The organism is Nonomuraea aurantiaca (assembly GCF_020215705.1).
Taxonomy (GTDB): Bacteria; Actinomycetota; Actinomycetes; order Streptosporangiales; family Streptosporangiaceae; genus Nonomuraea; species Nonomuraea aurantiaca.
The window spans coordinates 392,255-444,920 of the sequence record NZ_JAIWNB010000004.1 but is presented as its reverse complement, the minus strand read 5'-3'; the positions used below and the strand labels follow the sequence as shown (position 1 = coordinate 444,920).

The following is a 52,666-nucleotide window of genomic DNA, read 5'->3' as shown; positions in this document are numbered from 1 at the left end:
GGTCGCCCTGGTCCGTGCCGGTGCCACCTTCGTCAACGGCAAGCTCGTCGAACGCCCAGAAGGGATCGCGGCATGAACGACAAGGCCACCACTGGAACGCTGCACCACGTCGAGATATGGGTGCCGGACCTTCAGCGCGCCGTCATCAGCTGGCAGTGGCTGCTGCAGGCGCTCGGATACACCCTCTTCCAGGACTGGAGCGGGGGGCGCAGCTGGAGGCTAGGTGCCACCTACCTGGTCCTGGAGCAGTCACCTGCGCTCAGCGCCGACCGGCACGACCGTTGCCGTCCTGGACTGAACCACCTGGCCTTCCACGTGGAAAGCCGCGCCCTGGTCGATGCTCTGACCGAGCAGGCGCCCGCATACGGCTGGAGGCTGATGTTCCCCGATCGCCATCCGCACGCCGGGGGCGAACAGCATTACGCCGCCTATCTGGAGGACACGGACGGGTTCGAGGTCGAACTCGTCGCCACCGACATGACAGACCAGTCCTGAGAATCCTGCTCTCAATCGATCCACAACTCTTGACGATTGCTCGGTGGGCTTAACTGGGGTGCTTGTGGACGGCTCTGAAATGGCATATTTGGGGTATTTAGCTCGTTCAGTCACATGGGACGCTGGCATTGGCGTTGATGCGCGAGATCAAATCCATGTGCGGTGTGCGGGAAGTGGACCTGACATTACGGGCGGGCCGCTGTCAGATGGCCAATTCGTGCATCTCCTTGATCCGCGACTCTGCGGCCTTCCCGGCCTTCGCGGCCTTCGCGGCCTTCGCGGTGTGCGTAGCCGGGGCGGCGCCCCGTGCTGTCCAGTGCTCTTCGGCCTTCGCGGTGGGCGTCGCGGGGCTAGCGCCCCGTGCGGTCCAGCGCTCCTTGGCCTCTGGGGTGTGCGTCGTGGCGGCGGCGGCCATCCGTGCCGTCCAGTGTCGCGGGCCGGCCATTCGTGCCGTCCAGCGCTCCTCGGCCTGCGTCGTGTGCGTCGCGGGGTCGAAGTTGCGGAGCAGGTCGGCGGGTTCTGGGAGGTTGAAGGGGGAATCTGTGGACATGGTCAGCCCTTGTCCAGATGAGTACGAGGCCGAGGCTAAAGTCTCACGCGGCGTGACAAGTCAACGGGAAGAGGCGCAGTGCTGATCGACGGCTATGACACCCTGCTGCTCGACCTCGACGGGGTCGTCTATCTGGGCGCCCACGCGGTTCCCCATGCGGTCGAGTCGCTGGAGGAGGCGCGGGGCAGGGATACGCGGCTGGCGTACGTCACCAACAACGCCTCACGCACCCCCGCCGCCATTGCCACGCACCTGCGCGAGCTCGGCGTTCCCGCCAGGGCTGAAGACGTCGTGACCTCGGCGCAGGCCGCCGCCCGGCTGGTGGCCGAGCGGGTGCCGGCCGGGTCCGCTGTGCTCGTGGTCGGTGGTTCCGGGCTGCGGCTGGCCGTACGGGATCAAGGACTGAGGCCCGTCACCACGGCGGCGGACGCGCCGGTCGCGGTCGTGCAGGGCATGGCGCTCGGCCTCGCGTACGGGTTGCTGGCGGAAGGCGCGCTGGCCGTACGGCAGGGCGCGTTGTTCGTGGCCGCCAACAGGGACAGCACGCTGCCCACGCGGCGGGGTGAATTGCCGGGGAATGGGGCGATGGTGCGGGTGATCGCCACCGCGACCGGGGTGGAGCCGGTGTACGCGGGCAAGCCGGATCCGCCGCTGCATCGGGAGTCGATGATCCGTACGGAGGCGAAGCGGCCGCTCGTGGTGGGCGACCGGCTCGACACCGACATCGAGGGCGCCGTCAACGCGGGGGTCGACGGACTGCTGGTGCTCACCGGGGTCGCCACGCCACTCGACGTGCTCACGGCTTCCCCTCGGCAGCGGCCGACGTACCTGGCCGAGGATCTGTCCGCGCTGCTGCAGCCCTATCCGGAGGTACGGCAGGGCGTCTGCGAGGGATGGCGGGCCCGGTGGGTCGACGGAGTGCTCACGCTGGAGGGTGACGGCAGCCGCATCGACGGGCTGAGGGCCGCCTGCGACGCGGCCTGGACGTATGCGGGCGAAAGCCGGGCCGAGGAGGACGCGGTCAAACCGGTGCTGGATCGGATCGGCTGAGCCCCTCCTGGACTGGACGGCTGTGTCCCTCCTGGACTGGACGGGCTGTGTCCCTCCTGGGCCGGGTCGGCTGAGCCCCTCCTGGACTGGACGGGCTGTGTTCGTCCTGGACCGGATTGGCTGAGTCGGACGCGTCGTCCTCCTGCTCGGCCTCACTGCTCGGCCTCGCCGACGGTGCCCAGCGGGCTGGGGCGGCATCGAGGGGGAAGGTCAGAGGAGGCGGCGTAGGCGGAGCAGGTCGCCGAAGCTGGCGTCGATCCGCACTCGGCCGCCGAGCAGCGCGCGCGCCAGATCGAGCTCCCCGTCCACGAGGGCGATCAGGTCGTCGCTGACGATCGTCAGCTTGACGTCGGCCGACTTGCCGTTCGAGGGAGGTTCTTCGCTGAACGGGTCCAGTCCCTCAGGGCGCAGACGGCCGTAGAAGATCAAGTCGAGGTCGGAGACCCGGCAGCTCACCGTACGCTCGACCACGTGCTTGGCCCGGTCCTCCTCGCCGATCTCGTCGAACTGGTCGACGAGCTTGGCCAGTGCCGCCCGGCACTCCTCGACGCTTGCCATGTTGGGATCCTTTCTTCCATTTCAGGACGGTAGCGTTCCACATCAGTGGCACCCCCGTGTGACCCTTCAACGTGTGACACACCTGCCAAGGTGCCGGGTGCTCGCACGAGGCGTTACGGTCGTTGTCATGAGTGAGGTACCGGAGGCGACCGGCGACGAGCGAGTCGACGCGGTACTCGCCGGTCTCGGTGACCTGGCCGGGCGGCCGGTGGGTGAGCACGTCGCGGTGTTCGACGAGGCGTTCTCCGGGCTCGAGGCCGCGCTGGGGGCCGTGGACGGCCAGATCAACGGGCAGATCAACGGCCAAGTGAACGGCCAAGTGGATGGCCAGGTGGACAGCCGGACGGGCGAGCAGTGAGCCGACGTATCCGGCTGGACAGCGAGCTGGTGCGACGTGGTCTGGCCAGGTCGCGAGAGCAGGCGGGCCAGCTCATCGAAGCCGGCCGGGTCACGGTCGGCGGCCGGCGCGCGGGCAAGGCGGCGACCCAGGTCGACACCGCCTCGGCCATCGTGGTGGCCGAGTCCGCCGACGGTCCCGACTACGTCTCGCGCGGCGCGCACAAGCTGCTCGGCGCGATCGAGGCGTTCGGCGCGCTGCAGATCCGGGGCCGTCGCTGCCTCGACGCGGGCGCGTCCACGGGCGGGTTCACCGACGTGCTGCTGCGGCACGGCGCCGAGCGCGTGCTGGCCGTCGACGTCGGTTACGGCCAGCTCGCCTGGTCGTTGCGGACCGACGACCGGGTGACCGTCATGGAGCGCGTCAACGTACGTGATCTCACCCCGGATCTGGTCGGTGAGCCGCCTTCGCTGATCGTAGGTGACCTGTCGTTCATCTCGCTGCGGCTCGTGCTGCCCGCGCTGGCCTCGGTGGCCGCTGCTCAGGCAGACTTCGTGCTGCTGGTCAAGCCGCAGTTCGAGGTGGGCAAGGACCTGGTGGGGGCCGGCGGCGTGGTGCGAGACCCGGTGCTGCGGGCAGGCGCGGTGCGGCAGGCCGCGGCCAAGGCGCGCGAGCTCGGCCTGGTGGTGCGCGGCGTGACCGCGAGCCCGCTGCCAGGTCCGTCGGGAAATGTGGAGTATCTGCTCTGGCTGGGCAAGGGGGAGGGCGAGCCGCCGGTCGCCGACCTCGAAGCCGAGATCGAGCGGGCCGTCGCGGAAGGGCCGCAATGAACCGTACTGTGCTGGTCACCGCGCACACGGGCCGGGAGGCCGCGGTCGACAGCGCCCGCCTGGTCATCGATCGCCTGGTCGGGGCCGGGATCCGGGTCAGGGTGCTCGATGTGGAGGCCGACGACATCGGCTGCCGCGGCGCCGAAGTGGTGCCCTGCGATCCCGGCGCCGCCAAGGACGCGGAGATGCTGATCGTGCTCGGCGGCGACGGCTCGCTGCTGCGCTCGGCCGACCTGGCCAGGCCCACCGGCACCCCGTTGCTCGGCGTCAACCTTGGGCACGTCGGCTTCCTGGCCGAGGCCGAGGTCGCCGACCTGAAGGCGGCGGTCGACAGTGTGGTCGCGGGCCGCTACGACGTCGAGGAACGCATGACGATCGACGTGCTGGCCAGGCAGAACGGCCAGGTCCTCGCCGATACGTGGGCGCTCAACGAGGCCACCGTGGAGAAGGGCGAGCGCATGCTGGAGGTGGTCGCCGAGATCGACGGGCGGCCGTTGTCCCGCTGGGGCTGCGACGGCGTGATCTGCGCGACCCCGACCGGCTCGACCGCCTACGCCTTCTCCGCAGGGGGTCCCGTCGTGTGGCCGGAGGTCGAGGCGCTGCTGATGGTGCCGATCAGCGCGCACGCGCTGTTCGCCAGACCGATGGTGATCTCGCCGCGGTCCACGCTCGCCGTCGAGATCCTGCCCGACACACCCGGCGGCGTTCTCTGGTGCGACGGGCGGCGCCGCTTCGACCTGCCGTCCGGCAGCCGGGTGGAGGTACGCCGCGGCTCCCAGCCAGTGCGATTGGCCCGGCTGCACGGGGTGGAGAGCACCGGTGCCCCCTTCACCGACAGGTTGGTCGCCAAGTTCGAACTCCCCGTCCAGGGCTGGCGCGGAAGGGTGCGTCCCTGAGTCAATTGCAGGTGCAGCGCGTACAGTTAGATCGCACAAGCGTTCGGAGCGACGGGAGTGGGCAGTGCGACCAAGGGTCGAGGAGGTCCGCATCCAGGGGCTCGGCGTCATCGATGAGGCCGTTCTGGAGCTTTCGCCAGGCTTCAACGTGGTCACCGGCGAAACCGGGGCCGGCAAGACGATGGTCGTCACCGGGCTCGGGTTGCTGTTCGGCGGCCGGGCCGACCCTTCCCGCATCCGGCCGGGCGCCGACAAGGCCACCATCGAGGGCACCCTGGTCATCGAAGCCGACGGCCGCGTCTCCCAGCAGGTCGAGGACATCGGCGGGCAGATCGAGGACGGCGAGCTCATCATCTCCCGCACCGTCTCGGCCGAGGGCCGGTCGCGGGCCTGGCTCGGCGGCCGGACGGTGCCTGTCGGCACGCTGACCTACCTGGCCGACGACCTGGTCGCCGTCCACGGACAGATGGACCAGCAGCGCCTTCTGCAACCGGCCAAGCAGCGGGCCGCCCTCGACCGCTATGCCGGTGACGATCTGGTCAAGCCGCTGCGTGCCTACTCGCAGGCGTACAAACGGCACAAGCAGGTGGGAGCGCTGCTCGACGAGCTCACCACCAGGGCGCGTGAGCGCGCTCAGGAGGCCGACCGGCTGCGGTTCGGGCTGGAGGAGATCGAGAAGGTCGAGCCGAAGGCCGGTGAGGACGTCGAGCTGCGCGGCGAGGAGGAGCGGCTCTCGCACGCCGACGCGCTGCGCGGCGCCGCGACGAGCGCGCACACGGCGCTGCTGGGCGACCCGATGGAGGGCGCGAGCGGCGCGCACGACGTGATCTCCCTGCTGGGCGAGGCCCGCTCGGCCGTCGAGGCGGTGCGCGACTACGACACGCAGCTCGCCGGGGTGGCCGACCGGCTGGCCGAGGCCGGCTACCTCATCTCCGACGTCGCCACCGACCTGGCCGCGTACGCCGAGTCGATCGAGGCCGACCCCGCGCGGCTGGCCGCCGTGCAGGACCGCCGGGCCCTGCTGTCCGGACTGATCCGGAAATATGCCGAAGACAGCGCCGGGGTCCTGCAGTGGGCCCAGGAGGCGTCCGCCCGGCTGGTCGAGCTGGAAGGCGACGACGAGCGCATCGACGAGCTGACCCGCGAGCACGACGAGCTGACCGCCCGGCTCACCGAGCTGGCCGCCGAGCTGACCCGGGTGCGCGAGGGCGCCGCCGAGCGGTTCGGCCAGGCCGTCACCGAGGAGTTGACCGCGCTGGCCATGCCGCACGCCAGGGTCATCGTCCAGCTCACCCAGGTCGCGGACTTCGGCCCCGAAGGCGTCGACGAGGTCGAGCTGCGCATGGCCGCCCACCCCGCCGCGCCGCCGCTCCCGCTCAACAAGGGCGCGTCCGGCGGCGAGCTGAGTCGCGTCATGCTGGCGATCGAGGTGGTGTTCGCGGGCGCCGATCCGGTGCCGACGTTCGTGTTCGACGAGGTCGACGCGGGGGTGGGCGGCAAGGCCGCGGTCGAGATCGGGCGCCGCCTGGCCAGGCTGGCACGGACCGCCCAGGTCATCGTCGTCACCCACCTGCCGCAGGTGGCCGCGTTCGCCGACCAGCATCTGGTGGTCGAGAAGGCCAGTGACGGCAGTGTCGTACGCAGCGGCGTCCTCGCCCTCAACCACGAAGGCCGGGTGCGCGAGCTGTCCCGCATGCTGGCGGGGTTGGAGGACTCCGAACTGGGCAGAGCACACGCCGAAGAACTCCTCGGGCTCGCGGCCGCCGATCGGTGATCCTGAGTGACATAGCGGACACGCCGCGCAATGCGTGGCCTCTGCGCTGCTTCACTCTGGCAGGATGGTCTTGATGAAGGTTCCGGGGAGCAGGATGCCGGGCCTCCGCGCTAGGAAGGTCGCAGACCTTCCCGGTATCACGGCAGTGGCGAGAGTCGATCGGCGGACTAAGAGGCTGACCAAGCGCCTCCAGCCCGGTGAAATAGCGATCATCGATCACGTCGACGTGGACCGGGTCAGCGGGGAGGCGCTTGTCGCGTGCGGAGTGTCGGCGGTGGTCAACGTGGCCGCCGGCATCAGCGGACGCTATCCCAATCTCGGTCCACAGATCCTCATCGAGGCCGGGGTGCCGTTCGTCGACAACGCCACCCAGGATCTGTTCGAACGGGTCAAGGACGGCGACGTCGTCCGGATCCACGAGGGGGTCGTCTACCTCGACGGTGACGTGGTCGGCAAGGGCGAGGAGCAGACCCCCGACGCGGTCGAGGCCGCCATGGCCGAGGCGCGCGCCGGTCTCGCCGTGCAAATCGAGGCGTTCGCCGTCAACACGATGGAGTACGTCCGGGGCGAGGGCAAGCTGCTCATCGACGGAGTCGGCGTGCCGGACATCCGCACCCCCATGGAGGGCCGGCATGTCCTGATCGTGGTGCGCGGCTACCACTACAAGGAAGACATCGCCACCTTGCGCCCCTACATCAGGGAATACCGCCCGGTGCTCGTCGGAGTCGACGGCGGTGCCGACGCGCTGCTGGAAGCCGGCTACCTGCCCGACGTGATCGTCGGCGACTTCGACTCGGTCTCCAACAAGGCGCTGGGCTGCGGCGCCGAGCTCGTCGTGCACGCCTACCGCGACGGCAGGGCGCCCGGCCTGGAGCGCGTCCACCAGCTCGGCCGCGAAGCGGTGATCTTCCCGTCCACCGGCACCAGCGAGGACATCGCGATGCTGCTGGCCGACGACAAGGGCGCCGAGCTGATCGTGGCGGTCGGCACCCACGGCACGCTGGAGGAGTTCCTCGACAAGGGTCGCTCGGGGATGGCCAGCACCTTCCTCACCCGGCTGCGGGTCGGCAGCAAGCTCATCGACGCCAAGGGAGTGAGTAGGCTCTACCGAAGCCGCATCTCGACGCCCCAGCTGCTGCTGCTGGTGATCACCGCGTTGATCACGATGGGCGTCGCGCTCTTCCTGTCGCCGATCGGCCAGACCTGGCTGAACGGCATGCAAGATTTCTGGAACGCCTTCATCTTCTGGTTGGTCGGACTCTTCTCGTGATCGATTTCCGCTATCACCTCGTGTCCATCGTCGCGATCTTCCTCGCGCTGGCGGTGGGCATCGTCATGGGCACCACGTTGCTCCAGTCGCCCGCCATCGAGTCGGCGCTGCGGACGAGCAACCAGATGACCCAGGACAACACCAGCCTCAGAGCCCAGCTCGACGCGCTGCGCGGCAGGGAGGCGGGCAACGACTCCTTCGTCACCGCGCTCACCCCGCAACGCGTCGCGGGCGAGCTGACCGGCCAGCACGTCGTGCTCATCGAGGCGCCGGGCTCCAGCACCACCTACCGCGAGGCCGAGCAGCAGGTGCTCGCCCAGGCGGGCGCCCTGGTCACGGGGCGGGTCCTGCTGGACGAGAAGTTCGCCGATCCCAAGCAGAGCGGCGTGATCGACGGCCTGGCCAACAGCCTCAAACCCGAGGGCCTGACCTTTCCGGCGGCGGCCACTCCGTACGCGAAGGCCGGTGCCGTGCTCGCCGCCACCGTCCTGACCACCGACCCGGCCCAGGCCAGCACCGCCAACCCGGCCACCGGGGCCGTCCTCGGCGGCTTCGAGGAGGGCGGGTTCCTCAGCGTCGAGGGCGACCCCAACAAGCGGGCCACGCTCGCCGTGATGTTCGCGCCGGAGAAGCCGTACGAAGGCGAGAACGCCGAAGCCCAGGCCGACGCCCTCGTCAAACTCGCGGGCGGCCTTGACGCCGGTGGCAAGGGCACCGTGGTGACGGCCTCGGCCCCCACCGCCGCCGCCTCCGGAGGCGTGATCAACGCGCTGCGCGACGACAGTGAGGTCGCCAAGCGCGTCTCGACCGTCGACACGCCCGACATGCCCGCGGGGCGGATCGTCATCGTCGACGCGCTCCGCGAGCAGGTGAGCGGCCGCGCCGGCCACTACGGCATCGGCACGGGAGCCCCGACGTTCCAGCCCGCGGCACCGACCGCGACCCCGTCCCCCACCCAGTCAGGGAGCTGACATGGCTCGTGGCCTCCTCTACGCCCTCGCCGGCGCCGCGATCGGCGCCGTCGCGGCCCGCGCCGCCTACAGCGCCTTCACCCGCCTGGCGCCGCGCGCCGACGAGAAGGAGCCGGGCCGCTGGACCCGCACCAACCACCGCGGCGAGCCGATCACGCTGCTGGAGGGCCCCGCGTTCGTGGCCGGCTCCGGCGCGGCGGCCGCGCTCGCCCCGGGTCTTCCGCCCCGCGTACGCTTGGCGGCGCTGCTGGCCGGGGTCGGCAGCGGAGCGCTCGGCGCCTACGACGACCTTTACGGCACGACCAAGTCCAAGGGCTTCAAGGGGCACCTGACCGCGCTGGGCCGCGGCGAGGTGACCAGCGGGGCGGTCAAGATCCTCGGCATCGGGGCCACCGGGCTGGGCGCGGCGGCGCTCGTGTCGCGGGGGCCGCTCGACACGCTGGTCAACGGCGCGGCCATCGCGGGCACCGCCAACCTGGCCAACCTCTTCGACCTGCGGCCCGGCCGGGCGATCAAGGTGGGCCTGCTCACGGGCGGGCCCCTGCTGGCGGCGTCGCTCTTCCGCGACGCGCCGGTGACCGCCGCGCTGGCCGCCGTGCCCCTGGGCGCCGCCGCCGCGCTGCTTCCCGACGACCTCGGCGAGCGGGCCATGCTCGGGGACGCCGGAGCGAACGCGCTGGGGGCGCTGCTCGGGCTGGCCGCGGTGACCAGCCTGGGGCGCCGGGGGCGGTTCGTGCTGCTCGGTACGGTGGCGGCGCTGACGGCGGCGTCGGAGAAGGTCAGCTTCACCAAGGTCATCGCCGGCAACCCGGTGCTCAACCGGCTGGACATGCTCGGTCGGCGGCCCGTCGACGCGGCGTGAGCCCGGCGTCCTTCGGCGTGGCATGTGTTCTGTGGCGCGGTGCCAGTCGGTGTCCCGTTAGGTGATGGGGCGGCCTGCGCGATTGTCGGTGCGGCCTGCCAGGATGTTCGCGTGATCGGGTTCGGGGCGGGGCGGGTGTGGTGAGGGAGCGGCTCGTCCGCGGCGTCGCCGGTGGGGCGCTGCTCATCGGGGCGATCACCGTGCTGGCCCGGGTCGCCGGGTTCGCCAAGCAATACGCGTTCGCCCAGACGGTGGGCACCAACTGCCTGGGGACTGCCTACGCCACGGCCAATGGGATCCCCAACATCGTCTTCGAGGTCGTCGTCGGCGGTGCGCTCGCCGGGATGGTGGTCCCGGTGCTCGCGGGAGCCGGGCCGGGGCACGCTTCGAGCGGCTCGGACCGGGAGCGGGCCGGGTGGATCAGTTCGGCGCTGCTGAGCTGGGTGCTCGTGGTGCTGGTGCCGCTCGGCGTGCTGACCGCGCTGCTCGCCGGGCCGATCCTCGGGCTGTTCTTCGGCGACGCGGTGCCCGGCTGTGACGTGGGCGAGGTGACCGCGGTCGCCACCCGCATGCTGGTCGTCTTCGCCCCCCAGATCCCGCTGTACGGCGTCGCGGTCGTCCTCTACGGCGTGCTCCAGGCCCACCACCGCTTCGCCGGGCCCGCCGTGGCCCCGCTGGTGTCCAGTCTCGTGGTCATCGTCGCCTACCTGCTGTTCGTGCCGCTCAGCGGGGGGAGCAGCGCTCCTGCCCGGGAGCTGGGGCCCGCCGAGCTCGCGCTGTCCGTGGGCACCAGCCTCGGGGTGCTGGCCCTGGTGCTGACCGTGATCGGCCCGGTCGCCGGGCTCGGCTTGCGGTGGCGGCCCACGCTGCGGTTCCCCGACGGCGTGGCCGTCCAGGTGCGCAGGCTCGCGCTGGCCGGGGTGACCGCGCTGATCGCCCAGCAGGCCGCCATGGCCATGGTGGTCGTGCTGTCCAACCGGGAGGTCGGCAACGGGGCCATCGTGGTCTACAACTACGCCTGGGCGATCTACCTGGTGCCGTACGCGGTGCTGGCCGTGCCCATCGCCACCAGCGCGTTTCCGCGGCTGTCCGCGCGGGCGGGCAGCGGCGACACGGCGGGGTTCGCGGCGCTCGCCGCGCGGACCACGCGGGCGGTGGTGCTGGTGTCGGGGCTGGCCGCCGGGGTGCTCGCCGCGGTGGCCGAGCCCGGGGCGGTGGTGTTCCTCGGCTTCAAGAGCGACGTGCCCGCGCAGGATTTCGCCCGCGCGATCGCGCTGTTCGCGCCCGGGCTCGTCGGCTACGGGCTCATCGCGCAGCTGAGTCGCGTCCTGTACGCGGCCGGGCGCGGCCGGGCCGTGGCGACGGACACCGTGCTGGGGTGGGGCGTCGTCATGGTGGCGCAGACCGGGTTCGCGCTGGCGTTTCCCGATGACTGGAAGCTCGGCGGGCTGGCGCTCGGCATGACCACCGGGATGACCGTGGGGGGCGCGCTGCTGCTCGCCTCGGTGGTGCGGGCGCGGGGGCGCGACGCGGTGGCCGGGCTGGGCCGGGCCGCGCTGGCCGGGCTGGGCCGGGCCGCGCTGGCCTCGGTCGCCGGCGGTGGCGCGGGATACCTGGCCGGGGCGGCGGTCGTGGGGGTGCTGGGGGCGCGGGGCATCTGGCCCAATGTCGGGGCGACCGTGCTGGCGGCGCTCGCGGCGGCCGTCGCCGGTGCCGTGGTGGTGGCGTTGCTGGACCGGCCGACGGCTCGGGCGGTGGCCGGTTCGTTCAGGCGTGGATCTGGGAAGTGAGGAGCGGCTGTGCGGGTGGCGTTCGTGCTGGGCACCACGTCCGGGGGGACGGGACGGCATGTCCGGATGCTGGTCGAGGGGCTCATCCGGCGCGGCCATCGCGTGGTGGTCGTGGGGCCGGGGAGCGTCGAGGAGCAATTCTCGTTCGGCGAGGCCGGGGCCCGGTTCATGGAGGCGCCGATGTCGGATCGGCCGCATCCGGTCAATGACCTGCGGGCCGTGCGCGCGATCCGGCGGGTGACCAAGGACGCCGACGTGGTCCACGCCCACGGCCTCCGGGCCGGGGCGCTGGCCGGGCTGGGGCTGTGGGGCCGGTCGAGGAGGCGGACGGTGGTGGGCGGGCCGTCCCGCGGGCCGGTGCCGTCCGGCGTGAGCAGGCCGGTGCCGGGGCGGTTCGGGATGAGAACGCGGGTGCCGCTGGTGGTGACGTTGCACAACGCGCTCACCGCCGGGGGACTGATCGGGGTCGTCTATGGCGGGCTCGAACGGGTCGTGGCCAGGAGGGCCGACCAGGTGCTGGTCGTCTCGCCCGACCTGGGGGAGCGGATGAGGGCGCTGGGGGCGCGGGAGGTGGGGCCGGCCGTGGTGCCCGCGCCCGTGCCGCGGGCGGCCCGGCGTTCGCCGCAGGAGGTCAGGGCCGAGTTGGGGGCCGGGCGGCGGCCGATCGTGCTGACCGTCGCCAGGCTGGCCCAGCAGAAGGGCTTGGAGACCCTCCTCGACGCCGCCCGCGGGCCCTGGGCGGGCGAGGGCGAGACACCGCTGTTCGCGGTGGCGGGAGACGGGCCGTTGCTCGGCGACCTGCGGCGCAGGATCGAGGCCGAGGCGCTGCCCGTGGTGCTCCTGGGCAATCGGGATGATGTGCCCGACCTGCTGGCCGCCGCGACCGTCGTGGTCTGGGCGAGCAGATGGGAGGGCCAGCCGTTGAGCCTGAGCGAGACCCTCATGGTGGGGCGGCCGGTCATCGCGACGGCCGTGGGCGGGGTGCCCGATCTGCTGGCCGGGGCGGGGATCCTGGTGCCGTACGGGGACGCGGCGGCGTTGCGGGCCGCCGTACAGGATGTGGTGGGAGACGGCGCCGAGGCGGCGCGGCTGGCCGCGGCAGCGGCGCGGCGGGGGGCGGAGCTGCCCGATGCCGATGAAGCGGTGCAAAGCGTGCTGAATGTCTACGGACAGTCAAGGCACCACGAATGATTAGGCGAGACTTACGCGTTCTCATATACTGCGTGCGTTAGGGAGGGGAGTATCCCTTCGCGGCAGCCTCGTCATCACGGTGCAGTCCCGCTCCACGGGACCCCCGGGGCTGCCGGTCCGCGAGCTTTGGCGGGCGGGAGAGACCTCCGGCACTCGTTTTTTGCATGCCGGAGGTAGAGCACGTGGCCGTACCTGTCTGGGCCTGGATCGCCGTCATCGGCGGCCTGCTGGTCGTTCTGGCCATCGACCTCTGGATCGTCGACCGTGGTGAAGCCCGTGAGTTCTCGATGCGGCAGGCCGGATACTGGGTCACGTTCTATGTGCTGCTCGCCGCGGTGTTCGGCGGTGTGCTGTGGGCCACGCTCGGCGGCGCCAAGGCGGGGGAGTTCTTCGCCGGTTACATCACCGAATACAGCTTGAGCGTCGACAACCTGTTCATCTTCTTCATCGTCATGAGCCGGTTCGCGGTGCCCCGGGCGTACCAGCACAAGGTGTTGCTCGTCGGGATCCTGCTGGCGCTGGTCATGCGCGGCATCTTCATCGCGCTCGGCGCGGCGGCGCTGGAGCGGTTCAGCTGGCTGTTCTATGTCTTCGGCGCTTTTCTGGTCTACACCGCGATCAACCTGATCCGGCAGCACCTCAAGGGCGAGGAAGAGGAGTTCAGCGAGAACATCCTGCTCAGGTGGGTGCGCAAGGCGTTCCCCACCACCGAGGGCTACGTCGGGTCGAAGGTCACCGTCAAGATCGACGGGCGTCGGATGGTCACCCCGATGCTCATCGTGATGGTCGCCATCGGCAGCACCGACCTGCTGTTCGCGCTCGACTCGATTCCCGCCATTTTCGGGCTCACCAAGGACCCGTTCATCGTCTTCGCGGCCAACGCGTTCGCGCTGATGGGACTGCGTCAGCTCTACTTCCTGCTGGGGGGCCTGCTTCAGCGGCTGGTCTACATCAGCTATGGGCTTGCGTTCATACTGGGCTTCATCGGGGTTAAGCTCATATTGGAGGCACTGCATGCCAGCGAGGTCTCCTGGGCGCCCGAAATCCCCATCTGGGTCTCGCTCACGGTCATCGGCGCCACCATGGTCATCACTACCGCGGCCAGCCTGATCAAGGCCCGTGTCGATGCGCGCAAGGGCGAGGAAGCCAGCAGGGCTAGCTAAATGGCTTTCGAGGCGCTTTGCTTGAGAAGTTGCGCCGTGTAATAGTTGCTGACTCTGTAACATCACGGCAAAGCGCCCAGTCCAGTCACCATCGAAGGTTGTACGTGTCAGACGATTCTGCCAAGACGGGCCGCGTGCGGCTCGCGCGCGGGGTGTCCCCGTGGCTCTTCCCCACCGTCGCCGCCGCGGCCACCACCGCGCTGCTGACGCGCCGGGACCGTCGATGGGCGCTGGCGGCCGTGCCGCTGGGCGCCCTCACCGGTGCCATGCTCTGGTTCTTCCGTGACCCGGACCGCACGCCGGGCGAGGGGCGGATCCTGTCACCGGCCGACGGCGTCGTGCAGAGCATCGACCCGCAGGCCGATGGGCGCACCCGCGTCGCGATCTTCATGAGTCCGCTGAACGTCCATGTCAACAGGGCCCCCCTTGCGGGAAATGTCACCTCCGTGCAGCATGTGGCGGGTGGCTTCCTGCCGGCTTTCAACAAGGACAGCGACCAGAACGAACGCGTGGTGTGGCATTTCTCGACGGCGCTCGGCGACGTCGAGATGGTGCAGATCGCAGGCGCGGTGGCGCGCAGGATCGTGCCATACGTGACCGTCGGCGCCAAGGTCTCGCAGACCGAGCGGATCGGGCTCATCAGGTTCGGTTCGCGGGTCGACATCTACCTTCCCGAAGGGATCACGTCCGCGGTGTCCGTGGGCGAGAAGACGGTTGCGGGGGTGACCAGAATTGACCGCGGCTGACGCCGGCAGCTGGCAGGCCGACGACGAAGAACCTCGAGGACCCGTCGGCAAGGCGTTCCGCCTGTCCGCGGCGGACTCGCTCTCGCTGGGCAACGCCATCTGCGGGTTCCTCGCGGTATGCGTCCTGGCCTCATCGGCGATCCAGTCGCTCAAGGCCGGGGGCGACTTCACGCCCGCGCCGAGCTACTTCGCGACCGCCGTGGTGCTCCTGCTCATCGGCGCCACCTGCGACCTGTTCGACGGCCTGGTCGCGCGGCGCTTCCGCGCCTCCGCCATGGGCGCCGAGCTCGACAACCTCGCCGACGTGATCAGCTTCGGGTTCGCGCCCGCGTTCATGGTCGTGATCTGGGGTGGTTTCACGGACAAGGTGCCGTTCACCGCGGTGGTGGCCGCCGCCGCGGCGGTGCTGGTCGCCGGCGTCGTACGGCTGGCCAGGTTCGCCTGCGTCAAGACCAAGAGCGGCGACTTCATGGGCCTGCCCATTCCCATGGGCGCCATGACCGTCATCTCGATCGTGATGCTGTTCCAGCCGAGCGTCTACTCGTTGCTCGCGGTGCTCGGCGTGGCCTGGCTGATGGTGAGCCGGATCGAATACCCCAAGCCCAAGGGGCAGCTCGCCGCGGTCGTGCTCGGGTGGATCATGATCAATGTGGCCTTCCTGACCTTCTGGGTGGCCTGGCCCGAGGGCGGCGACCTGCCCATCAAGATCGGTGCCACCATGCAGATCGCGCTCGTGGCGGCGATCCCCCTGCGGGTGCTGTTCTACAAGCGTGAGCAGCGCAAGGAAGCCGAGCGCATCGGCAGCTGAGCGGATACGTCCGCCGTCATCCGGGTGGTGATGGAGCCATGTCGGCCACGCCGCGCGAGCACACGCGAACGTACTTTCTCGCGAAGCTGGCCAGGGAGCTGGAGTTGCACGGGCTGACCACCACGCTGCTGCCCTACCCGCCGGCGCTGCGGGTCAGCGACCCCGACACCGTGCTGCTGGTCGAGACCGTCGACTGCGTGCCGTTGCCGGAGGGGTGGTTCTACCGCTGGTCGTGGGGCGAGGTCGTGGGCCTCGCCGACGATCCCGCCCTGGCGGCCCAGCGGATCGCCCGAGTCCTGGCGAACCGCTGACGTCGGCGGGTTTACCAGCCTCGGGCCTTCCATTCCGGCAGGGAGGGGCGCTCGGCGCCGAGCGTGGTGTCCTTGCCGTGGCCCGGGTACACCCACGTGTCGTCGGGCAGCCGGTCGAAGATCCGCTCGACGACGTCGCCGTAGAGCTGGGCGAACCGCTCCGGGTCCTTCTGCGTGTTGCCCACCCCGCCCGGGAAGAGCGAGTCGCCGGTGAACAGGTGTCTCCCCTCGTCGCCGCCGTCGTACAGCAGGGCGATCGAACCCGGCGTGTGGCCGCGCAGGTGGATCACCTCGAGGTCGACCACGCCGACCGTGATCCTGTCGCCGTGCTCGACCGTGCGGTCCACCGGGACCGGCAGGCCGGGCGCGTCGAGCGGGTGCGCGATCACCTGGGCGCCCGTCACCTTGGTCACCTGCTCCAGCGCCTGCCAGTGGTCGCCGTGCTGGTGGGTCGTGACGATCGCGCTGATCGGCTGGTCGGAGATGAGCGCCAGCAGCCGGTCGGCCTCCGCGGCGGCGTCGATCAGCAGGCCGTCGCCGGTCTCGGTGCAGCGCAGCAGATAGGCGTTGTTGTCGAACGGCCCCACTGCCAGCTTGTAGATCGCCAGCTTCGAGAGCTCGCGTACGTCGGCGGGACCGCCGACCTGGACGTCACCTGTGTAGGTCATGGGTAGTCCTTCGGGGGCGTCGCGGGCAGATCAGCGGGGGCGGGCATCGTCATCCAGGGCGGCGCCACGGGAACCGGCGTTGACAGCCGCCCCTCTGTCACCACCCTAACGCCCGTGCCGTCGGATCTCCCGATGAGCCATGCCAGAACGTCGGCCGCGTCGCCCTCGACCGCCGGGCCGGGGCCCAGGTCGCGCCACGTCCGCCCGCCGCGCAGGGTGATCTCGCTGACGGTGCTCTGCCCGTAGGGCCAGCACCGCAGGCAGTCGTGGAGCTCCCGGTGGACGAACGTCTCCGGCCAGTCCGCCGGGCCGTACCCTGCGGCGAGGTCCACGTGGTGCACTTCGACCTCACGCAGCCGCCGTACGAGGATGTACCAGGCGGGGTGCGGCGGCGGGCGCATGCCCGAGACGGTCGCCCGCCACGCCGCCTCCGGGAGGTCATGGACCGCGGCGGCCAGCCGGGCGTCGGCGGCTGCCAGCTCGGCGACGTGTTCGGCGGGGGTACGCCCCGCGCCCGCCTCGATGCCCGTCTCCCGCGCCGCGTCGGTCGGGTACTGAGGTGTCTCGACGCCGGTCCTGGCCCAGGTCAGCAGGTTGATGTGGCTGTCGGCGTTCCCCGCCACGTGGGCGAGCACGTGGCCCCTGGACCAGCCGGGAAGGAGGGAGGGCGCGGCGATGTCGTCCTCGGTGAGGGAAGCCGCCGTGGCCAGGAAACGGGCGGTCGACGCGGCCAGCTCGGCCTGGAGCGTCAGCAGAACGGTCATGCCGGATATTTCATCATCCGGTGGTTGCGAGGGCTGCTGGGGGCATAAAATAGCTGGTCAAGCGGTTGACAAGTAAAGGCCACCTGCAGGGGTGGGAGTAGGCCGTAACCTGGTAGCGACGGATTTTCGGGGTTCGACGAGCGGGCCGCCGAAATTGTCGGAGCCCCCGTCTACCATCCCCCGTGGACCTATCCGCCTTTCGACATCCGGGATCGCCGTGGCAGACCGCCTGATCGTGCGTGGTGCACGTGAACACAACCTCAAAGACGTCTCGCTGGACCTGCCGCGAGACTCTCTGATCGTCTTCACCGGCCTGTCCGGCTCGGGCAAGTCGAGCCTGGCCTTCGACACGATCTTCGCTGAGGGTCAGCGGCGCTACGTCGAGTCGTTGTCGGCTTACGCTCGCCAGTTCCTCGGCCAGATGGACAAGCCCGACGTGGACTTCATCGAGGGCCTGTCGCCCGCGGTGTCGATCGACCAGAAGGCCACCAGCAAGAACCCCCGCTCGACCGTCGGCACGATCACCGAGGTCTACGACTACCTGAGGCTGCTGTGGGCGCGCATCGGCAAGCCCCACTGCCCGGTGTGCGCGCGGCCGATCGCCCGGCAGATGCCGCAGCAGATCGTCGACCGCGTGATGGACCTGGAGGAGGGCACCCGCTTCCAGGTGCTGGCCCCGGTCGTCAGGGGCCGCAAGGGCGAATACGCCGAGCTGTTCCGAGAGCTGCAGACCAAGGGCTTCGCGCGGGCGCGGGTCGACGGCGTGGTCATCCGGCTGGAGGAGCCGCCCACGCTGAAGAAGCAGGAGAAGCACGACATCGAGGTCATCGTCGACCGGCTGTCGGTGAAGGAGTCGTCGCGCCGACGGCTCACCGACTCGGTCGAGACCGCGTTGCAGCTGTCCGGCGGCACGATCACGCTGGAGTTCGTCGATCTGCCCGAGGGCGATCCCAACCGCGAGCGCTTCTACTCCGAGCACCTCTACTGCCCCTATGACGACCTGTCGTTCGAGGAGCTGGAGCCCCGCTCGTTCTCCTTCAACTCCCCCTTCGGCGCCTGCCCGGAGTGCACGGGGCTCGGCACCAAGATGGAGGTCGACCCCGACCTGGTCGTACCCGATCCGGAGGCCACGCTCCGAGACGGCGCGCTGCACCCCTGGTCGGGCGGCCACACCAGCGAATACTTCGTCAGGCTCGTCGAGGCACTGGGTCACACGATGGGCTTCACCCTCGACACGCCGTGGGAGAAGCTGCCCAAGGCCGCGCAGAAGTCCCTGCTGTTCGGCCACGACGAGCAGGTGCACGTCCGCTACAGCAACCGCTACGGCAGGCAGCGCTCCTACTACACGACCTACGAGGGCGTCATCCCGTGGGTCCAGCGCCGGCACGTCGAAGCGGAGAGCGACTCGACCCGCGAGCGGTTCGAGGGCTACATGCGCGAGATCCCCTGCCCGGCCTGCAAGGGCGCCAGGCTCAAGCCGGTCACGCTGGCCGTCACCGTGGCGGACAAGTCGATCGCCGAGGTCTCGTCCATGTCGATCGGCGAGTGCGCGGAGTTCCTCTCCGAGCTCAAGCTGTCCGATCGCGACATGCAGATCGCCGAGCGGGTGGTCAAGGAGATCAACGCCCGCATGGGCTTCCTGCTCGACGTCGGCCTCGACTACCTGACCATGGACCGCGCCGCCGCCACCCTGGCGGGCGGCGAGGCTCAGCGCATCCGGCTGGCCACCCAGATCGGCTCCGGCCTGGTCGGCGTCCTGTACGTCCTGGACGAGCCGTCGATCGGCCTGCATCAGCGCGACAACATGCGGCTGCTCGACACCCTGATCAGGCTGCGTGACATGGGCAACACGCTGATCGTCGTCGAGCACGACGAGGACACGATCGCGGCCGCCGACTGGGTGGTCGACATCGGTCCGGGCGCGGGCGAGCACGGCGGCCAGGTCGTCGTGTCCGGCACCGTCCAGGAGTTGCTGGCCAGCGAAGAGTCGATGACCGGCCAATACCTGTCCGGGCGCAGGAGCATCCCGATTCCCGCCAAGCGCCGCAAGCGCGACAGGAAGCGGCAGATCACGGTCAAGGGCGCGCGCGAGCACAACCTCAAAGGCGTCGACATCGAGTTCCCGCTCGGCGTGTTCACCGCGGTCACCGGCGTGTCGGGGTCCGGCAAGTCGACCTTGGTCAACGACATCCTCTACAACGCGCTGGCCAAAGAGCTCAACGGCGCACGCACCGTGCCGGGGCGGCACTCCCGGATCAACGGCATGGACCAGGTCGACAAGGTCGTCCACGTCGACCAGTCGCCGATCGGGCGCACCCCGCGCTCCAACCCGGCCACCTACACCGGCGTGTTCGACCACGTACGCAAGCTGTTCGCGGCCACCACCGAGGCGAAGGTGCGCGGCTACCAGCCGGGACGCTTCAGCTTCAACGTCAAGGGCGGCCGCTGCGAGGCGTGCGCGGGCGACGGCACCATCAAGATCGAGATGAACTTCCTGCCCGACGTGTACGTCCCCTGCGAGGTCTGCCACGGCGCCCGCTACAACCGGGAGACGCTGGAGGTCCACTACAAGGGCAAGACGATCTCCGAGGTGCTCGACATGCCGATCGAGGAGGCGCTCGGCTTCTTCGACGCGATCCCGGCGATCAAGCGCCACCTGCAGACGCTCAACGACGTCGGGCTCGGCTACGTACGGCTCGGCCAGCCCGCCACCACCCTGTCCGGCGGCGAGGCGCAGCGCGTCAAGCTGGCCTCCGAGCTGCAGCGGCGGCAGACGGGGCGGACGATCTACGTGCTCGACGAACCGACCACCGGGCTGCACTTCGAGGACATCCGGCGGCTGCTCGGGGTGCTCGGGCGGCTGGTCGACGGCGGCAACACGGTGATCGTCATCGAGCACAACCTCGACGTCATCAAGACGGCCGACTGGGTGATCGACATGGGGCCCGAGGGTGGCTCGCGGGGCGGCACGCTGGTCGCCACGGGGACGCCTGAGGAGATCGCGCTGGTGGACGAGAGTCACACGGGGCGCTTCCTACGCAAGATCCTTTCGCTCTGAGGTTGTTCTTCTGAAGGGGCCTTTCTGTGCGGCGGGTGGCCGCCGTACAGAACCCCCTGGGACCGGCCGTGTCCGTCGGCACCGTCGGGGCGCGGCCAGGTAGTGGCCGGGGCTGAGGGCACGCGGATCCTTGAAAGGGCGTCATAGGGTGCCGGGCGGGCGTTTAACGGCCGGGTGTCAGCGGCCGGGCGGGACCGCGGGGTCTACGTCGGGAGATGCTCGGTGGCTCGGGATCCGCGGCCTCGCCGGATGACCCGGAGGGGGGACCGAGGGGTGCCGGCAATAAAGTTGACCCGACGATAGCGGCCTGGCCTGCAGGGGGTCAGTGGCCACGGGGAAGGGTCGGCACCATGGGGATTACGGAGCTGGGCAGCGCCATGCCCGGAATCGGGCGTCGCGAGGCGCTGGGCGCGGCCGGACTGGCGGCGTGCGGTCTCGCGGTCGCGGGGTGCGGCGGCGGCGCCAGCGTGGAGCCGGCCGGGATCAAGGGGCAGGAGCTCGCCAAGACCGCGGACGTTCCCGTGGGCGGGGGCGTCCTGGTGGAGAAGTACAAGATCGTGGTCACCCAGCCGGCGAAGGGCGTCTTCAAGGCCTTCAGCGCGGTCTGCACGCACAAAGGCTGCACCGTCGGCTCGCCCGAGGAGAACGTGATCACGTGCGGGTGCCACGGCAGCGAGTTCGCCGCCGACAGCGGCAAGGCGCTCAAGGGCCCGGCGACCGCGCCGCTCGTGGCCTATCAGATCAAGGTCGTGGGTGACGGCGTCGTGGTGGCGTGAACAGGTAATTCTGCGTGGTTCCCAGGATTGGCGTACGGCACGCTGAACCGGCGCGAGGGCGCTGGCCGTACCTGAAGTGAGAACTAGACCTGGGAGGACGCACCATGACCGAAACGACGCGCCGGGCGGTGGTGCTCGGGGCCGGAGGCGCCGGGCTCGCAGTGGTGATGACCGCTTGTGCGAGCTACGGCTCGCCGACGGCCCAACCGAGTGAGGCACCCCCGGCCGACGAGCCGTCGTCCGCGGCCCCGAAGAAGAAGAAAGCCGCCGGCAAGGCGCTCGCCGAAACCGGCGACATCCCCAGCGGGGGCGGGAAGGTCTTCGAGAGCCAGAAGGTGGTCGTCACCCAGCCGACGGAGGGGGAGTTCAAGGCGTTCACGGCGATCTGCACCCATCAGGGATGCACGGTCGACGAGGTCGCTGACGGCACCATCAACTGCCCGTGCCACGGGAGCAAGTTCAAGATCTCGGACGGTTCCGTCGCAGGTGGCCCGGCTTCCAAGCCGCTCGCGGAGAAGAAGATCAAGGTCAGCGACGGCAAGATCACGCTCGCCTAGCGGGTCCTCATGAATTTCTCACCTGTGTGCGGTTGGGTGAGCTCATGGGAGATGACTTTCAGAGTCGCAGAGCGATGATCGCCGGTGTGGGCGCGGGTGGCCTGACACTGGCGCTGACCGCGTGTGGCAGTAACGACGCCGCGAGCGGCGCGCAGACCTCGACCGCCACGACGCAGTCGAGTGCTCCGGCGGCCGCGGGTGGCGCATTGGCGAAGACCTCCGACATCCCCGTCGGTGGGGGGACGGTCTTCAAGGAGCAGAAGGTGGTGGTGGTGCAGCCCAAGTCGGGCGAGTTCAAGGCGTTCAGCGCGATCTGCACCCACCAGGGCTGTACGGTCGGCGGCGTCGCGAACGGGATGATCGACTGCCCGTGCCACGGCAGCAAGTTCAAGATCGACGACGGATCCGTCACCGCCGGACCGGCCAAGAAGCCGCTTCCCGAGAAGCAGATCAAGGTTGAGGGAGACCAGATCACGCTCGCCTAGGCGCATGCCCGCCGTGCCAGGACGCCTGGTACGGCGGGCCACCTTGTCGGTGTGGCCCGTTACTCTTTGAACGTGGCGAGATCAGCGCGCAGTCCCCTGAGTTTCCGCCCCCAGTCGGGCTCCATTCCCGACTCTCCGGGGGTCTACCGGTTCAGGGACGCGCATGGCCGGGTGATCTACGTCGGCAAGGCCAAGAGCCTGCGGCAGCGGCTCAACTCCTACTTCGCCGACTTCTCCGCGCTGCATCCGCGCACCCAGACCATGCTCACCACCGCCGCCGACGTCGACTGGACGGTGGTCGGCACCGAGGTCGAGGCGCTGCAGCTCGAATACTCCTGGATCAAGGAGTTCGACCCCCGCTTCAACGTCAAATACCGCGACGACAAGTCCTACCCCTACCTCGCCGTCACCATGGGCGAGGACTTCCCGCGTGTGCAGGTCATGCGGGGCGCCAAGCGCAAGGGCACCCGTTACTTCGGCCCCTACTCGCACGCCTGGGCCATCCGCGAGACCGTCGATCTACTGCTGCGCGTCTTTCCCGTCCGCACGTGCAGCGCGGGGGTGTTCAAGCGGGCCGGGCAGATCGGCCGGCCGTGCCTGCTCGGCTACATCGACAAGTGCTCGGCGCCGTGTGTGGGCCGGGTCACCCCGGACGAGCACCTGGCCCTGGCCGAAGACTTCTGCGACTTCATGGCCGGCAACACCGGCCGCTTCATCAAGCGGCTGGAGCGCGACATGCGCGAGGCCGCCGCGGCGCAGGAATACGAGCGGGCCGCCAGGCTCCGCGATGACATCCAGGCGCTGCAGCGCGCGCTCGAGAAGCAGGCCGTCGTCCTCGGCGAGGGCACCGACGCCGACGTGATCGCGCTGGCCGAAGATCCCCTCGAAGCCGCCGTCCAGGTCTTCTACGTGCGTGGCGGCCGCATCCGCGGCCAGCGCGGCTGGGTGGTCGACAAGGTCGAGGAGAGCTCGCCGGGTGAGCTGGTCGAGCAGTTCCTGCTGCAGATGTACGGCGAGGCGGGCGCCGAGTCGATGCCCCGCGAGGTCCTGGTCCCCGTGCTCCCGCCCGACAACGAGGCGATCACCGAGCTGCTGTCGGAGCAGCGCCGCGCCCGGGTCGAGGTCCGGGTGCCGCAGCGCGGCGACAAGAAGTCGCTGATGGAGACCGTCGAGCGCAACGCGAAGGAGTCGCTCGCCCAGCACAAGATCCGCCGGGCCGGCGACCTGACCACCCGCAGCAAGGCGCTGCAGGAGATCGCCGACGCGCTCGACCTCGACCAGGTGCCGCTGCGCGTCGAGTGCTACGACGTCTCCCACCTGCAGGGCGAGAACGTCGTGGCGTCGATGGTGGTCTTCGAGGACGGCCTGGCCCGCAAGAGCGAATACCGCCGCTTCGCCGTCAGGACCAAGGAAGGCGACGTCGCCTCCATCTACGAGGTCATCCAGCGGCGCTTCCGGCGCTACCTGGAGGAGCGCTCGGCCACCGGGGAGCTGGCGGCCGACGACGACGCCGACGGACCCAACGGGCCCATCGATCCGGAGACCGGAAAGCCGCGCAAGTTCGCCTACCCGCCCAACCTGGTCGTGGTCGACGGCGCGGGCCCTCAGGCGGCCGCCGCCCAGCGGGCGCTCGACGAGCTCGGCATCGATGACGTCGCCGTGTGCGGCCTGGCCAAGCGGCTCGAAGAGGTGTGGCTGCCCGGCGACGATCAGCCGGTGATCCTGCCGCGCTCCAGTGAGGGCCTCTACCTGCTGCAACGCGTGCGGGACGAGGCACACAGGTTCGCCATCACCTACCATCGTGCTAAGAGGTCCAAGACCGTGAAGGAGAGCGCGCTCGACACCGTGCCCGGCCTCGGACCGGCGCGCAGGCAGGCGCTGCTCAAACACTTCGGCTCCGTGAAGAAGCTGCGCGAGGCCACCGCCGCCGAGATGTGCGAGGTCCCCGGCATCGGCCCGGCCATCGCCGAGGTGATCGCGTCGACGCTGAAGGGGGAGGGACAGTGAGCCCGCCGAACGGAGTGAGGCAATGAACACCGAGCCGGCGTTCGTCATCGTCACCGGCATGTCAGGCGCGGGCCGCAGCACCGCGGCCAAGGCGTTGGAAGACCTGGGCTGGTTCGTCATCGACAACCTGCCGCCGGGGCTGCTGTTCGCCATGGCGGAGGAGGCGGGCAAGGTCAAGCTGGCCGCCGACAAGGTGGCCGCCGTCGTCGACGTGCGCAGCCTGGCCTTCACCAGCGACCTCAACGCCGCCATCGAAGAGCTCGAGGGCCGCGGTGTGCGGGTGCGCGTGGTCTTCCTGGAGGCCAGCGACGAAGGGCTGGTGCGCAGGTTCGAGAACGTACGCAGACCCCACCCGCTCCAGGGCGAGGGCCGGCTCGTCGACGGCATCGCCCGCGAGCGCGGCATCCTGCGCGAGGTGCGGGCCAACGCCGACCTGGTGATCGACACCTCCTCGCTCAACGTGCACGAGCTGCGCAACAAGATCGTCAACTTCTTCGGCGGTGACGACCGGCCGGGGCTGCGGCTCAACGTGGTCTCGTTCGGCTTCAAGTACGGCCTGCCGGTCGACGCCGACCTCGTGGTCGACTGCCGGTTCCTGCCCAACCCGCACTGGGTGCCGGATCTGCGGCCGATGAACGGGCTCGACGCGCCGGTGCGCGACTACGTGCTCGGCCAGCCGGGAGCCAAGGAGTTCCTCGACGCGTACGAGGAGGTCCTGCAGGTGATCGCCGCCGGTTACGCGCGCGAGGGCAAGAGCTACGCCACGCTGGCGGTGGGCTGTACGGGTGGCAAGCACCGCAGCGTGGCGATGGCCGAGCAGGTCGCCGGCCGCCTGCGTGACCGCGGCATGGAAGTCCAGGTCAGCCACCGGGATGTGGGGCGGGAGTGACCGATGAGGGCCAAGACCAGGCTGACGCGGTCATGGGCGCTGCTGCGCCGGACGACGGGGTCGTAGCGGAGGCGGCGCCGGGTGAGGCGGCCGTAGCCGGTGCGGCGGTCGCAGCTCGGGCGGAGTCGGGTGAGGCGGTCATAGGCGAGGCGGCGCTGAGTGACGGGGTCGCAGGCGGCGCGGTGCCGGATGACCGGCCGCGGGTGGTGGCGCTGGGCGGGGGGCATGGGCTCTATGCCTCGCTGTCGGCGCTGCGCGGCGTGGTGGGCGAGCTGACCGCGGTGGTGACGGTCGCCGACGACGGCGGCTCCAGCGGGCGGCTCAGGCGCGAGCTGGGCGTACTCCCTCCCGGTGACCTGCGCATGGCGCTCGCCGCGCTCTGCGGCGACGACGAGTGGGGGAGCACCTGGAGCGAGGTCGTCCAGCACCGCTTCCGCAGTGAGGGCGACCTGCACGGCCACGCCGTCGGCAACCTGCTCATCGTGGCGCTGTGGGAGCTGCTCGGCGACCCCGTGGCGGGGCTCGACTGGGTGGGCCGGCTGCTCGGCGCCCACGGCAGGGTGCTGCCGATGGCGTCGGTGCCGCTGGACATCGTGGCCGAGGTGGAGCTCGACGGCGTCACCTCGACCGTACGCGGGCAGGTGGCCTGCGCGCTGACCCCCGGCCGGGTGCAGGCCATCTCGCTGGTGCCGGAGGACCCGCCGGCGCGGCCCGAGGCCGTACGCGCCGTGCTGGAGGCCGACTGGCTGGTGTTCGGGCCCGGGTCGTGGTTCACCAGCGTGTTACCGCATCTCAAGGTGCCCGAGCTGGCTCGGGCGCTGCACGAGTCGAAGGCCCAGCGGCTGGTCACGCTCAACCTGGCGCCGCAGCCCGGCGAGACCGACGACTTCTCACCCCAGCAGCACCTGGAGGTGCTCCGGCAGCACGCGCCCGGCCTGCGCGTCGACGTCGTGCTCGCCGACACCGGCGTGGTCGACGACCGCGACGCTCTGGAGAAGGCCGCCACCGCGCTCGGCGGGCGGCTCGTCATGGCCGACGTCGCGGCCGCCGACGGCTCCCCCCGGCATGACTCACGACGTCTTGCCTCCGTCCTGGACGAGATTTTCCTCCAGAAGCGTTGATCCTGGTCGGCGCGGCGCAAAGGTGCGAGACACTGCTGAGAGCCGGTCTGAATGGGGGAGGACTAACGCTTATGGCGATGACGGGTGTGGTGAAGGACGAGCTGAGCCGCCTGCCAGTGCTGAAGCCTTGCTGCCGGAAGGCGGAGGTGTCGACGCTGTTGCGGTTCGCCAGCGGGCTGCACCTGGTGGGCGGGCGCATCGTGATCGAGGCGGAGCTCGACACCAACGCCACCGCACGGCGGCTGATCAAGGACATCGGGGAGGTGTTCGGTCACAAGGCCGAAGTGCTCGTGCTGGCACCCGCCGGGCTGCGCAAGGGCTCACGCTATGTCGTGCGCGTCTACCGCGACGGCGAGGCGCTGGCCCGGCAGACGGGTCTCATCGACAACCACGGGCGCCCGGTCCGCGGCCTGCCTCGTCAGGTGGTGGCGGGGGCCGCTTGCGACGCCGAGGCCGCGTGGCGCGGGGCGTTCCTGGCGCACGGCTCGCTGACCGAGCCGGGGCGCTCCATGTCGCTGGAGGTCACCTGCCCGGGGCCCGAGGCGGCGCTGGCGCTGGTGGGGTCGGCGCGGCGGCTCAAGATCCACGCCAAGGCGCGGGAGGTGCGGGGCGTCGACCGGGTGGTGGTGCGCGACGGCGACGCCATCAGCGCGCTGCTGACGCGGCTCGGCGCGCACGACAGCGTGCTGGCCTGGGAAGAACGCCGGATGCGCCGCGAGGTGCGGGCCACGGCCAACCGGCTCGCCAACTTCGACGACGCCAACCTGCGCCGCTCGGCGCGGGCCGCGGTGGCGGCGGGGGCGCGGGTGCAGCGGGCGCTGGAGATCCTGGGCGACGAGGCGCCCGACCACCTGGTGATCGCGGGGCGGCTGCGGGTGGAGCACAAGCAGGCGTCCCTGGAGGAGCTGGGGCAGATCGCCGATCCGCCGCTGACGAAGGACGCGATCGCCGGACGCATCCGGCGACTGCTGGCGATGGCCGACAAACGCGCCACCGACCTGGGCATCCCCAACACCGAGGCCAACCTCACCGTGGACATGCTCGCCCAGTGAGGGGCGCTTCTCCGCGCGGCCTCCGCGCGGTGCGGTGGGCCGGTGCGGCGTTCTCTGTGCGGGCGGCGGATCGGTGTCTGTCGGCAGGTGAGTGCGGGTATGCGACTGGGTGCGTTGCGGGAGGGTCTTCGCGGCAGGACTGTTCTGAGGGTTCTGGGCTTCCCGAGCGGGGTTCTCTCCGTGGTGCTCTGCCGTGCGTGTCCTTCCGTCAAGGCGGTTCATGCGTTACGGCACGGCACGGTGGGCGCCGATCGCCGTCGTGGGCTGGGCCCTGTCCAGGGGAACGCTCCTCCGGTGGGGGGACTTCCCGCCGTGACGTGCGCATGCTTGGCCGGTCTCCGTGGATCGGGCCGGTGAGCCGACTCAGGCGCGGCCCGAGTCTCTCGGCGTGAAGAGGTCGCCCGTGGGGCGTGAGGGGTTGGTGGGGCTTTGCAGGGGTTCGAAGGGGGCCCGGTATTCCGGTTCGGCCGGGGTCGGGTCGTCCTCCGGTGGGGTGAGGGAGGCTCGGCGGGCTCGTACGCGGCCTACCCGTACCCGTACGAGGAAATAGGCCGTCAAGGCCGCCACCGCCAGCGGGAGCCAGGGCTCCCACGAGTCCTTCAGCGAGGGCCAGAGACTGGTCAGCTCGGCCGGGAAGTTGGTCACGAGGCGGTCGAGGCTCAGGTCGGGCCGGCCGCCAGTGCTCGCCGCGCGGGCGGTGGCCCACCCCAGGGCCACCGCCGCCACCGCGCAGAGCGCCGACCACCACGGCAGGAGCCGGCTGCCCGGCCTGAACAGACATACCAGGAGGGACAGGAGGAGCGCCGCGGCGAAGGCGATCGTGGTCATGGCCCAGAGGCCGTCGCCGGCGGTCAGGAAGGCAGCCGGGATGAAGCGGTCTCCGTAGAGGAGTGCCGCCGCTTGCGCGATGGCGCAGATGAGCGTGGCTACGAAACCCACGACCAGGCCAGACAGCAGGCCGGACCTAGGTTGTGACATCTCAGCCCCCAGAGAATGCCGGAACTTACTCCGATGAGTCGGGCACTTTACTCGAAGCTCGCAAATTACGCCTCCGGATCGCGGATTCGCCGTAAGGGGAGTCAAGTGGTCTAAACCAATTTGGTTCCGATAGGGTTTGTCATTGAGGTTTTCAGCTCGCCATCACGTACGAGGAGATCGGTTCCCGTGAGCATCCGCGTAGGCGTCAACGGCTTCGGCCGCATCGGTCGCAACTTCTGGCGTGCGGTAGCCGCCAGTGGCAAGGACATCGAGATCGTTGCGGTCAATGACCTGACCGACAACGCGACGCTCGCCCACCTGCTGAAGTACGACAGCATCCTCGGCCGCCTGCCGTACGAGGTGAAGGTCTCCGGCGACGAGATCACCGTCGACGGCAAGACGATCAAGGTCTTCGAGGAGCGCGACCCGGCCAAGCTGCCGTGGGGCGACCTCGGCGTCGACGTGGTGCTGGAGTCGACCGGCCTGTTCACCGACGCGGCCAAGGCCAAGGTGCACGCCGACAACGGCGCCAAGAAGGTCATCATCTCCGCCCCGGCGAAGAACGAGGACGTCACCATCGTGATGGGTGTCAACGACAACACCTATGACGCCGCCAAGCACACGATCATCTCCAACGCTTCCTGCACCACCAACTGCCTGGCTCCGCTGGCGAAGGTCCTGAACGACGCCTTCACCATCGAGAAGGGCCTGATGACCACCATCCACGCCTACACGCAGGACCAGAACCTGCAGGACGGCCCGCACAAGGACCTGCGCCGCGCCCGCGCCGCCGCCGTCAACGTGGTGCCCACCTCGACCGGTGCGGCCAAGGCCATCGGCCTGGTGCTGCCCGAGCTCAAGGGCAAGCTCGACGGGTTCGCGATGCGCGTGCCGATCCCCACGGGCTCGGCCACCGACCTGACCGTCGAGGTCTCCCGTGACGTGACCGTCGAAGAGGTCAACGCCGCGTACAAGGCCGCCGCCGAGGGGGCGCTCAAGGGCGTGCTCAGCTACACCGAGGACGAGATCGTCTCCAGCGACATCGTCACCGACCCGGCCTCCTGCATCTTCGACGCCGGCCTGACCAAGGTCATCGGCAACCAGGTCAAGGTCGTCGGCTGGTACGACAACGAGTGGGGCTTCTCCAACCGCCTCGTCGACCTCATCCAGTTGGTGGGCGCGGACCTCTGATGCGTACGCTCGACGATCTCGATGTGAAGGGTCGGCGCGTGCTCGTGCGCGCCGACCTCAACGTCCCCCTCGACGGTGAGACGATCACCGACGACGGCCGCATCCGCGCGTCAGTACCGACGATCAAGGCGCTGACCGGCGCGGGCGCGAAGGTCGTCGTCTGCGCTCATCTGGGTCGCCCCAAGGGGCGGCCCAACCCCGCCCTCTCGCTGAAGCCGGTCGCCGAGCGCCTTTCCGAGCTGCTCGGCGACGACGTGGCCTTCGCCACCGACGTGGTCGGTGACAGCGCCCAGGGCGTCGCCGACGCGCTGGAGGAGGGCCAGATCGCCCTGCTGGAGAACCTCCGGTTCGAGGCGGGCGAGGAGTCCAAGGACGAGGCCGAGCGCGGCGCGTTCGCCGAGAAGCTGGCGGGGCTCGCCGAGCTCTACGTCGGCGACGGCTTCGGCGCGGTCCACCGCAAGCACGCCAGCGTCTACGACGTGCCCCGGCTGCTGCCGCACGCGGCGGGCAAGCTCATCGTGGCCGAGCTGGAGGTGCTCAGGAGGCTCACCGAGGACACCGAGCGTCCCTACGTGGTGGTGCTGGGCGGCGCCAAGGTCTCCGACAAGCTCGGCGTCATCGCCAACCTGCTGGCCAAGGTCGACCGGCTGCTGATCGGCGGCGGCATGGCCTACACCTTCCTCAAGGCCCAGGGCTATGAGGTCGGCAAGTCGCTGCTCCAGGAGGACCAGCTCGACCAGGTGCGCGGCTTCCTCAACGAGGCCGCCGAGCGCGGCGTCGACCTCGTGCTGCCCGTCGACGTGTTGGCCGCGACCGGCTTCGCCGAGGACGCGCCGCACGACGTGGTCGAGGCCACGGCGATCCCGGCCGACCGCGAGGGGCTCGACATCGGTCCGAAGACCCGTGAGCTGTTCGCGGGCAAGCTGGCCGACGCCAAGACCATCTTCTGGAACGGCCCCATGGGCGTCTTCGAGTTCGACGCCTTCTCCGGCGGCACCCGGGCCGTGGCCGAGGCGCTGATCGGGGCCGACGCCCTGACGGTGGTCGGCGGTGGCGACTCGGCGGCGGCCGTACGGAAGTTCGGCCTGCCAGAAGACGGCTTCTCGCACATTTCCACCGGTGGTGGGGCGAGCCTGGAATATCTCGAGGGCAAGACTCTGCCCGGACTCGCCGCCCTGGAGGACTGACCGTGAGAAAGCCGCTTTTCGCCGGCAACTGGAAGATGAACCTCAACCACCTTGAGGCCATCGCGCTGGTCCAGAAGCTCGCCTTCGCGTTCACCGACAAGGACTTCGACAAGGCGGAGATAGCCGTCCTGCCGCCGTTCACCGACCTGCGCAGTGTCCAGACGCTCGTCGACGGCGACAAGCTGCGCATCGTCTACGGCGCGCAGGACCTGTCCCAGCACGAGGCGGGCGCCTACACCGGCGAGATATCGGGCGCGATGCTGGCCAAGCTGAGCTGCACGTTCGTCCTGGCCGGCCACTCGGAGCGGCGGCAGTATCACGGCGAGGACGACGACCTGGTCAACGCCAAGGTGCACGCCGCGTTCCGCCACTCGCTCACGCCGATCCTGTGCGTCGGCGAGGGCCTGCCCGTGCGCCAGGCGGGCGAACAGGTTTCACATTGCCTGAGTCAGCTGGACGGCGGACTGCGCAAAGTCTCCGCTGAGCAGGCACAATCGATGGTAGTGGCCTACGAGCCGGTGTGGGCGATCGGCACCGGCGAGGTGGCCACTCCCGAGGACGCCCAGGAGGTCTGTGCGGCACTGCGAGGCAGACTCGCTGAGCTGTACGACCCCGAAGTGGCCTCCGCAGTACGTATCCTTTACGGAGGGTCGGTCAAGTCAGGCAACATCGCTGGGATCATGGCTCAATCCGATATCGACGGCGCGCTCGTGGGCGGTGCCAGCATCGATGCCGGGGAGTTCGTTAAGATCTGCCGTTTCTCCGATATGTCTGGCTAACTGAGTCGTTCCGGGGGTGCGACTTGACAACAAGCCGTACCCTCTAGAAGCAAGTTTGAATCGTCACGCGTGACAGAGCATTGAAGGACTAGGCATACCGTGGAAATCGGAATCTCCATCGCCCTCATCCTGGCGAGCTGTCTCATGATCCTGCTCGTCCTGCTCCACAAGGGCAAGGGTGGTGGCCTGTCTGACATGTTCGGCGGCGGTTTCTCGTCGAACTTCGGTGGTTCCTCGGTGGTGGAGCGTAACCTCGACCGGTTGACCGTGATCACGGGCACCGTCTGGTTCGTCTGCATCATCGCTCTGGGTCTGCTTCTGCGGCCCTGAGTCAGATTGACGCGTGACAGTGATTCTCCCCCCGTGTGTCACGGGGCGATCGAGCGAGGAGTTCATCCGTGGGTAGTGGCAACGCGATCCGTGGCAGCCGTGTCGGCGCCGGCCCGATGGGGGAGGCCGAGCGCGGCGAGGCAGCTCCGAGAGTGCGGGTCTCGTTCTGGTGCGCCAACATGCATGAGACGCGGCCCAGCTTCGCCAGCGATGCGGCGGTGCCCGAGATGTGGGATTGCCCACGCTGCGGCCTCCCGGCCGGCCAGGACGAGCAGGCGCCGCCTGCTCCGCCCCGGAACGAGCCGTACAAGACGCACCTGGCTTATGTGAAGGAGCGCAGGAGCGACAAGGACGGCAAGGCGATCCTCGAGGAAGCGCTGGAGCGTCTCCGCAACAACAAGTCTCCCTGGTAGGACCTTGTTATCTCAGAAGGGCCCCGGCACGCTGTGCCGGGGCCCTTCGCTGTTCGTGGCCTTGGCCGTCCTTAGAGCCGACCGGGTTTCACGGGATGAGGTTCTGTGGCAGTGACGGGAGTGACTGGGTGCGGTCCGGAGCACGGCCGTCGGAGGTCGTCGGCGCGAGCCGGGCCTGCCGGTTGAACCGCTCCCGTAACCGGATCCAGGCCCGCGACCGCGGGCTGGCCCGCTCGCCCAGCCGTTCCGGCAGGTGCTCCGCCAGCGCGTGCGCCACGGCCGCGTTGACCCGGCTGGCGGCGGAGACGCCGAGCCTGATCTCCTCCTCGGGGTCGGCGGGGCCGGGCACACCCCCCGACGGTTCGAGTATGGCGGCGCGCAGGCGGGCCGCGTCGCCGAGCTGGCTGCGATGGTAGAAGTAGTCGGCCCTGGCCTCCCGCATGCGCCGCCGGACCGCGCCGTCGAAAGGTGGCCGGTGAGCACGATGACCGTGGTCTGCTGACGGCTCCGGACCCGGCGGACGGCCTCGACGACCGCCACGCCGGGGAAGTGGTCGTCGGGGTTCCGCTCGTCGGCGGCGTCCACCAGCACGACGTCGACGCCCTCGTACGACCAGCCGGCCGCCGCCCGGTGGCCGAGTCCCGCGACCACCTCCACGCCCGGTGTCCCGGACAGGATGGCGACGATGCCGGTGCGGCTGATGTCGTCGTCGTCCACGACGACCACGCGCTTGCCGTGTGTCCCCGTCACACGGTCATTACACTCCGGACCTGATGGCTAGTGCCAGATCCTGATGATCAGCGCGCCCGCGTTGTCGCCGAGGCAGCGGTTCTGATCGTTGATCCTCATGAACAGCCGGCCACCGGAGCCGGCCCGCCAGCTCCGGTGCGCGCCCAGCGCGCGTGAGCCGCCGTTGATCCGGGACAGGAGCCTGCCGTACGGGGAGCCGTCGTGGATCTTGCAGCCCTGGTAGATGTGCGAGTCGGTGTCCCAGTCGTACCCGTCGGCGCCCACCCACGGGAAGGAGTTGTCGTCGACCGTCCAGCTGCCGCCCACCTGCTCGATCCGGACGCGGTCGCCTTCGTACACATAGATCCCGATGTCCTGCCAGCCTCGCCTGGACGTGATCACTACGTCCCGGCCGCTCTGGGCCGTCGCCTGGGCGAGACCGGGAATGGTCACCGTCATCGCGCAGGCGAGCGCCGCGACGGCCCACGTTCGCCGCATCACCATGTCAGCCTCCACTTCGTGTCGGAGGCGACCGTACGCGGGAAGGGTGCGCGTTCCGTAGCGCCGGATCGCGCACCCGAGCCGTTCGGATCGCGGGCCTACCCGCCGTGGACGGCGACGCCGTCCACGAACGTCATGCGCACCTCGGTCGTCCAGATGTCGCGCTCCGGCAGCAGGAACGGGTCGCGGTCCAGGACGACGAGGTCCGCCGGGCGGCCCGGCTCGATCATCCCGGCGGGGGAGCGGTTGACCCAGGCCGAGCCGGCCGTGTACGCCGTCAGCGCGGTCTCCAGGTCGAGGCGCTGGCCTGGCAGGAACGGCGTCTGCGCCGTGGGGTAGTCGGCGTGCACCGAGCTGCCGGGCTCCGTACGGTTGACGGCCACGTGCATGCCCTGCAGCGGGTCGGCGCTCGACACCGGCCAGTCGCTGCCCGCGCAGAACCTCGTCCCGTGGGCGAGCAGGTCGGCGAAGGGGTACTGCCACGAGGAGCGCGGCTCGCCCAGGAACGGCAGCGTCAGCTCGTCCATCTGCGCGTGGTGGGTCGCCCAGAGCGGCTGCAGGTTGGCCGTCACGCCGAGGGCGGCGAAGCGGGGCACGTCCGACGGCTCGATGATCTGCAGGTGCGCGATGTGGTGCCGGTTGGCGGGCGAGGTGCCCTCGAAACTGTCCAGCGCCTCGCGTACGGCCCGTTCACCGATCGCGTGGACGTGCGCCTGGAAGCCGAGGCGGTCGAGCTCGGCCACGTACTTCCTGAGCTTGTCCGGCTCGACGTAGGACAGGCCCGTGCCGCCGCAGAGGCAGTAGGGCTCCAGCGTCGCGGCGGTGAAGTTCTCGGTGATGCCGTCCTGCATGATCTTCACGGAGGTGGCGCGGAACCGGTCCAGCCCCTCCGCCGAAGCCCGCCGCGCGGTCAGGTCGTCGATCTGGTCGAGGCCACGGGTACGGTCCCACCACAGCGCGCCCACCACGCGGGCCCGCAGCCTGCCGGAGCCGGCCGCCGACAGGTAGGTGGGAAGCTGGTCCACCGAGCCCGCGTAGGAGCCGACGATGGCGTCCTGCCAGCCGGTGATGCCGAGCGAGAACAGGTATCGCTCCGCCTCCTCCAGTGCCCGGTCCAGGTCGCGCGGGGCGGGGCGGGGGGTGAGGAGGCCGACGAGGTCCATCGCGCCCTCGTGCAGGACGCCGCTGGGCGTGCCGTCGGCGTCGCGTTCGATGCGGCCGTCGGCGGGGTCGGGGGTGTCGGCGGTGACGCCGGCCAGCTCCAGGGCGCGGGCGTTGACCCAGGCGGCATGATGGTCGCGCTGGATGAGGTAGACGGGCCGGTCGGCGAAGGCGAGCTGGTCGCGGTGCGGCAGCCCACCCGGGAAGGCCGACATGTCCCACCCGCCGCCATCAATCCACTCTTTTTCAGGATTTTTCGCCGCATAGTCGGCGATCTTCGCCATGTAGGCATCGAGTCCGTAAATTTCGGATAGGTCGCACTTGGCGCGCTCCAGGCCCGCCTGTACCGGGTGCACGTGCGCATCCGTGAACCCGGGCACCAGCAGACCCCCGTCCAGGTCCACGGTCTCGTGCCCCGGCGCCAGCCGTACCAGGTCCCGCTCGTCGCCCACGGCGGCGATCACGCCGTCGCGGACCAGCACGGCCTCGGCGAAGCCGGTCTTCGCGGTGAAGACCCGTCCCCCTCGAAAGAGCGTGTTCATGTGCTCCCCAATCTCGATGACGATGGTGATTCAGTGGCCGGTGATGAGGTCGGCCATGCGCGCCAGCACCGACGTGCCCGTCATCGACCGCTCCCGGTGGTCCGCCACCCGGTACAACCGGTACATCGCGTGCACCCCCAGCCACCGCAGCGGCTCCGGCTCCCAGGCCCGCACTCGGCGGCCCACCCACGGCAGCTCCGTCAGCGCCGTCCGCTCGCCCAGGACGAGGTCCCGCATCGTCCGGCCGGCCAGGTTGGCCGTCGTCACCCCGTGCCCGGTGTAGCCGCCCGCCCAGCCAAGGCCGGTGGCCGGGTCCACGTGCACGGTCGAGCACCAGTCGCGCGGCACCCCCAGCACCCCTGACCACGCGTGCGCCACCGAGGAGGACGCCGCGGCGGGGAAGAAGTCGATCAGCAGCCGCCAGAGCGCCTCGACCGTCTGCTCGTGCGTGTGCCCCCTGGCGTCCACTCGCGAGCCGTACAGGTACGGCCGGCCGCGCCCGCCGAAGGCGATGCGGTCGTCGGCGGTCCGTTGCGCGTACATGTAGTAGTGGGCCATGTCCCCGAGCAACTCGGACCCCGCCCAGCCGACCGACTCCCAGAACGAGGCAGGCAGCGGCTCGGTGACGATCAGCGAGCTGTTCATCGGCAGCCACTGCCGCCGCAGCCCCTTCAGCCGCGAGGTGAACCCCTCGGTCGCGCGGAGCACGTGGCGCGCGCGGACCGTCCCGAAGGGCGTCACGGCCAGCCCCGGGGCGATCTCCGTGACGGGTGTCCGCTCGTAGACGGTCACCCCGAGCTCTCGTACGGCCCGCGCCAGCCCTCGTACCAGCTTGGCGGGCTGGACCCGCGCGCAGTGCGGACTCCAGGAGGCGGCCACGGCACCCGCCACCCGCAGCCGTTCGGCGGGATCGACCAGCCGCAGGTCCGCCTCCTCGATGCCCCAGGCGCGGGCGGCCGACACCGAGGCCCGCAGCCGGGCCGCCTGGGAGGGGGTGCGGGCCACGTTGACCACGCCGCCCTTGACGACGTCGGCGTCGATGCCCTCCTTCTCGCAGACCTGGATCACCTCGTCGATCGAGGCGTACATCTCACGCTGCAGCCGGCGCGCCCCCTCCACCCCGTGCGTCCTGGCGTAGCGCTGATGCGACCCGGCCAGGTCGCCGGTCAGCCAGCCGCCGTTGCGCCCCGAGGCCCCGAACCCGGCGAAGTCCTTCTCCAGCACCACGACGTTCAGCGACGGCTGGGCCTGCTTGAGGTAGTACGCGGTCCACAGCCCCGTGTAGCCCGCACCGACGATCGCCACGTCCGCCTGGAGGTCACCGTCGAGGCGCGGACCAGGGGAGGGGACGCCGGAGGAGCGGTACCAGAAGGAGACGTCGCCGTTCACGAATCCGGACGACAGGGAGACATGCGCGTTCATGGCCGTATCCTCCTATACGCCGCATCTCGCTACGAAACTCGCATTCGAAACACGACGTTAGCGGCCAGGTAACACCTCCCCGGCATCCTCTTCCTATGGGATTCTTGCGCATTCGCACCACGGTGGACGAGCGTCCGGGACGACTGGCCTCCCTGGCCGCGGCCCTGGCGGACAGGGGCGGCAACATCCTCGGCCTGAGCGTCCAGTCGGACGCGGACGGCACCGTCGACGAGTTCGTCGCCGACATCCCCGCCGCCCCCGAGGCCGTGCGTGAGGCGCTGGAGGCCGCGGGTGGCCGCCGCGTCCAGGTGGTCCCGGCGACGGCGCACGAGCTGACCGACGAGCCCACCCGCGCGTTGCTGCTGGCCTCCCGGCTGCGGTCGATGCCGTGGCGGCTGCCGGAGTTCCTGGCCGAGTTGCTGCGCGCCGACGATGCCAGGTGGATCTATGGTGAAGCGGTGAGTGAGCTTCCCGACCCGACCCTGCTCGTGGTGCCCGTCGCACCCAGGCGCGCCGTCCGGCTGCGCCGCGCCGAGCTGCCCTTCACCCTGACCGAGGCGGCTCGGGCCGCCTCCTTCGTCCGGCTCGCCCAGCCGCCGGTCGAGCAGGGCGCCGCCGAGCCCACGGTCAAGCTGGCCGACGGCGAGGAGGTCACGGTCCGGCCGCTCACCTCCATCTACCGCGAGGCCGTCCGCGACCTGCACGACAGGTGCTCGCCCGAGGCGCGCAGGTTCCGCTACTTCACCTCGATGCCCGAGCTGCCGCCGCGGATGTTCGACCGGCTCTGCGACCGCAGCCGCGGCCGCTCCATCGTCGCCGGGCACGACGGCCAGGTGGTGGCCATGGCGTCCCTGATGTTCACCCCCGATCCCGGCATCGCCGAGATGGCCTTCCTGGTCGAGGACCGCTGGCAGGGGCGCGGTCTGGGCACCGCGCTGGCCAGGACGCTGGTGCGCGAGGCGCGCGATCTCGGCTATGCCGAGGTCAGGGCCACGATGCTGTCCGACAACGTACGGATGCGGCGGCTCCTGCTGTCGCTGGGCGCCACGCTCGGCTACACCGAGGACCCGGGCGTGATGGAGGCCAGGCTGCCGGTCTGCGCGATGGCGTCAGCCTGAGGCGCTCTCGCCGCGTCAGCCTGAGGCGCTCTCGCCGCGTCCTTCGCCCGGCTCGTTCTCGTCCGGCCCGGAGTCCGGTTCTGCCGGTCTCGGGGTGGAGTCCCTTGCCGACGGGTCCGGCTCGGAGCCCTGTTCTTCCGGTTCGGGGCCGGACGCCGCCTGCTGGTCCGGTTGCCGGATGCCCAGGTGGCGCTCGATGCGTTCGAGGCTCTCCTGGATCTGCGTGAGCCGCTCGCCGAGCGCCATACCGCCGGCGAAGAACATCTCGGCCGGCCGGTCCTTCGTCCCCTGGCCGAGCCGGGTGAGCACGCGGTGCCGCAGCTCGCCCAGCTCCACGCCGGCGTCCACGATCGCCTGGGCGGCCAGCCCCTCGCCCTCCCTGATCACGCCGAGCAGGATGTGCTCGGTGCCGATGTAGTTGTGGCGCAACTGCAGCGCCTCGCGCAGCGAGAGCTCCAGGACCTTCTTGGCGCGCGGGGTGAACGGGATGTGCCCGCTCGGCGCCTCGTCGCCCTGGCCCACCTCGCGCGTGACGAAGGCGCGCACGCTCTCGAGCTCGATGTTGAAGCTGTCGAGTGTCAGGCCCGCCACGCCTTCGCCCTCGTGGATGAGGCCGAGCAGGATGTGCTCCGTGCCGATGTGGGCGTGGTTCAGCGTCCGCGCCTCCTCCTGGGCGAGGACGACGACCCGGCGGGCACGGTCAGTGAAGCGCTCGAACACCGGTGGCCTCCGTTCGAGTGGCGTGTCTCCACTATGCGCTACAAACCAGCGGATGTGGGGTAATTGACAGGTGTGGATCTTGACGAGGTGGCCGGTCGCCTGTATGGGCTCCCGCCGTCCGAGTTCACCGCCGCGCGCGAGGCCGAGGCCCGTGCCGCCAAAGACGCGGGCGACGTACGGCTGGCCCGCGACATCGCCGGACTGCGCAAACCCACGGTCTCCGCGTCGGCCGTGAACCGGCTGGCCCGCGAGCACCCGGACGATCTCGGCGAGCTGCTGGCGCTCGGGCGGGAGCTGCGCGAGGCGTGGGAGCGGCACGACGCCGAGGCCCTGGCGGAGCTGACCCGGCGGCGCGGCGAGCTGGCGGGACGGCTGTCCCGGCTGATCAGGCGGGCGGCCGGGCTGTCGGCCGCCGCGGCGGCCGAGGCCGAGCAGACGCTCGACGCCGCCGTCGTGGACGCGGGCGCCGCCGAGGAGGTACGGCACGGCCGCCTGGCCAAGCCGCTCAGCTACAGCGGCTTCGCCCCAGCCCCGGCGCCGCGCGGCAAGCCCGCCAAGAAGCCGACGGACTCGACAGCATCGGCCGACTCGGCCTCGGAGGCGAAGGGCGCGGCGGCGAAAGGCGCGGCGGCCAAGAGCGCGGAGGCGAAGCGCGCGGAGGCCAAGAGGCGAGAAGAGGCGGAGGCGAAGAGGCGGGCGGAGGTTGAAGCCAGGAAGGCCGCCGAACGGCAGGAGGCGCTGGAGGCCCACCGGGAGTGGGTCACCGCCCTGGAGCAGGCCGTACAGGAGCACGACGAGCGCGCCGAGCGGGTCGCCGGGCTGGAGCGGAAGCTGGCCAAGGCCCGCAAGCGGCTCGCCGAGAGCGCGCAGCGGCTGGAGGTCGCCCAGCGGGAGGAGCGGCACGCGCGGCACCGCGTGGAGCGGTAGGTTAAGGCGTACGAAACGGTTTCGTACACCTGGAGTGGCGATGAGCACCTGGACCCCCGCCGACATGCCCGACCTGAGCGGCAAGACGGCCATCGTGACGGGCGCCAACAGCGGCATCGGCCTGCCCACCGCGCTCGAGCTCGCCAGGCACGGCGCCCGCGTCGTCGTGGCCACCCGCTCGGCCGCGAAGGGCGGCGCGGCCGTCGAGGAGATCCGCCGGGCCGTCCCCCGCGCCCAGGTCGAGCACGGCACGCTGGACCTGGCCGACCTCGCCTCGGTCAGGAGCTTCGCGGCCGGCGTCGATCGGGTGGACCTGCTGGTCAACAACGCGGGCATCGGCATGATCCCGCGCCAGTTGACCCGTGACGGCTTCGAGATGCAGTTCGGCACCAACCACCTGGGCCACTTCGCGCTCACCGGACTGCTGCTTCCCCTGCTGCTGGCCCGGCCCGGCGCGCGGGTGGTCAACGTCTCCAGCGAGGCGCACAAGACGGGCAAGCTGGACCTCGACGACCTGGGCCTGGAGCGCGGTTACAAGAAGATGAGCTCGTACGGCCGGTCCAAGCTGGCCAACCTGCTCTTCACCCTGGAGCTCCAACGACGCGCTCAGCGGGCCCAGGTGGACCTCGTCAGCGTCGCCACCCATCCTGGTGTCACGGCCACCAACTTCTTCAACGTGGGGCCGCTACAGCCCCTCCTGGGGGTGTTCCTGAAGAGCGCGGCGGCCGGTGCGGTGTCCTCCCTCTACGCGGCCACCTCGCCGGAGATCCACGGCGGGGAGTTCGTCGGTCCCAAGACCCAGCTGCTCACGCCGTCGGAGGCGGCCCGTTCCGAGCGGCTCGCCGCCGACCTGTGGGAGGTGTCCACGCGGCTGACCGGCGTACGATTCGACGAGATCGCCTACAGCTGAGGGACGTGCACGTGCCACCACTCGACCCCGAGCGGGAGCGGGCCATCCTCGACGCGACGCTGGAGTTGCTGTCCGAGATGGGCTACGACCGCATGTCGGTCGACCAGATCGCCAAGCGGGCCAAGGCCAGCAAGGCGACCATCTACCGCCGGTGGACAGGCAAGCCGGAGCTGGTGGTCGACGTCATCTGCCGCCGGTTCGACATGGACACGCCGGCCGCCGCGGACACCGGCTCGCTGCGCGGCGACCTCGCCGGCGTGCTCGGCGGCCTGTGCGGCGCGGTCGAGCGCAAGCACGGGCTCATCATGGGGCTGTCCTCGACGCTGGTCTCGCACCAGGAGCTGGCCAGGACGCTGCGCGAGCACATGCCGGCCAAGGATCTCGGCGGGGTGGACGCGCTGCTGGAGCGGGCCAGGAAGCGCGGCGAGCTGCCGGGGCCGGTGGATCCTGGCCGGCTGTTCGGGGTGGCGGAGGCGCTGGTCTGGCACCGCATGATCTTCCTCGGGCCGCTGTTCGACGAGTCCTTCGTCGCGGAATCGGTGGACGAGGTCCTGCTGCCGCTGGTGCGCGCCTGGGCGCAACAAACCTGACGTGTTTATGTGAAATTTCGTCTCAAAGCATGGATTGGGGCGAAATGTCGGGCTTAGGGTCGTCGCCATGACGACCCCCATCGACGACTTCATCGACGCGCTGCCCAAGGTCGAGCTGCACGTGCACCTGATCGGCTCCGCCTCCGTGCCCACCGTGCTGGAGCTGGCCCGCCGCCACCCTGGCGGCCCCGTCCCCACCACCGAGGAGGAGCTGCGCGCGTTCTACGCCTTCCGCGACTTCCCCCACTTCGCGCAGGTGTACCAGGCCGTCAACGCGCTGGTCCGGGAGCCGGAGGACATCGCCGCCCTCGTGCTCGGACTGGCCCGCGACCTGGCGGCCCAGGGAGCCCGCTACGCCGAGCTGCAGGTCACCCCGTACGCCCACAGCATCGTCGGGATGCCCATGCGCGAGGTCACCGAGGCGCTCGACCTGGCCGCCCGCCGGTCGCAGACCGACCACGGGGTGGAGATGGCCTACATCTTCGACATTCCGGGGGAGTTCGGCGAGGAGGCGGCCAAGGTCACGCTCGCGCACGCCTTGGAAGAACCTCCCGCAGCATTGGTAGGTTTCGGCCTGGGCGGGATCGAGCAGAGCCGGACACCGTACCGTGACGCCTTCCGCGACGCGTTCGCGGCGGCGCGGGCGGCGGGGCTGCACAGCGTGCCGCACGGCGGCGAGATGACCGGTCCCGAGACCATGTGGGAGGTCATCGAGGGGCTGGGCGCCGAGCGCATCGGGCACGGCATCTCCTGCCTGGAGGACCCGCGCCTGGTGGCCCACCTGCGCGAAACGCAGCTGCCGCTGGACGTCTGCCCGACCTCCAACCTCCGTACGGGACAGGTGGCCCGCATCGAGGAGCACCCGCTGCCCAGGCTGCTGGAGGAGGGGCTGTTCGTCACGCTGAACAGCGACGACCCGCCCATGTTCGCCACCACCCTGGCCGGTGAGTACCGCGTCGCCGCGCACGTCTTCGGCCTCGGCGAGCCGGAGCTGGCCCGGCTCGCCCGCAACGGCGTGCACGCGTCCTTCCTGCCGCCGGCGCGCAAGCAGGCCCTGCTGGCCGAGATCGACTCACTGACCGGCTGAGGACCTCACGCAAGAACCGGCTGAGGACCTCACGAAAGGATCCGGCTGAGGGCGCTACGGAAGCTCAGGGAGAGGCGATGCGGCCCAGCCCCGGCGGGAGCTTGGCGGCGGCGGTCCGGTCGAGCAGGAACAGCGTCCGCACCCGGCCCCTGGCCCCGGCCGCGGGCACCTGCACGGGCCCGGAGTCGGACAGCGCCAGGCGGACGGCGCCCGACTTCTCCTCGCCCGCCGCCACCACCCACACCTCGCGCGAGGCCTGGATGGCCGGCAGCGTCAGGGAGATGCGCGTGGGCGGCGGTTTGGGCGCGCCGTGGACGGCCACGACGGGCCGCGTGTCGTACAAAGCGGGCATCCCGGGGAACAGCGACGCCACGTGCGCGTCGGGCCCGATGCCGAGCAGCATCACGTCGAAGCCGGGCACCGGGCCGTGGTCCTCCGGCCGGGCCGCCTTGCGCAGCTCGGCCGCGTAGGCCTCGGCCGACTCCTCCGCCGACATCCCCGAGTCGGGCCCGGCCATGACGTGCACCCGGTCGGGATCGAGGTCGACGTGGTCGAGGAGGGCCTTGCGGGCGCCCGTCTCGTTGCGCTCGGGGTCGCCGGTCGGCAGAAAGCGCTCGTCGCCCCACCAGATGTCGAGGTGGCGCCAGTCGACCGCGTCGCGCGCCGGCGTGGCGGCGATCGCGGCCAGCGTCGCGTGGCCGACCGTGCCGCCGGTCAGGACCAGCGACGCCGACCCCTTGGCCGACTGCACATCGACCAGCCGGGTGATGATCCGCGCCGCCACGGCCTTGGCCAGGACGTCGCCGTCACGATGGACGACCACATTGGGAACGCTCACGTACTCACTCTTTCACTATCGCTCTTTCACGATCTGCGGCCACCGGCCGTGCGCCCCCTCGTACGAGAGGCCGCCACGACCGGTGGAAGGAGGCGTCAGGACTTGTACGAGCGGGCCAGCCGCTTGACCGCCGCCCCGTAGATCTCGTCGGAGTCGAGCCGCCGCAGCTCCTCCGACAGCAGCTCGGCGGTCTGCCGCCGGGCCAGGGCCACGTTCCGGTCCGGCTGCCCGGGCCGCGACAGCGTCGCCAGCCGGGCGTCGCTCCTGCACACCGCCAGCATGCCGTCGGCCGTCGTGAGCCGGACGGCGGTCAGGCCGGGCCCGTTGGAGTCGGCCACCTTGATCGGCGCGCCGAGACGTTCGGACAGCCACGCGGCCAGCAGCGGCGCGCTGGGGTTGCCCGGGGACGCCTCCACGGTGCCCTTGCGCACCTTGCCCGTGGGCTGGTCGAACGCGGCCGCCAGCAGACTGCGCCACGGCGTCAGCCGGGCCCAGGACAGGTCCGTGTCACCGGGCGCGTAGCCCTTGGCCCTGGTCACCAGCGACTCGACCCCGCCGTCGCGCGAGCCCCTGGCGTCGGAGATGCGGCGCTGGGCGAGCATCCCGACCGGGTCCTTGGACAGCACCTCGGGCGCCAGCCCCGGCCACCAGGCCACGACCGGCGTGTCGGGCAGCAGCAGCGGGCTGACCACCGAGTCGGCGTGCTCGGTCAGCTCGCCGTAGAGCCGCAGCACGACCACCTCGCCCGGCGTGGACTCGCCGATGCGCAGCTCCGCGTCGAGCCGGTTGGCCTCGTCGGACTCGCGGTTGATCACCACGATGATGCGCGAGGGGTGCTCGCGCGCCGCCTCGCTGGCCGCGCGGAGCGAGTCGTACTGGTCGCGCTCCTCGCAGACCACGATCAGCGTCAGCACCATCCCGATCGCGGGCGCGCCCATCTGGTGGCGCAGCTGCATCAGCTGCGCGGAGATCTTCCCCGCCGTCGTGTCGGTGAGCATGAAGGTGGTCATCAGAGTCTCCTCCAGGCGCGGCCGTCGCCCATCATCGCGTCGGCGGACGGCGGCCCCCACGAACCGGCCGGGTAGCCCTCGGGCTGGCCCTGGGTGGCCCAGAACTCCTCGATCGGGTCGAGGATCTTCCACGACAGCTCGACCTCCCGCTGGTGCGGGAAGAGCGGCGGATCGCCGATCATCACGTCGAGCAGCAGCCGCTCGTACGCCTCGGGGGACGACTCCAGGAACGACTCCCCATAGGCGAAGTCCATGGAGACGTCACGCACCTCCATGGCCGTGCCCGGCACCTTGGAGCCGAACCGCACGGTGATGCCCTCGTCCGGCTGCACCCTGATGACCAGCGCGTTCTGGCCGAGGATCTCGGTGTCGTCCTTGCTGAAGGGCAGGTGCGGCGCCCGCTGGAACACCACGGCCACCTCGGTGACCCGGCGGCCGAGGCGCTTGCCGGTGCGCAGGTAGAACGGCACGCCCGCCCAGCGCCGGTTGGCGATCTCCAGCTTGATGGCCGCGTATGTCTCGGTCGTGGAGTCGGGGGAGATGCCGTCCTCCTGCAGGTAGCCGACGACCTTCTCGCCGCCCTGCCAGCCCGCGTCGTACTGGCCGCGCGCGGTGTTGAGCGCCAGGTCCGACGGCAGCTGCACGGCCTTGAGCACCTTCTCCTTCTCCCGCCGCAGCGCGGAGGCGTCGAAGGACGTCGGGTCCTCCATCGCCACCAGGGCCAGCAGCTGGAGCAGGTGGTTCTGGATCACGTCGCGGGCCGCGCCGATGCCGTCGTAGTAGCCGGCCCGGCCGCCGATGCCGATGTCCTCGGCCATGGTGATCTGCACGTGGTCGACGTAGCCACGGTTCCAGATGGGCTCGTAGAGGTTGTTGGCGAACCTCAGGGCCAGGATGTTCTGGACGGTCTCCTTGCCCAGGTAGTGGTCGATCCTGAAGATCGAGCTCTCCGGGAAGGCCGAGGTGGTGATCTCGTTCAGCTCGTGCGCCGACTTCAGGTCGTGCCCGAACGGCTTCTCGATCACCACGCGCCGCCACGACCCGGGAGGCGCCTGGGACACGCCGGTCCGCTTGAGCTGCTCCACCACCACGGGGAAGAACTTCGGCGGCACGGAGAGATAGAACGCATAGTTGCCGCCGGTGCCCCGGGTCTCGTCGATCTCCTTCAACGCCATCGCCAGCGCGTCGAACGCCCCGTCGTCGGAGAACTCGCCCGGCACGAAGTGGATGCCCTCGCGCAGCTGCTTCCAGACCTCCTCGCGGAAGGGCGTCCTGGCGTGCGCCTTGACGGCGTCATGCGTCACCTGGGCGAAGTCCTGGTCCTTCCAGTCACGCCTGGCGAACCCGACCAGCGAGAAACCGGGCGGCAGCAGCCCTCGGTTGCCCAGGTCGTAGATCGCCGGCAGCAACTTGCGCTTGGCCAGGTCTCCCGTCACGCCGAACAACACCAGCACACACGGTCCGGCCACCCGGGGCAGCCGCTTGTCGCGCGGATCGCGCAGCGGGTTGGCGGCCGCCACCTCCAAGGTGGTGGAGGTGGCCGCGGCCGAGGTGGCTACCGTCGCCGCGATCGTCTCCTCAAAATCGAGGGCCTCCTCCGAGGGTGTTTCCGGGTCTTTCATCTCAAGCCTCCTGTGCGGCTGCGAGCAGGTGCGCGACTCCGGCCGCGCGATCGGTCAGGTGCAGGCGTACGGCCGGCCGGCCGCGCCGCAGCAGTGCCCCGAGGTCGCCGAGGGCCTGGGCGAGCTCGAGCCCGCCCAGCGTGTACGGCCTGCCGGGCACCCGCACGTCGTCGGCCACGGCGCCGGTGATCTGCAGGAACACCCCGTTCTGCGGGCCGCCCTTGTGATATTGGCCGGTGGAGTGCAGGAACCGCGGTCCCCACCCGAAGGTGACCGGCCGGTCGGTGCGCAGCGCCAGCAGCGCCCTCAGCGTGGCCGGGTCGGCCGCCATCCACGCGTCGGTCATCTGCTCGAAGTCCGCGCCCTCCGGCACGAACACATCGAAGGCCGACAGCCGGTCCAGATACGCCATCACGGCCAGGTAGCCGTCGTCGGGCACCGCTTCGAGCAGCTCGCTCAGCACGCCGGGCAGATCCTTGGCCTTGGTGGCGCCGTACACCTCCACGGGCCCGTCGACGAACGCCGGCTCGCCCAGCGGCAGCGCCTCCATGTCGAGCAGCGCGGCCGTGATGTCCTTGGACTCGGCGACGTTCGGCTGGTCGAACGGGTCGATCCCCAGCAGCAGCCCGGCCACGGCCGTGGCGTACTCCCAGATGAGGAACTGCGCGCCGAGCGGCCCGTCGACGCGTACGTCGCCGTCGTCGGAGTCGATCCCGACGACCAGTTCGTCACGGGCGCCGTTCGGTTCGGCGCCGGCGACCGGCAGGATGCCCAGGCCGTTCTTGCCCGTGGACTCGGCGACCAGCTGCTCGATCCAGTCCGACAGCCCGCTGATCGCGGACAGCCGGTCGTCGACGATCAGCTTGTCGCGCCCGGCGAGCGCCGCCCCGCCGAGCGCCGCGCCCAGGTCGAGCCCCGGGTTGCCGGTGTCGAGCGAGAGCAGCGGCAGCACCTCGTCGGCCTCGTCGAGCAGCCGTTCGACGTCGGCCCCGGCCAGCGCGCTGGGCACCAGGCCGAAGGCCGACAGCGCCGAGTAGCGGCCGCCCACGTCGGGCACGGCCGGGACCAGGCGGTAGCCGGCGTCCACGGCCGCCTGCTCCAGCGGTGAGCCCGGGTCGGTGACGACCACGATGCGGTCGGCCGGGTCGATGCCGGCCTGGCGGAAGAGCTCCTCGTAGACACGCAGGTGACTGTCGGTCTCGACCGTGGAGCCGCTCTTGCTGGCCACGATCACGATCGTGGCCTCCAGCGGCTCCGCCAGCGCCCGGCGTACCTGACCCGGGTCGGTGGTGTCGAGGACGGTCAGCGGCACGTCGGCGCTCGCGCAGATCACCTCGGCCGCCAGCGACGAGCCGCCCATCCCGGCCAGCACCACGTTGGTCAGGCGCTCGGCGCGCGCCCGCTCGGCCAGCTTGCCGAGCTCGGGCAGCAGCTCGCGCGAGGTGCGGGGCAGGGTGAGCCAGCCCAGCCGGACGGCCGCCCCCGCCTCCGCGTCGCTGCCCCACAGCGTGGGATCGCCGGCGGCGAGCCGCGCGGGCACGCCGTCGGCGACGAGCCGCCCCGCGGCGGAGGAGGCGGCGCCGGCCACCCCCTCCTCGCGGTACGAGACGGTCATCAGCGGGCCAGGTTCTTGCTGACGCTCTCGAGGAGTTCGTTCCAGGACGCCTCGAACTTCTCGACGCCCTCGTCCTCCAGCACGTTGACGACGTCGTCGTAGTCGACGCCGGCCTCCTTGAGCGCCGCCATGGTGTTCCACGCGTCCTCGTAGAAGGGGCGCACGGTGTCACCGGTGATGTTGGCGCCGGCGGCCGTCGCGTCGACCGTCTTCTCCGGCATCGTGTTGACGGTGCCGGGGGCGACGAGCTGGTCGACGTACATCGTGGGCGAGTAGTCGGGGTTCTTGACGCCGGTCGAGGCCCACAGCGGGCGCTGCGGGCGGGCACCGGCGGCGCGCAGCCGCTGCCAGCGCTCGGAGTTCATCACTTCCTCGAACGCCGCGTAGGCCAGGCGCGCGTTGGCCACGCCGGCCTTCCCCTTGAGCTCCGGCCGGCCGAGCTGGTCGAGCCGCTTGTCGATCTCGGTGTCGACCCGGCTGACGAAGAACGACGCCACCGACTCGATCGTGCCCAGGTTGAGGCCCTTGGCCTGAGCGGCCTCCAGGCCGGCCAGCCAGGCGTCCATGACCGCGCGGTAGCGCTCCAGCGAGAAGATCAGCGTGACGTTGACGCTGATGCCCTCGGCGAGCGCCTGCGTGATCGCGGGCAGTCCTTGGACCGTCGCCGGGATCTTGATGAACAGGTTGGGCCGGTCGACCAGCCACCACAGCGCCCGCGCCTCGGCCACGGTCTTGTCGCTGTCGCGGGCCAGCCGCGGGTCCACCTCCAGGGACACGCGGCCGTCGACGCCGGCGGTGGTGTCGTAGACCGGGCGCAGCACGTCGGCGGCCCAGCGGATGTCGTACGCGGTGATGGCGCGCACGGCCTCGCCGAGGTCGACCCCGCGCACGGCCAGGTCGTGCAGCTGGGTGTCGTAGGCGTCGCCCTTGCTGAGCGCGCCGGCGAAGATGGTCGGGTTGGAGGTGACGCCGACCACGTTCTTCTCGCGGATCAGCTGTTCCAGGTTGCCCGTGCGCAGGCGCTCACGGCTGATGTCGTCCAGCCAGATGGACACGCCCTGGGCGGACAGCTTCTTGAGGTTCTCGCTCATTTCGTTCAGTTTCCCGTCGTCTCGCCTTTGTCGTGGCCCAGCTTGGCGAGGCTCGCCTTGGCCGCGGCGGCCACGCGCTCCGCCGTCAGCCCGAATTGTTCGTACAGCGTCTTATACGGTGCCGACGCGCCGAAGTGTTCAAGGCTGACGACCTCGCCCCTCTCGCCGACGAACTCGCGCCAGCCCAGAGCGATGCCCGCCTCGACCGCGACCCGGGCCTTGATCGCTGACGGCAGAACAGTCTGCCGATACGCAATGTCCTGCCCTTGGAACCACTCCACACACGGCATCGACACGACCCGCGTCGGGATGCCTTCGGCTTCGAGGAGTTCGCGGCCGTTGACGGCCAGCTCCAGCTCGCTGCCCGTGGCGATGAGGATCACCTGGGGCTGCCCGTCGGACGCCTCGTGCAGGACGTAGCCGCCCTTGGCCACGCCCTCGGCGCTGGTGCCCTCGAAGACCGGCAGGTTCTGCCGGGTCAGGGCGAGCGCGGCGGGGCGGTCGTCGTGCTCGAGCACGGCCTGCCAGGCGTACGCGGTCTCGTTGGCGTCGCCGGGGCGCACCACGTCGAGGCCGGGGATCGCGCGCAGCGCCCACAGGTGCTCGACCGGCTGGTGGGTCGGGCCGTCCTCGCCCAGTCCGATGGAGTCGTGCGTCCACACGTACGTGACCGGCAGCTTCATCAGCGCCGCCAGGCGCACGGAGGGGCGCATGTAGTCGGAGAAGACCAGGAACGTGCCGCCGTAGGGCCGGGTGCCGCCGTGCAGGGCGATGCCGTTGAGAATCGCGCCCATGCCGTGCTCGCGGATGCCGAAGTGCAGCGTGCGGCCGTAGCGGTTACCGGGGAACTCCTTGGTCTGGTATTCCTCCGGGATGAAGGACGGCTCGCCCTTCATCGTGGTGTTGTTGGACTCGGCCAGGTCGGCCGAGCCGCCCCACAGCTCGGGCAGCACCGGCGCGAGCGCGTTGAGCACCTCGCCGGAGGCCTTGCGGGTGGCCATCGAGCCGCCCTTGTCGAAGGCGGGCAGCGCCTCGGTCCACCCGGCGGGCAGCTCGTGGCGGGAGATCCGGTCCAGCTCGGCGGCCCGCTCGGGGTTGGCCTCGCGCCAGGCGTCGTAGCCCTTCTGCCAGGCGGCGTGCGCCTCGTGACCCCTGCGGGCCACCTCGCGCGCGTGCTCCAGCACCTCGGCGGGCACGTCGAAGCTCTTGTCCGGGTCCATGCCGAGGACCCGCTTGGTGGCGGCGACCTCGTCGGCGCCGAGGGCGGAGCCGTGGATCTTGCCGGTGTTCTGCTTGTTCGGGGCGGGCCAGCCGATGATCGTGCGCAGGCGGATGAACGTCGGGCGGTCGGTCTCGGCGCGGGCCGCCTCCAGCGCCGCGTGCAGCGCCTGGACGTCCTCGACGTACTCGCCGGACTCGGTCCAGTCGACGCTGAGCGTGTGCCAGCCGTAGGCCTCGTAGCGCTTGACCACGTCCTCGGACTTCGCGATCAGCGTGTCGTCCTCGATGGAGATGTGGTTGTCGTCGTAGATGACGGTGAGGTTGCCCAGCTTCTGGTGGCCGGCGATCGAGCTGACCTCGTGGCTGATGCCCTCCTCGATGTCGCCGTCGCTGACCATGCACCAGATGTGGTGGTCGAAGGGCGAGGCGCCCGCCTCGGCGTCGGGGTCGAACAGGCCGCGCTCACGGCGGGCCGCCAGCGCCATGCCGACGGCGTTGCCCAGACCCTGGCCGAGCGGGCCGGTGGTGGTCTCCACGCCGACCGTGTGCCCGTGCTCCGGGTGGCCCGGGGTCAGGCTGTCCCACTGGCGCAACCCCTTCAGGTCGTCCAGGCCGAGTCCGTATCCGGACAGGAACAGCTGGATGTACAGGGTCAGGCTGGAGTGCCCGCACGACAGCACGAAACGGTCACGCCCCAGCCACGTGGGATCCGTGGGGTCGTGGCGCATCGCGTGCTGGAACAGCAGGTACGCGGCGGGAGCCAGGCTCATGGCGGTGCCCGGGTGACCCGAACCCGCCTTTTCGACTGCGTCCATGGCCAAGGCCCGAACGACGTCGACCGCTTGCTTGTCGAGGTCGGTCCATTCGAGGTCTGGCACGAGTTCGGTGCTCAAGTGCTCGGTCTCCGGAATCTAGTTGTCATTGGTGGTACCGGTTGGCATATCCCGCCACACCGGACCCTAACTGAGTGGAGTCGGCGAAAGATTCCCCTTCCACCCCCGTGCGTGTCCCCCCATTGGCCGGACCGGACGACCCTGCTACTACAGTTTGGTTGTTCTCGTTGTCTTCACAGGGACGCCGTGGCGTCCGTCCATGAGATTCCGCTCCAATCAGAGGTTACGCGTTGACTCCGCACGTGCTGGAAGCGCCTTGACGGTGCTGACGAACAGGCAGACGACGGCCCCCGCTCCAGCGGCCGAGCCGCCGAGGACGATCGGCATGCTCGTCAAGGCCTACATCGCTCTGACCAAGCCGCGGATCATCGAGCTCCTGCTGATCACGACCCTCCCCGTGATGTTCCTCGCGGCGGGCGGGCTGCCGCCGCTGTGGACGTCGGTGTCGGTCATGGTGTTCGGCACCCTGTCGGCGGGCAGCGCCAACGCGCTCAACTGCTACGTGGACCGCGACATCGACCAGAAGATGCGCCGCACCAGGCGGCGCCCGCTGGCCCGGCACCAGGTGTCGCCGACCGGCGCGCTCATCTTCGGCATCGTGCTCGGCGTGCTGTCCACGCTCGGCCTCTGGCTGACCACCAACTGGCTGGCGGCGGTGCTCTCCACCGGAGCCATCCTGTTCTACGTGATCGTCTACTCGATGATCCTCAAGCGGCGCACCGCCCAGAACATCGTCTGGGGCGGCATCGCGGGCTGCATGCCGGTCCTGATCGGCTGGGCGGGCATCACCGGGCGGCTCGACTGGGCGCCGCTGGCGCTGTTCGGGGTGGTGTTCTTCTGGACGCCGCCGCACACCTGGACGCTGGCCATGCGCTACAAGGAGGACTACGCGGCGGCCAAGGTGCCGATGCTGCCCGTGGTGGCCACCGAGCGCCGGGTGATCCTGGAGTCGATCGCCTACACCTGGGCCACCGTGCTCTGCTCGCTGGCCCTGTGGCCGGTGGCGCACACCACGCTGTTCTACCCGATCGCGGCCGCCGCCCTGGGCGTCATGTGCCTGTGGGAGGTGCATCGCCTCCTGGCCCGCCTCAACTCCGGCAAGACCGGTGTCGATCTGCGCCCGATGCGCTTCTTCCACTGGTCCAACGCCTACCTGGCGCTGCTGTTCCTCGCCGTCGCCATCGATCCGCTGCTGAGCTGAGCCCACCGCGTATTGCGGTGGGCTTCGTCCTGTCATTATGGTGAACATATGAATAGCTCTTCAGGTGTTCTTGCTTCACTCGACGGCTGTGTGGTTCAGGAGCCCGACGCCGAGCGCGTCGCGGCCACCCGCGACCGGCTGGTGACGCCGGACGAGGCCACCCGGCTCGCCGATCTGTTCCGCCTGTTGGGCGACGCCACGCGGGCTCGCCTGCTGTACGCGCTGCTGGAGGCGGGCGAGCTGTGCGTGTGCGACCTGGCCGACGCGGTCGAGGTGACCGACACGGCCGTGTCCCACGCCCTGCGTCTGCTGCGTACGGCGGGCATCGTGGCCAGCCGACGGGCGGGCCGCATGATCTACTACCGGCTGGCCGACGCGCACGTACGGATGCTGCTCGACCTGAGCCGCGAGCACATGAGGGAGGAGCGCTGATGGGCCAGGGGCACGGTCACGGGCACGGCCACTCGGCCGATGCCGACAAGCGTTACCTGGTGGGCGCGCTCGCGCTGATCGTCGGTTACATGGCGATCGAGGTGGTCGCCGGCCTGATCGCCAACTCGATCGCGCTGATCTCCGACGCCGCCCACATGCTCACCGACGCCAGCGCGATCGCGCTGGCCCTGGTCGCGATGCGGTTCGCCGCCAGGCCCGCCCGTGGCGCCTACACCTTCGGCTGGAAGCGCGCCGAGATCCTCTCGGCCCAGCTCAACGGCATCACCCTGCTGCTGCTCGTGGCCTACTTCTGTTACGAGAGCGTACGCAGGCTGATGGAGCCGCCCGAGGTCTCCGGGCCCATCGTGGTCGTCACGGCCGTGGCCGGCATCGCGGTCAACGCGCTGGCCGCCTGGCTGCTGTCCAGGGCCGACCGGCGCAGCCTCAACGTCGAGGGCGCCTTCCAGCACGTGCTCAACGACATGTACGCCTTCATCGCCACAGCGATCTCCGGCGTGGTGGTGTGGCTGACCGGCTTCCGGCAGGCCGACGCGATCGCCGCGCTCGTGGTCGCCGCGCTCATGCTCAAGGCCGGCTGGGGGCTGCTGCGTGATTCGGCCAGGGTGCTGCTCCAGGCCGCGCCGAGCGACCTCGACCCCGACGAGATCGGCCGCCTCCTGGCCGGCGACCCTGACGTGGTCGAGGTGCACGACCTGCATGTCTGGACGGTGACCAGCGGCTATCCGACGCTGTCGGCACACGTGATCGTGGCCCGCGGGTCCGACTGCCACCGGGTCCGCACCCGCCTGGCTGACCTGCTGCACGATCGCTTCGAGATCGGCCACACCACGCTGCAGGTGGACCATGGCCTGAAGGACCGGGCGCAGCATTGCGAGGACCCGCACGGACCGCGCCACCTGGGCAGGACAGCGCCTTTTTGATCCGTTACAGTCACGGTATGGCGTCCCGTGATCCACGCTGGGTGTTGAAGGAGCGCCCGTCGTTCGCGTTGATCATCGGGCTGATCGTGACCGGCCTGTGCGCGCTCGTCTCCTTCGCCTTCGACGTGCTCAACGGCGCGCCCGTGCAGTTCTTCATCTCCCTGCTCCTCGCGCTGGCGCCGGTGCCGCTGCTGCTGGCCGCCGTGCTGGCGCTGGACCGCATGGAGCCGGAGCCGCG

At 70.5% G+C, this 52,666-nt stretch carries 53 protein-coding genes and 1 pseudogene (1 of these 54 only partly in view); 38 read left to right on the top strand and 16 right to left on the bottom strand.

What is annotated here, in order from left to right; all coding sequences use genetic code 11:
• The first annotated feature begins 72 nt into the window (after positions 1-72).
• Entirely contained in the window at positions 73-495 is a 423-nt protein-coding gene (locus LDL49_RS13970; RefSeq protein ID WP_225291433.1) for a VOC family protein, read from the top strand.
• A gap of 202 nt (positions 496-697) precedes the next feature.
• On the opposite strand, the gene LDL49_RS13965 is transcribed toward LDL49_RS13970, so the two are convergent.
• The gene (locus LDL49_RS13965; RefSeq protein ID WP_225291432.1) at positions 698-1,045 is read right to left on the bottom strand and encodes a hypothetical protein; all 348 of its coding nucleotides are present in this window, start codon (positions 1,043-1,045) and stop codon (positions 698-700) included.
• Between the two features lie 78 nt (positions 1,046-1,123).
• Here LDL49_RS13965 and LDL49_RS13960 point away from each other — a divergent pair, with 78 nt between their 5' ends.
• Positions 1,124-2,095 carry an HAD-IIA family hydrolase gene (locus LDL49_RS13960; RefSeq protein ID WP_225291431.1) on the top strand — a complete coding sequence of 324 codons (972 nt, stop codon included), beginning with the start codon at positions 1,124-1,126 and terminating at the stop codon, positions 2,093-2,095.
• 210 nt (positions 2,096-2,305) lie between these two features.
• On the opposite strand, the gene LDL49_RS13955 is transcribed toward LDL49_RS13960, so the two are convergent.
• A complete protein-coding gene (locus LDL49_RS13955; RefSeq protein WP_225291430.1) occupies positions 2,306-2,653 on the bottom strand; it encodes an SCP2 sterol-binding domain-containing protein in 348 nt (115 codons plus the stop codon).
• A 127-nt stretch (positions 2,654-2,780) separates the two neighbouring features.
• On the opposite strand from LDL49_RS13955, the gene LDL49_RS13950 reads away from it, so the two are divergent.
• The 13 genes from LDL49_RS13950 (at position 2,781) to LDL49_RS13890 (ending at position 15,602) form a co-directional block, all read left to right on the top strand.
• Positions 2,781-3,011: a hypothetical protein gene (locus LDL49_RS13950; protein WP_225291429.1), complete on the top strand. Its 231-nt coding sequence runs from the start codon at positions 2,781-2,783 to the stop codon at positions 3,009-3,011.
• Positions 3,008-3,820, top strand: coding sequence for a TlyA family RNA methyltransferase (locus tag LDL49_RS13945; protein WP_225291428.1), 813 nt, complete (start codon positions 3,008-3,010; stop codon positions 3,818-3,820). The genes LDL49_RS13950 and LDL49_RS13945 overlap by 4 nt, the downstream gene beginning before the upstream one ends.
• Positions 3,817-4,716, top strand: a complete 900-nt coding sequence (locus LDL49_RS13940) for an NAD kinase (protein WP_225291427.1) — start codon at positions 3,817-3,819, stop codon at positions 4,714-4,716. Before LDL49_RS13945 ends, LDL49_RS13940 begins: the two co-directional genes overlap by 4 nt.
• 64 nt (positions 4,717-4,780) lie before the next feature.
• Entirely contained in the window at positions 4,781-6,490 is a 1,710-nt protein-coding gene (recN, locus tag LDL49_RS13935; protein ID WP_225291426.1) for a DNA repair protein RecN, read from the top strand.
• 73 nt (positions 6,491-6,563) lie between these two features.
• Entirely contained in the window at positions 6,564-7,760 is a 1,197-nt protein-coding gene (gene steA, locus LDL49_RS13930; RefSeq protein WP_225291425.1) for a putative cytokinetic ring protein SteA, read from the top strand.
• Positions 7,757-8,731: a copper transporter gene (locus LDL49_RS13925; protein WP_225291424.1), complete on the top strand. Its 975-nt coding sequence runs from the start codon at positions 7,757-7,759 to the stop codon at positions 8,729-8,731. Before steA ends, LDL49_RS13925 begins: the two co-directional genes overlap by 4 nt.
• Before the next feature lies 1 nt (position 8,732).
• On the top strand, positions 8,733-9,593 hold the full coding sequence (locus LDL49_RS13920) for a hypothetical protein (protein WP_225291423.1): 861 nt from the start codon (positions 8,733-8,735) through the stop codon (positions 9,591-9,593).
• Positions 9,594-9,733: 140 nt separating this feature from the next.
• Entirely contained in the window at positions 9,734-11,383 is a 1,650-nt protein-coding gene (gene murJ, locus LDL49_RS13915) for a murein biosynthesis integral membrane protein MurJ (protein WP_308016117.1), read from the top strand.
• Positions 11,384-11,392: 9 nt separating this feature from the next.
• Positions 11,393-12,574: a glycosyltransferase family 4 protein gene (locus LDL49_RS13910; RefSeq protein ID WP_225291421.1), complete on the top strand. Its 1,182-nt coding sequence runs from the start codon at positions 11,393-11,395 to the stop codon at positions 12,572-12,574.
• Between the two features lie 164 nt (positions 12,575-12,738).
• Positions 12,739-13,737 (top strand): TerC family protein, encoded by a 999-nt coding sequence (locus tag LDL49_RS13905; protein WP_225291420.1) that lies wholly within the window; start codon positions 12,739-12,741, stop codon positions 13,735-13,737.
• A 104-nt stretch (positions 13,738-13,841) separates the two neighbouring features.
• Positions 13,842-14,483, top strand: coding sequence for a phosphatidylserine decarboxylase (locus LDL49_RS13900; RefSeq protein WP_225291419.1), 642 nt, complete (start codon positions 13,842-13,844; stop codon positions 14,481-14,483).
• Entirely contained in the window at positions 14,470-15,291 is an 822-nt protein-coding gene (gene pssA, locus LDL49_RS13895; RefSeq protein WP_225291418.1) for a CDP-diacylglycerol--serine O-phosphatidyltransferase, read from the top strand. Before LDL49_RS13900 ends, pssA begins: the two co-directional genes overlap by 14 nt.
• 38 nt (positions 15,292-15,329) lie before the next feature.
• Positions 15,330-15,602, top strand: a complete 273-nt coding sequence (locus LDL49_RS13890; RefSeq protein ID WP_225291417.1) for a hypothetical protein — start codon at positions 15,330-15,332, stop codon at positions 15,600-15,602.
• 11 nt (positions 15,603-15,613) lie between these two features.
• Here the strand turns inward: LDL49_RS13890 and LDL49_RS13885 are convergent, their stop codons facing one another.
• Both LDL49_RS13885 and LDL49_RS13880 read right to left on the bottom strand, forming a co-directional pair.
• Positions 15,614-16,270 carry an MBL fold metallo-hydrolase gene (locus LDL49_RS13885; RefSeq protein ID WP_225291416.1) on the bottom strand — a complete coding sequence of 219 codons (657 nt, stop codon included), beginning with the start codon at positions 16,268-16,270 and terminating at the stop codon, positions 15,614-15,616.
• A complete protein-coding gene (locus LDL49_RS13880) occupies positions 16,267-17,034 on the bottom strand; it encodes a maleylpyruvate isomerase family mycothiol-dependent enzyme (RefSeq protein WP_225291415.1) in 768 nt (255 codons plus the stop codon). Before LDL49_RS13880 ends, LDL49_RS13885 begins: the two co-directional genes overlap by 4 nt.
• 217 nt (positions 17,035-17,251) lie before the next feature.
• Between LDL49_RS13880 and uvrA the strand changes: the two genes are divergently transcribed.
• The 8 genes from uvrA to whiA all read left to right on the top strand — a co-directional run bounded on the left by uvrA (position 17,252) and on the right by whiA (position 26,979).
• Complete coding sequence (gene uvrA / locus LDL49_RS13875; protein WP_225291414.1) at positions 17,252-20,092, top strand: excinuclease ABC subunit UvrA; 2,841 nt, start codon at positions 17,252-17,254, stop codon at positions 20,090-20,092.
• 350 nt (positions 20,093-20,442) lie between these two features.
• A complete protein-coding gene (locus LDL49_RS13870; protein ID WP_225291413.1) occupies positions 20,443-20,868 on the top strand; it encodes a Rieske (2Fe-2S) protein in 426 nt (141 codons plus the stop codon).
• Positions 20,869-20,972: 104 nt separating this feature from the next.
• Positions 20,973-21,425, top strand: a complete 453-nt coding sequence (locus LDL49_RS13865) for a Rieske (2Fe-2S) protein (RefSeq protein WP_225291412.1) — start codon at positions 20,973-20,975, stop codon at positions 21,423-21,425.
• A gap of 44 nt (positions 21,426-21,469) precedes the next feature.
• On the top strand, positions 21,470-21,910 hold the full coding sequence (locus LDL49_RS13860) for a Rieske (2Fe-2S) protein (RefSeq protein WP_225291411.1): 441 nt from the start codon (positions 21,470-21,472) through the stop codon (positions 21,908-21,910).
• Between the two features lie 96 nt (positions 21,911-22,006).
• A complete protein-coding gene (gene uvrC / locus LDL49_RS13855; protein ID WP_225291451.1) occupies positions 22,007-23,917 on the top strand; it encodes an excinuclease ABC subunit UvrC in 1,911 nt (636 codons plus the stop codon).
• Between the two features lie 22 nt (positions 23,918-23,939).
• Positions 23,940-24,806, top strand: a complete 867-nt coding sequence (rapZ, locus tag LDL49_RS13850; RefSeq protein ID WP_225291410.1) for an RNase adapter RapZ — start codon at positions 23,940-23,942, stop codon at positions 24,804-24,806.
• A 203-nt stretch (positions 24,807-25,009) separates the two neighbouring features.
• Positions 25,010-25,927 carry a gluconeogenesis factor YvcK family protein gene (locus LDL49_RS13845; RefSeq protein WP_225291450.1) on the top strand — a complete coding sequence of 306 codons (918 nt, stop codon included), beginning with the start codon at positions 25,010-25,012 and terminating at the stop codon, positions 25,925-25,927.
• Between the two features lie 71 nt (positions 25,928-25,998).
• Positions 25,999-26,979 (top strand): DNA-binding protein WhiA, encoded by a 981-nt coding sequence (whiA, locus tag LDL49_RS13840; RefSeq protein ID WP_219528586.1) that lies wholly within the window; start codon positions 25,999-26,001, stop codon positions 26,977-26,979.
• Positions 26,980-27,342: 363 nt separating this feature from the next.
• On the opposite strand, the gene LDL49_RS13835 is transcribed toward whiA, so the two are convergent.
• Positions 27,343-27,957, bottom strand: a complete 615-nt coding sequence (locus LDL49_RS13835; protein WP_225291409.1) for a hypothetical protein — start codon at positions 27,955-27,957, stop codon at positions 27,343-27,345.
• Positions 27,958-28,143: 186 nt separating this feature from the next.
• Between LDL49_RS13835 and gap the strand changes: the two genes are divergently transcribed.
• From gap to LDL49_RS13810, 5 genes are all read left to right on the top strand, one after another.
• Positions 28,144-29,148, top strand: a complete 1,005-nt coding sequence (gene gap, locus LDL49_RS13830; RefSeq protein ID WP_225291408.1) for a type I glyceraldehyde-3-phosphate dehydrogenase — start codon at positions 28,144-28,146, stop codon at positions 29,146-29,148.
• Positions 29,148-30,335, top strand: a complete 1,188-nt coding sequence (locus tag LDL49_RS13825; protein WP_225291407.1) for a phosphoglycerate kinase — start codon at positions 29,148-29,150, stop codon at positions 30,333-30,335. Before gap ends, LDL49_RS13825 begins: the two co-directional genes overlap by 1 nt.
• Complete coding sequence (gene tpiA / locus LDL49_RS13820; RefSeq protein WP_225291449.1) at positions 30,332-31,114, top strand: triose-phosphate isomerase; 783 nt, start codon at positions 30,332-30,334, stop codon at positions 31,112-31,114. The genes LDL49_RS13825 and tpiA overlap by 4 nt, the downstream gene beginning before the upstream one ends.
• 99 nt (positions 31,115-31,213) lie before the next feature.
• Positions 31,214-31,444, top strand: a complete 231-nt coding sequence (secG, locus tag LDL49_RS13815) for a preprotein translocase subunit SecG (RefSeq protein WP_214636246.1) — start codon at positions 31,214-31,216, stop codon at positions 31,442-31,444.
• Positions 31,445-31,512: 68 nt separating this feature from the next.
• Positions 31,513-31,857: an RNA polymerase-binding protein RbpA gene (locus tag LDL49_RS13810; RefSeq protein WP_214636247.1), complete on the top strand. Its 345-nt coding sequence runs from the start codon at positions 31,513-31,515 to the stop codon at positions 31,855-31,857.
• Between the two features lie 88 nt (positions 31,858-31,945).
• On the opposite strand, the gene LDL49_RS13805 is transcribed toward LDL49_RS13810, so the two are convergent.
• Positions 31,946-32,299, bottom strand: coding sequence for a hypothetical protein (locus LDL49_RS13805; protein ID WP_225291406.1), 354 nt, complete (start codon positions 32,297-32,299; stop codon positions 31,946-31,948).
• Positions 32,300-32,325: 26 nt separating this feature from the next.
• Here LDL49_RS13805 and LDL49_RS13800 point away from each other — a divergent pair, with 26 nt between their 5' ends.
• Positions 32,326-32,631 (top strand): hypothetical protein, encoded by a 306-nt coding sequence (locus tag LDL49_RS13800; protein WP_225291405.1) that lies wholly within the window; start codon positions 32,326-32,328, stop codon positions 32,629-32,631.
• A 3-nt stretch (positions 32,632-32,634) separates the two neighbouring features.
• Here LDL49_RS13800 and LDL49_RS13795 read toward each other — a convergent pair whose 3' ends face one another.
• The 3 genes from LDL49_RS13795 to LDL49_RS13785 form a co-directional block, all read right to left on the bottom strand.
• A complete protein-coding gene (locus LDL49_RS13795) occupies positions 32,635-33,090 on the bottom strand; it encodes a hypothetical protein (RefSeq protein WP_225291404.1) in 456 nt (151 codons plus the stop codon).
• Between the two features lie 95 nt (positions 33,091-33,185).
• Positions 33,186-34,790, bottom strand: coding sequence for an amidohydrolase (locus LDL49_RS13790; RefSeq protein ID WP_225291403.1), 1,605 nt, complete (start codon positions 34,788-34,790; stop codon positions 33,186-33,188).
• Between the two features lie 30 nt (positions 34,791-34,820).
• The gene (locus LDL49_RS13785; RefSeq protein ID WP_225291402.1) at positions 34,821-36,212 is read right to left on the bottom strand and encodes an NAD(P)/FAD-dependent oxidoreductase; all 1,392 of its coding nucleotides are present in this window, start codon (positions 36,210-36,212) and stop codon (positions 34,821-34,823) included.
• Positions 36,213-36,307: 95 nt separating this feature from the next.
• Here LDL49_RS13785 and LDL49_RS13780 point away from each other — a divergent pair, with 95 nt between their 5' ends.
• The gene (locus LDL49_RS13780) at positions 36,308-37,330 is read left to right on the top strand and encodes a GNAT family N-acetyltransferase (protein ID WP_225291401.1); all 1,023 of its coding nucleotides are present in this window, start codon (positions 36,308-36,310) and stop codon (positions 37,328-37,330) included.
• A gap of 219 nt (positions 37,331-37,549) precedes the next feature.
• Here the strand turns inward: LDL49_RS13780 and LDL49_RS13775 are convergent.
• A pseudogene (locus LDL49_RS13775) lies at positions 37,550-38,050 on the bottom strand (Clp protease N-terminal domain-containing protein); the annotation flags it as partial.
• 72 nt (positions 38,051-38,122) lie between these two features.
• On the opposite strand from LDL49_RS13775, the gene LDL49_RS13770 reads away from it, so the two are divergent.
• From LDL49_RS13770 to add, 4 genes are all read left to right on the top strand, one after another.
• A complete protein-coding gene (locus LDL49_RS13770; protein WP_225291400.1) occupies positions 38,123-38,977 on the top strand; it encodes a hypothetical protein in 855 nt (284 codons plus the stop codon).
• Between the two features lie 40 nt (positions 38,978-39,017).
• A complete protein-coding gene (locus LDL49_RS13765) occupies positions 39,018-39,887 on the top strand; it encodes an oxidoreductase (RefSeq protein ID WP_225291399.1) in 870 nt (289 codons plus the stop codon).
• A 5-nt stretch (positions 39,888-39,892) separates the two neighbouring features.
• Entirely contained in the window at positions 39,893-40,477 is a 585-nt protein-coding gene (locus LDL49_RS13760; RefSeq protein WP_225291398.1) for a TetR/AcrR family transcriptional regulator, read from the top strand.
• Between the two features lie 67 nt (positions 40,478-40,544).
• Positions 40,545-41,564: an adenosine deaminase gene (gene add / locus LDL49_RS13755; RefSeq protein WP_225291397.1), complete on the top strand. Its 1,020-nt coding sequence runs from the start codon at positions 40,545-40,547 to the stop codon at positions 41,562-41,564.
• 64 nt (positions 41,565-41,628) lie between these two features.
• Here add and pgl read toward each other — a convergent pair whose 3' ends face one another.
• The 6 genes from pgl to tkt form a co-directional block, all read right to left on the bottom strand.
• On the bottom strand, positions 41,629-42,402 hold the full coding sequence (pgl, locus tag LDL49_RS13750) for a 6-phosphogluconolactonase (protein ID WP_225291396.1): 774 nt from the start codon (positions 42,400-42,402) through the stop codon (positions 41,629-41,631).
• A 95-nt stretch (positions 42,403-42,497) separates the two neighbouring features.
• Positions 42,498-43,412 (bottom strand): glucose-6-phosphate dehydrogenase assembly protein OpcA, encoded by a 915-nt coding sequence (locus LDL49_RS13745; protein WP_225291395.1) that lies wholly within the window; start codon positions 43,410-43,412, stop codon positions 42,498-42,500.
• Positions 43,412-45,034 (bottom strand): glucose-6-phosphate dehydrogenase, encoded by a 1,623-nt coding sequence (gene zwf / locus LDL49_RS13740; protein WP_225291394.1) that lies wholly within the window; start codon positions 45,032-45,034, stop codon positions 43,412-43,414. Before zwf ends, LDL49_RS13745 begins: the two co-directional genes overlap by 1 nt.
• 1 nt (position 45,035) lies before the next feature.
• A complete protein-coding gene (locus tag LDL49_RS13735; protein WP_225291393.1) occupies positions 45,036-46,649 on the bottom strand; it encodes a phosphoglucose isomerase-related protein in 1,614 nt (537 codons plus the stop codon).
• Positions 46,649-47,740: a transaldolase gene (gene tal / locus LDL49_RS13730; RefSeq protein WP_225291392.1), complete on the bottom strand. Its 1,092-nt coding sequence runs from the start codon at positions 47,738-47,740 to the stop codon at positions 46,649-46,651. Before tal ends, LDL49_RS13735 begins: the two co-directional genes overlap by 1 nt.
• 5 nt (positions 47,741-47,745) lie before the next feature.
• Entirely contained in the window at positions 47,746-49,776 is a 2,031-nt protein-coding gene (gene tkt, locus LDL49_RS13725) for a transketolase (RefSeq protein ID WP_372470360.1), read from the bottom strand.
• 334 nt (positions 49,777-50,110) lie between these two features.
• On the opposite strand from tkt, the gene LDL49_RS13720 reads away from it, so the two are divergent.
• The 4 genes in view from LDL49_RS13720 to LDL49_RS13705 are tightly spaced (at most 48 nt apart) and all read left to right on the top strand, a layout consistent with a single transcriptional unit that may run on beyond the window.
• Positions 50,111-51,055, top strand: a complete 945-nt coding sequence (locus LDL49_RS13720) for a heme o synthase (protein WP_225291390.1) — start codon at positions 50,111-50,113, stop codon at positions 51,053-51,055.
• 48 nt (positions 51,056-51,103) lie between these two features.
• Positions 51,104-51,487, top strand: a complete 384-nt coding sequence (locus tag LDL49_RS13715) for an ArsR/SmtB family transcription factor (protein ID WP_225291389.1) — start codon at positions 51,104-51,106, stop codon at positions 51,485-51,487.
• A complete protein-coding gene (locus LDL49_RS13710) occupies positions 51,487-52,428 on the top strand; it encodes a cation diffusion facilitator family transporter (protein ID WP_225291388.1) in 942 nt (313 codons plus the stop codon). Before LDL49_RS13715 ends, LDL49_RS13710 begins: the two co-directional genes overlap by 1 nt.
• A 17-nt stretch (positions 52,429-52,445) precedes the next feature.
• Positions 52,446-52,666, top strand: the start of a protein-coding gene (locus tag LDL49_RS13705; protein ID WP_225291387.1) for a PrsW family intramembrane metalloprotease. Its footprint extends 973 nt past the window's final position; only the first 221 of its 1,194 coding nucleotides appear in the window; it begins with the start codon at positions 52,446-52,448; its stop codon lies beyond the right edge, outside the window.

Coding starts and splice junctions, on each gene's coding strand:
- LDL49_RS13765 (WP_225291399.1), top strand. CDS start 39,018: ATGAGCACCTGGACCCCCGCCGACATGCCCGACCTGAGCGGCAAGACG.
- LDL49_RS13825 (WP_225291407.1), top strand. CDS start 29,148: ATGCGTACGCTCGACGATCTCGATGTGAAGGGTCGGCGCGTGCTCGTG.
- LDL49_RS13805 (WP_225291406.1), bottom strand. CDS start 32,299: ATGCGGGAGGCCAGGGCCGACTACTTCTACCATCGCAGCCAGCTCGGC.
- tkt (WP_372470360.1), bottom strand. CDS start 49,776: ATGGACGCAGTCGAAAAGGCGGGTTCGGGTCACCCGGGCACCGCCATG.
- LDL49_RS13780 (WP_225291401.1), top strand. CDS start 36,308: ATGGGATTCTTGCGCATTCGCACCACGGTGGACGAGCGTCCGGGACGA.
- LDL49_RS13905 (WP_225291420.1), top strand. CDS start 12,739: ATGCCGGAGGTAGAGCACGTGGCCGTACCTGTCTGGGCCTGGATCGCC.
- steA (WP_225291425.1), top strand. CDS start 6,564: ATGAAGGTTCCGGGGAGCAGGATGCCGGGCCTCCGCGCTAGGAAGGTC.
- tal (WP_225291392.1), bottom strand. CDS start 47,740: ATGAGCGAGAACCTCAAGAAGCTGTCCGCCCAGGGCGTGTCCATCTGG.
- LDL49_RS13940 (WP_225291427.1), top strand. CDS start 3,817: ATGAACCGTACTGTGCTGGTCACCGCGCACACGGGCCGGGAGGCCGCG.
- LDL49_RS13860 (WP_225291411.1), top strand. CDS start 21,470: ATGGGAGATGACTTTCAGAGTCGCAGAGCGATGATCGCCGGTGTGGGC.
- whiA (WP_219528586.1), top strand. CDS start 25,999: ATGGCGATGACGGGTGTGGTGAAGGACGAGCTGAGCCGCCTGCCAGTG.
- LDL49_RS13735 (WP_225291393.1), bottom strand. CDS start 46,649: ATGACCGTCTCGTACCGCGAGGAGGGGGTGGCCGGCGCCGCCTCCTCC.
- LDL49_RS13955 (WP_225291430.1), bottom strand. CDS start 2,653: ATGGCAAGCGTCGAGGAGTGCCGGGCGGCACTGGCCAAGCTCGTCGAC.
- LDL49_RS13870 (WP_225291413.1), top strand. CDS start 20,443: ATGGGGATTACGGAGCTGGGCAGCGCCATGCCCGGAATCGGGCGTCGC.
- LDL49_RS13965 (WP_225291432.1), bottom strand. CDS start 1,045: ATGTCCACAGATTCCCCCTTCAACCTCCCAGAACCCGCCGACCTGCTC.
- rapZ (WP_225291410.1), top strand. CDS start 23,940: ATGAACACCGAGCCGGCGTTCGTCATCGTCACCGGCATGTCAGGCGCG.
- LDL49_RS13950 (WP_225291429.1), top strand. CDS start 2,781: ATGAGTGAGGTACCGGAGGCGACCGGCGACGAGCGAGTCGACGCGGTA.
- LDL49_RS13970 (WP_225291433.1), top strand. CDS start 73: ATGAACGACAAGGCCACCACTGGAACGCTGCACCACGTCGAGATATGG.
- LDL49_RS13835 (WP_225291409.1), bottom strand. CDS start 27,957: ATGTCACAACCTAGGTCCGGCCTGCTGTCTGGCCTGGTCGTGGGTTTC.
- LDL49_RS13795 (WP_225291404.1), bottom strand. CDS start 33,090: ATGGTGATGCGGCGAACGTGGGCCGTCGCGGCGCTCGCCTGCGCGATG.
- LDL49_RS13790 (WP_225291403.1), bottom strand. CDS start 34,790: ATGAACACGCTCTTTCGAGGGGGACGGGTCTTCACCGCGAAGACCGGC.
- LDL49_RS13865 (WP_225291412.1), top strand. CDS start 20,973: ATGACCGAAACGACGCGCCGGGCGGTGGTGCTCGGGGCCGGAGGCGCC.
- LDL49_RS13785 (WP_225291402.1), bottom strand. CDS start 36,212: ATGAACGCGCATGTCTCCCTGTCGTCCGGATTCGTGAACGGCGACGTC.
- LDL49_RS13885 (WP_225291416.1), bottom strand. CDS start 16,270: ATGACCTACACAGGTGACGTCCAGGTCGGCGGTCCCGCCGACGTACGC.
- LDL49_RS13710 (WP_225291388.1), top strand. CDS start 51,487: ATGGGCCAGGGGCACGGTCACGGGCACGGCCACTCGGCCGATGCCGAC.
- LDL49_RS13745 (WP_225291395.1), bottom strand. CDS start 43,412: ATGACCACCTTCATGCTCACCGACACGACGGCGGGGAAGATCTCCGCG.
- LDL49_RS13715 (WP_225291389.1), top strand. CDS start 51,104: ATGAATAGCTCTTCAGGTGTTCTTGCTTCACTCGACGGCTGTGTGGTT.
- zwf (WP_225291394.1), bottom strand. CDS start 45,034: ATGAAAGACCCGGAAACACCCTCGGAGGAGGCCCTCGATTTTGAGGAG.
- add (WP_225291397.1), top strand. CDS start 40,545: ATGACGACCCCCATCGACGACTTCATCGACGCGCTGCCCAAGGTCGAG.
- LDL49_RS13920 (WP_225291423.1), top strand. CDS start 8,733: ATGGCTCGTGGCCTCCTCTACGCCCTCGCCGGCGCCGCGATCGGCGCC.
- LDL49_RS13880 (WP_225291415.1), bottom strand. CDS start 17,034: ATGACCGTTCTGCTGACGCTCCAGGCCGAGCTGGCCGCGTCGACCGCC.
- LDL49_RS13890 (WP_225291417.1), top strand. CDS start 15,330: ATGTCGGCCACGCCGCGCGAGCACACGCGAACGTACTTTCTCGCGAAG.